Below are 56599 nucleotides of genomic sequence, written 5' to 3'. Positions count from 1 at the left end.
GCGGCCAGATCGCGCGCCTGCACCGCGCGCTCGCGCAGTTCATGATCGACACGCACACGCTCCACCACGGCTACACGGAAACGTACACGCCCTACATCGTCAACCCGGAAATCCTGTACGGCACGGGCCAACTGCCCAAGTTCGCCGATGACATGTTCCGCGTGGAGAAGGGCGGCGGCGAGAACACGGTCACGCAGTACCTCATTTCGACCTCGGAAATCTCGCTCACGAACACGGTGCGCGAGAGCATCGTGGAAGGCAGCGCGCTGCCGATCAAGCTCACGGCGCACTCGCCGTGCTTCCGCTCGGAAGCCGGTTCGTACGGCCGCGACACGCGCGGCATGATCCGTCAGCACCAGTTCGACAAGGTCGAAATGGTGCAGATCGTTGCGCCCGAAACGTCGTACGACGCGCTCGAGCAGATGGTCGTCCACGCGGAAACCATCCTGCAGAAGCTCGGCCTGCCGTATCGCGTTATCACGCTGTGCACGGGCGACATGGGCTTCTCGGCCACCAAGACCTATGACCTCGAAGTGTGGCTGCCCGCGCAGAACACGTATCGCGAGATTTCGAGCTGCTCGAATACGGAAGCGTTCCAGGCGCGCCGCATGCAGGCGCGCTACCGCAACGCGCAGGGCAAGCCGGAACTCGTGCACACACTCAATGGCTCGGGCCTCGCCGTGGGCCGCACGCTGGTTGCCGTGCTGGAGAACTATCAGGAAGCCGACGGCTCGGTCAAGGTGCCGGAAGTGCTGCGGCCGTATATGGGCGGCGTGGCGCGTCTCGAAGCAGGCGGCTGAGGCACTGCCTCGCGTGCAGGACGTGTGAATTCCTTGCCCTCGAAACTTTTTCCAATGAGGGCTTGCAAAATTCAAAACATGTTCTATAATCTCCGCTTCTCCGGTTGCCGACCAATGCCGGGGAAGCAGTAAAAAAGCAGTACCCCGGAGAGGTGGCAGAGTGGTCGAATGTACCTGACTCGAAATCAGGCGTACGGTTTCCCCGTACCGTGGGTTCGAATCCCACCCTCTCCGCCAGATTCATGGCAAAAGCCCCGTCTAGTCAATGACTTACGGGGCTTTTGTTTTTTCGACCCACAAAATAACCCACGTAGCGGTCGCCGACTCGCGACGGCGCATGTGGCAATGGCTGTCTCCACACCGATACATGGTGTGTCAAACCGTTGACCTTGCGTAAGGTCCGAAGACCACCCGTCGCGAATCGGTGTGGTGGCACATGCTGGCTACTGGGCCATCACAAGGCGGTTAATTTAAGAATCGGATGCTATTGAGCAATCGGATGATTTGAGGCAATACGGTTTCATTGGGATGGGCTAGGTACATAACTGTATCGTCCAATCCGCATAGAGCCTTAGTACCGTGAACTAGGCAAAACGTAAACCCACGAGTGCGTCTATCCTCGTCCCCAAATGTTTGATCCTGGGTAATTCCAGCCCCATCCCATCCTTTCCCTTGCAGTAAATATAATTCTGTATTAACGGCTCCCGCATCTCCGTCAGCATCAATCATCCATTTTCCATTTTTTTTGGATGCGCCGGACAAATCAGAGAGATTGCTTGCATCAACATCGGGATGGCAGTCGAATTTAATTTTTGTGTCAAATGGATGCCTGGAGTCTTGAGAAATTGTTGATGTGTAAATAGCGGAATGTGGCGTGCTTTCATTATCAATGGAAATTTTTCCATTATAGGGATCGCTCAGATTGAAATTACATTGATCTAAAGTTACCTGAAGTTCAACGGCGGACTTGCTGTATGCATAGTTGGTGAATAAGCAGGCTGCAAGCATCAAAAAACAATATTTCATCACATATTTCTCCGCTCATAACCTGAGGGGTTATCCCAGCCTTGGCCTTCAGAACGAGGAAAGAGTGTCCCGTCCGCAAGGACTATCAATGCAGATGTATAGGCTTGATATCTTGCCAATATTCCATTGACGCGAGCAATTTTTGCGGTGTCCTTCGGTGCGCTACCAAAATTAACCGTGGCAGCTACATGCCCATAGCTTTGACAACTGTAATAAATTACAGGCTGGAAACCAGGTTTGGTGATATTTTGAATTTGAAGAGCCAATATTGGGAATTTGTCAGCATACACCGCCGCCTTCGTCCATGCCCAATACGCGCCCGCGCTTTCAGTGGCTGAAATTGCTTTGTCGCCCGCATCTTCACGCCATTGAAGAATTTGTGCTGTTAGCGTGGGGTGCTTGCCGTCTTGCAGGGGGCATTAGTTCGATCCTTGTCAGCCATTTTCGCCGATTCGCTTAACTCTTTCTTCAAAGCATCAGGGATTTTTCGGCCAATAAATTCCCAATATTTTACGTAGTTATCTGGCCAGGTGAGTTGAAGAAAGCCACGACCGTCCCACGGCCAGTATTTAGCTAAACTATTGTTTTCGTGCAATTTACTAAACCATTGGGTTTCCTCCATTGCGTTCGCAAGAAAAGCAGCCATGCGCCACGGGCGAGGTGAAATACCGAATTTCTGCATCGCCCCGTTGAGGGAGGCTAAATTTTGACCAACAAGGCGCTTTGTTACTTCCATGACTTTTATTTGTTCGGAAGTCCAATATCCCGGGACATGTGGTGGTTTGGCGTAGCGCAGTGCCGACATTGGCAGCATACTGAGCAATTCGCTTTCACTGAGCCAGCCGCACTTTCTGAAATGCCGGATGAACGCGAGTGGATGAAAGAACCAGAGATTTCCCCCGGCGGTCAAACCGGTCACGTCCCAGAACTGAACCTCCTTGAGGTACTTGAGGAACTTGTTGTAGCCGTCGTCGTTGCCGTGATAGAAGCCGCCTTCATCGCGCAACTTTGCGTAGCGCGTCTCGTTGTTGGTGCTGTCCCATTCGCTGGGCGCGTAGCAGATAAAACCACGTAGCGCCTGCCGTACCGTGTTTTCGAGTATGAGGTAGGTTGACAGCGGCTGCATCTTCCCGGCCTCCGTCACATCCTCTATCACCGGAGGCTCGTTGCCCGGCCCAGCATCCTTGACGAGTTTCTTCAGCACGTCGATATCACACATGCCGTTGCTGTCGAAGGGCGTGTTGCCATCGGTAACCTTTTGCCAGCCCATAAACTCCGGGAAATCCGCGTCGGACAGTTTCTTGATTGCCGCGTTGCTGATATCGATGTAGCCCTGCTTCCCGCTTGCATAAGTCACGTACGCCCATGTCAACGGCGTCGCGGCTGAGGACCGGACACGCCCGAAGCGCAGCATCTCGTACCCGTCACTCGGGCATGCGTAAAGGGCCGTCGCACGCGTGTAAAGATCGTATTCGTAACCTGCTTCGGGCACCGGCTCCGGCGTCAGCAGCGTGCGGACACCGTTCGCCGCGATGCTCCAGACGTTGGTGTATTTCGTCCCGTTGCAGAAATATGACTCGACCGCCAGCGGCAGATCGTTCCTGCCCTCCTGGCCCGACTTGAACTCGATCCCCTGCAGCTTGCTGTCCGCCCCGGTGTAGGGCGGTTGCGCATGGAATGACTGGCCGCCAGGGATCGTGTAATAGGCATGTCCCCAGCAGTCCGTGCCTTTTAGCGTATCCGGCGCGGGATGGCCAAGCTGCGTGTGATCGAAGTAGGCAGTGAAATCATCCGGCACCATGAAAATTTCAAAGTGCAGATGGGTTCGCCCCTCATACTGTCCCAGGTAACCCAGAATGTCCTTGCGACGCACCCTTTTGCCGTCGCCCTTTGCCGCTTGTGTGGCCTTCCCCTTCCGGGTGTCGCCGGTCGACATGTGCAGAAAATTGGCCAGCCCCTTCGCGTCGTATCCGAACGTGTGGTACTCGGCCAGTGGCAGCAGATGCATGTAGAGCGAATAGAACGTCAGCTTGCGACCGTCACCCGTTTCGGCCATGTGCCGGAGCAGCACAAACCCCACATGGCTGTTGTCAGGGTCAATCGCATGCTGGCAGACCCGGTAGGCCACCACCTCGCCGTCGGCGATGGCATAAACCGCGCTGTGCATGTCGGGTGAGAGATGCACGCCGCAGTGTCGGCGGCGGTCAAAGGCGATCGGATAGATGCCGTGAAAGAGTTCAAATTCGTCCACGGCGTCCATCATCGGGTCAGGTTTGCTGGGATCGAGCTTCGATGGGTCCAGTTGTGGCAGAAAAGGCGGGCTGATAATCATGGCAGATTCGCGTTCCTGTTAAGTGGGTGCGGATTACCCCAACGAACACTAGCCCGAACAGGAAAGCGGAGACAACAGGGCGGGACTGATTTTTGTCAACAATTGTCAGCAATAGCTTACATAGCGTTAGTAAATAAGATTGGTGCGGTATACGGCGACACGGCGATTTGATGGAAGGCCTGCCAGCATTGGGGTCTGCGGATTGCGGCGGATTCTCGCGGCACGACTCCCGGCGGACACCCTCTCCGCCAGATTCAGAAAACCCCTGCACGCTTGACCGCTGCAGGGGTTTTTGCTTTTCTGCTCTTGTTCCGGCGTGCATACCGGAGCGCATTTTCACTTGCGCATGTGGCCGCGCATCTCCGGCGCATGCAGGTAGGTGCCCGAGATCGACGATGCGCCGTGATGCACGATCTTCTCGTCGATGAGCGCCCACACCGACTTGCCCGCGGCGCGCACGCGCCGGCAAAACGATAAATCTTCCGAGAGGTACACGCCTTTCTCGCTAACGGTGTCGAAGAACGCATGGAACTTGCCGTCCGGCAGGTAGCCCGCGTACTGCGCGGGGGGCCGGTAAAGCGCCGTATGTGCGGCGATCGCCTCCAGCGCGTCGCGCCGCACGAGGAAGATGCCCGTGCCGACATGACTTACTTCGGCCCAGCCGTCGGATACGACGCTGCTGCCCGCTTGATCCGCGAGGACCGCCGTGTTGTAGTCCACGGTCTCTTCCTGCCATTCGCGCAGCGTGAGCCCGACGTCGGCGCTCGTGATCCGCTGTTCCCGGTCGAAAAAGCGGTACGGGCGGGCAATGCCGGCCACGGGCTTGTCGCCGGCGAGCAGGCGCAGAACCGCTTCGCGCGAGAAGTCCATGTCCGTGTCGAGAAAGAGCAGATTGCTGAACTCGCGATGGCTCAAAAAATAGCGTTCGGCGTGGAGGGGACGGAGGCGGGATTGCTTGAGGTCGTGATCGAACTGCCTGCTCGCGATGTAAGATATTTCTCATTCTTGACGGCGGCTTGTGATCGAACAATCGGAGATATCTGAAAATTCCGCGTTCGGCGTCATCGGGATGACATGGATTGCTGCGGGTTACTGCGCTGGCGACGCCGCAGCGCCGGTACAATCGCTCCTTTGAATTTGCGGCCCCAGGGTTCTCTGCCACCGCCGCGCCACTTCGGTCCATCGATGCCTATCACCTACAAGTCTGCCGACGATCTCGCCCGCCTGCGCGTTTCGGGCCGGCTCGCCGCCGACGTGCTCGCGATGATCGGCGAGCACGTGAAGCCGGGCGTCTCCACCGACGACCTCGACGCGATCTGCAACGACTACATCGTCAACACGCTCAAGGCCGTGCCGGCCAATGTCGGCTACCTCGGCTTTCCGAAGACGATCTGCACGTCCGTCAATTCCGTGGTCTGCCACGGCATTCCGAGTCGCGGCGAGGTGCTCAAGGACGGCGACATCATCAACATCGACGTGGCCGTGATCAAGGACGGCTATTTCGGGGACACTAGCCGCATGTACTGCGTCGGCACGCCGAGCACGGTGGGCCGCCAGCTGATCGACACGACCTACGAGGCGATGCTCGCAGGCATCCACCAGGTGAAGCCGGGGGCGACGCTCGGCGACGTCGGCAACGCCATCCAGAAGCGCGCCCAGGCGGACGGCTTCTCAATCGTGCGCGAGTATTGCGGCCACGGCATCGGCAAGGTCTACCACGAGGAGCCGCAGGTGCTGCACTACGGCCAGCCGGGGCAGGGCGTGCACCTGAAACCGGGCATGGTCTTCACGATCGAGCCGATGGTCAACGCGGGCCGCGCCGGCACGTCGGTGCAGCGCGACGGCTGGACGGTCGTCACGAAGGACCGCTCGCTCTCGGCGCAGTGGGAACACATGGTCGCGGTTACCGACGACGGCTACGAACTCCTCACGCCCTGGCCGGATGGCACAGGCGCCTACGCGGCACCGTGAGCGAGCCTGTGCGGCCTCTGGGGCCGTCTGTCAAGGCTCGCGCGCACGGCGTCGCGTGCCGGCGATTGTCAAATAAGGATTTGACTCTCAAGCCAGTTCGGTTAAAGCTACGCGTTAGCGCTTTATTGGGGTTTACGACTGCATGAGTCCGTCACTGACCGTTCGCCGTATCGCCGCCGATCAGGGTGCCGTGCTCCGCGAGCTTCGAACCGCTTCGCTGCGCGACGCGCCTTATGCATTCGGCGACACGCTCGAAGACGCGCTATCCGCCGATGCCGCCGTTTTCGACGCCGCGGCGGCCCGGCATGCGGTTTCGCACACGGGCACGTCGTTCATTCTCTATACCGAGGGCCATCCGGCCGGTCTGATCGGCGCGAGCTTCGAAAGCGCGCCGGCGCGCCGCGCGTTCGTCTCGGCGCTGTGGGTCGCGCCTGCGGTGCGTCATCTGAGCGGCGGCGAACTGCTGCTGAACAGCGCCATCGACTGGCTCGTGAGCGAAGGCGCCACGCAGGTCTACGCGTGGATCACCGACACGAACACCACGGCCATGCGCTTCTACGAGCGCCTCGGCTTCGTCGCCACCGGCGACCACGCGCGCAGCCAGCAGCAGCCCGAGCAGTGGGAAACGCTGCTCATGCGCACGCTCGGCGAGCACACGAAGTCCGCTTCGTCGCCGTAATGCCGGCGTTCGCGCCGCTGCGCCTGGCGGCGCCCGCGTTTCTCTTCACTGCGCACGACACGCCGAACGAGCAACGTTTGTGCACGTGTGGCGTGCTCGCGCTTCGCGCGCTTATTTTGCGCCATTTTTGTTAGTGCGTATCTGGCAGCGAATTTGGCCGAATACACCATTAAAAATAATGGCCGTGTGCGTCCGCGCCTGTAAAATACGCAAAATTTTTAGCCGAACGCCATGTCGCCCAAGAAATCGCCATATTTTGAACTGAAGAGCGGTTCAGTCGATACGCTTCTGTTCGTGGTCAAGACGACCGAGCTCGATGCCATGCGCGCCGAACTCACGCGGCGCTTCGAGGCGACGCCCGAATTCTTCGCCAACGACACCGTCGCGATCGACGTGCGGCGTCTCGCCGACGGCGAGCGGGTCGCGCTCGGCGACATTGTGCGTCTGCTCGAAAGCGTGCGCATGCGCCCGGTGGGCGTGGTTGCGCAACCTGAACAGCACGGCTGGGCCGCGGCGGCAGGCCTGCCGTTCCTCGAGGCTCGCGACCGCCGCGGCGCGGGCGGGAAGCCGGCCGCCGAAGAAGGCGCAAGCGACGGCGAGGCAGCGAATGCTTCGGCCACCGCATCTGCCAGCGCTTCGGCCACGCCGCAAGCCACCGCTGCGCAGCCCGAACTCTTTACCACCGACACGGACCCGGCCGCCGCCGAGGCGAGCGCAGCGGCAACGGTGAACGCAGCGGCGACGTTCGACGCCGGCGCATCCGGCGCGCGTGCGGAACCCACGCTCGTGATCGACCGGCCGTTGCGCTCGGGCCAGCGCATCTACGCGAAGGGCGACGTGGTCGTGCTCGGCCTCGTGTCCAACGGAGCGGAAGTGATCGCCGAGGGCAACATCCACATTTACGCGCCGTTGCGCGGCCGCGCGCTCGCGGGCGTGCACGGCAACCATGACGCACGCATTTTCTGCACGAGCCTGGAGGCGGAACTGATTTCGATTGCGGGCATCTACCGTACCACTGAAGTTCCACTCGCCGATGACGTGCGGGGCAAGCCGGCTCAAATCCGGCTCGAGGAAGAAAAGCTGTTGATCGAACCGTTGAGGCTCACCTGAGTCGCAGCTCGAGCGTCGTGCGCAGGCGAGCAGGAGCATGAGCGGCACGCGATGAGACCAAACTGAGAAACTGACGAACGCAAGGTAAGGGAATGGCAAAAATCATTGTGGTGACTTCGGGCAAAGGTGGTGTCGGTAAAACGACCACGAGCGCGAGTTTCGCATCGGGCCTCGCGTTGCGCGGCCACAAGACCGCGGTCATCGACTTCGACGTGGGCCTGCGCAATCTCGACCTCATCATGGGTTGCGAGCGCCGCGTCGTGTACGACCTGATCAACGTGATCCAGGGCGAGGCGAACCTCAATCAGGCGCTCATCAAGGACAAGAAGTGCGAAAACCTCTTCATCCTGCCGGCCTCGCAAACGCGCGATAAAGACGCGCTCACGAAAGAGGGCGTGGAGAAGGTGATCGAGGACCTGCGCAAGATGGACTTCGAGTACATCGTGTGCGATTCGCCCGCGGGCATCGAGTCGGGCGCACTGCTCGCGATGCACTTCGCCGACGAAGCGCTCATCGTGACGAACCCGGAAGTCTCTTCCGTGCGCGACTCGGACCGTATCCTCGGCATGCTGTCGTCGAAGACGAAGCGCGCGATCGAAGGCAAGGACCCGATCAAGGAGCACCTGCTCATCACCCGCTACAACCCGAAGCGCGTGAGCGAGGGCGAGATGCTCTCGCTGAACGACATACAGGAGATCCTGCGCATTGAACTGATCGGCGTGGTTCCCGAATCGGAAGCGGTGCTGCACGCGTCGAACCAGGGTCTGCCGGCAGTGCATCTGGACGGCACCGACGTCGCCGAGTCGTACAAGGACGTCGTGTCGCGCTTTCTCGGCGAGGACAAGTCGCTTCGCTTCACCGATTACCAGAAGCCAGGCCTCTTGCAGCGCCTCTTCGGTAGCAAGTAAGGGAGGCGAACGTCATGTCGTTTCTTTCGTTTTTTCTCGGCGAGAAGAAGAAGTCCGCCTCGGTAGCGAAGGAACGCCTGCAGCTCATCATTGCTCACGAGCGCGCAGGCGGCCATCCGCCCGCCGACTATCTGCCGGCCCTGCAACGCGAACTGGTCGCGGTGATCTCGAAGTACGTGAAGATCTCCGATGAAGACATTCGCGTGAGTCTCGAGCGTCAGGACGATCTCGAAGTGCTCGAGGTCAAGATCGAGATTCCGCAGGCTTGAGTTTCAACGCGCGCAGCCGCTGCGCTGCGCGCGTCGTTCGTCGTATCGCCGCGCTTTTCCCTCCGCGCCTTTCTTCTCGCGCTGCGCTTTGGCGCGGCCGCCCGCCTTCCCGAAATATTCCGTTTCACTTCACCCTGCGCCGTTACACCGCCGCTGTCAGCGCAACGCCGTGCTCGCGCATTGATCGGGTAACGCCAATCAAGGCGTCAAACAATCAAGGGTGGTCAACATGAACAACTCCATTCGCGTTTTCATCGCCAAGGCCGCGATCGTCGCCGCTGGCACCTGCGCTGTCGCGGCTCCCGCATTTGCCGAAATCGTCGTGGTCGAGCCGGCCGCACCGCCGCCTGCCGAACGGGTGGAAGTCGTGCCGGCGCCGCGCGTGGGCTACGTATGGGACAAGGGCCACTGGCGCTGGGACCACGGCCAGTACGTGTGGGTGAGGGGCCACTGGCAGGCTGAGCGCGTGGGCTATCACTGGGTGCCGGGACACTGGATCGCGCATGGGCCGAACTGGCGCTGGGTCGAAGGCCATTGGGCCGCCTGATCTTTCAAGCCCGAGGGGAGCCCTCTCATGAGTAAAAAACTGCTCGCGGCGGCCGTGCTCGCGATTACGCTGGCGGGCTGCATCGTCGTGCCGGCGCGGCCCATGTACGTGAGACCCGCACCGGTCGTCGTCTACTAGCCGTTGACCGTTTATTTCGATCCCTCGACGGATCGTCCATTCCGGGCCTGGCGCGCATTCGCGTGTCGGGCCCGGCGCGTTTTACAGCGTCCATTGTCGATGCCACACGAGGGATCCAATGAGAAAGGGACAGATTTCGCTCCTATTCGATCGCCTGTTCGCAGGTTGCGGCAAGCTTCGTCCGTTAAAATCTCCGGAAATCCCTTGAAGACTGGAATATCGGGCCCTGCGGTCCGCAGCACAATGAAACGAGTTTTGATTGTCAAAGTGACTTCGCTCGGCGACATCGTCGAGGCGCTTCCGGTCGTGGCCGACGTGCAGCGCGCCTTCCCCGGCGTTAAGGTCGATTGGGCCGCGGACGAGGCCTTTGCCGATATCGTGCGCTGGAACGCGGGCGTCGACCGCGTGCTCTGCGCGCCGCTGCGCCGCTTCAAGAAGGCACGCCGCTGGAGCGACTTCAAGGCGATCTGGGCGTCGATTTCGGAATTGCGCGCCTACCGCTATGACGCCATCGTCGACATTCACGGCGTGTACAAGAGCGCGATCATCGCGTTTCTCGCGCGCGGGCGGCGCCGCTTCGGCTATCTCTCGCAGGACCTCGGCGAGCGCGGCGCGGCCTTCGCGTACAACGGCCGCTTCGGGCCGCGTCCGAAGTGCGATGCGTGGCACGGCATGCGCATCAGCGCGGGAGAGGCGCTCGGCTACACGGTCGATACGCCGCCCGAATTCCAGATGCGCGTTCCGCGCGACGGCACCGCGCTGCCCGCGCCTGACGCGCCCACGGCGCTGCTCTTTCACGCGACTTCGAAAGACGAGAAGAAGTGGCCGGTCGCGCATTGGGGGGAGCTTGGCAATGCGTTGATCGCGCGTGGCCTGCGCATCGAACTGCCGTGGGGTTCCGATAGCGAGCACGCCGCGGCGCGCGAGATCGCGGCGCTGATCCCGGGCGCGACGGTGCTGCCGCGCCTCACGGTTTCCCAGGTCGCACAGCGCATCGAGGATTGCGCGCTCGTGGTCGGCACCGACACGGGCTTCGTGCATCTCTCGCACGCGCTCATCAAGCCGACCGTGATGGTCTTCGTTTCGACCGACGCCGAGCACAGCGGCGTGCGTGCGCCCAATCGCTCGATCTCGATCGGCGACGGCCGTCACGTGCCGCCCGTGCAGGTGGCGATCGATGCTGTCGACCGCATCTACCCGGCGCGCGACGGCGGCGCGTCTATGCCGTCATCGCGCGTTCACGCCGCTTGAGTTTTCGCGGGTCGGCACGCGCGTTGCAGCGTGCCGACCCGCCGTTTCCCATTACGAGCTTGTTAAAAGTGTCGCGCTTGTATTGCAGGGGCGCGCCTGACAGCGCATGCAAAAGGCTTTGGGCGCCCATGCTGTTACACGGGCTACACCGCTGCTTACAAATTGCAACGCCTCACGCCTTCGCCGTCGTGTTCAATCGTAACCGTCCAGCCCGACATCGCATGGCCGGACACAGACACTGACTTGATGGGAGAACACTGTGAAACGATTGACGCTTACCCTCATCGCCGGCGTCTTGCTCGCGGCTTCGCTGGGCGGCTGCGTCGTGGTGCCGGCCGGCGGCTACTACGGCGGCGGCTACCATCACGGCTATTACTATCGCTGATCGCTGCCGAACGGTGCCGCCCAGGCGGTACCCGCGGCACGGCGGCCTTCAGGCAAGCAGCATTTCAATCGCGACGACCGCGGCAATTGCCGCGGCGTTCGCCGCCAGCGCTTCGAGCAGGACCGCACGCCAGCTCGCGGTGCGCAGGCGAAACGCCAGCAGGAGCGAGATGCCCAGGGCGAGGGCGATGATCAGAACAATGTCGGCGTTGCTCAGATGCAGGTTCATCGTCGGCTCCCCCGGGAGATCGCTCCCCGCTTGTTGATTCGAGTATAGACACGCATCGTGCGTACCCAAAGCGATTAAAAAGGCATAAAAAAAGCGGAGACCGCCTGGCGGCCTCCGCTTTTTATTGATGCGGCGATGCGTTACGAGAGCGACGTATGGCGCGTCTCGCGCATGCACAGGACACCGAACAGGCTCACGCAGGCGGCGATCGACACATACGCGCCGACCCACGAGAGACCGCCGCGGGCGGCCAGCACCTGCGCGATATACGGTGCAACCGATGCGCCAAGAATGCCGCCCAGGTTGTAAGCGACGCCCGCGCCCGTGTAGCGCACGCTGGTCGGGAACAGCTCGGGCAACAGCGCGCCCATCGGCGCGAACGTGGCGCCCATCAGGAACAGCTGGATCACGAGGAAGAGCAGCACGAGCGGCGTCGCACCGCTACCGAGCAGCGGCTCCATCGTGAAGCCCGAGAGAATCGCCAGAGTGCAGCCGACGATCAGCACGGGCTTGCGGCCGAAGCGGTCGGACAGCCAGGCCGAGATCGGCGTGGCGATGCCCATGAACACCACCGCGATGCACAGCATGCCGAGGAAGGCCGGGCGCGGAATGTGCAGCGCCGTCACGCCGTGCGAGAGCGAGAACACCGTGGCGTTATAGAAGAGCGTGTAGCACACGACCATGGCGAGCGCACCGAGCAGCGTCGGCCACCAGTACTGGGAGAGCAGCGTCGCGACCGGCACCTTGACGCGCTCCTCGCGCTCGATGGCGGCCTTGAAGGCGGGCGTTTCGGCGATCTTCATGCGCACGTACAGACCGAGCGCGACGAGCACCGCCGAGACGATGAACGGCACGCGCCAGCCCCAGTCGCGGAACTGCTGGTCGGAGAGCGTCGAGGCGAGGCCGAAGAAGAGGCCATTCGAGGCGAGGAAGCCCACCGACGGCCCGAGCTGCGGGAACATGCCGAACCAGCCGCGCTTGCCTTGCGGCGCGTATTCCGTCGCGAGGAGCGCGGCGCCGCCCCATTCGCCGCCCAGACCGATGCCCTGGCCGAAGCGCAGGATGCACAGCAGGATCGGCGCGAGGCTGCCAATCGCGTCATAGCCGGGCAGGAAGCCGATCAGCGTGGTGGAGAGGCCCATGACGAGCAGCGACGCCACCAGCGTCGATTTACGGCCGATGCGGTCACCGAAGTGGCCGAAGATGAACGAGCCGATCGGCCGCGCGACGAACGCGATGCCGAAGGTGACGAACGCCGAGAGCGCCTGCGCCGTGGCCGAACCGTGCGGGAAGAACACGGGGCCAATCACGAGCGCGGCGGCCGTTGCGTACACATAGAAGTCGTAGAACTCGATTGCGGTACCGATAAAGCTCGCAAAGATGACGCGCGCGGTGCTTTGCTGCTTCGCTGCGTTTGCCTGATCGGCGCGCGCGGGCGAAATGGGTGAGGTGGACATCCAGGGTCTCCAGTCGTTGTGACGCGCTCGCGCCTGAGTCTTGCGAGGCTTGCGCGGGCGTCTTTGTTCAGGCTCGAAGCGTGGCGGGGCGCGTGGTCGGCGCGCGACGCTCCGGCAGCGTCAGGCGGCGACGCTTCGCCAGTATGCATCGCACGGCGCGAGCCGTGCGCGTTGATTCCTGACCGGCCATAGCACGCGCCGATAGGCACGAAGGAGCGGGAGCGCGGTCGAAGCCTCGCGCGGCCGCGCGGATGGCGCGTGGCAAGAGGCATGGCCGGCGGGCGCCGGCTGGGGATAGCGAAAAATTATAACGACCGTGCGCGCCGCGCAGCAAGGCGGGCGTAAGCAGGCCCGCGCGAGTCAGGCCTCGGCGCGAAGCGCGTTGGTCACTGGTAGTTCTGCGCCTGCGGCGACGCGAGCGTGCGCAGCTGGAACTTGCCGTTGTCGTTGAAGAGCCAGTCCTCGAACATGTCGAGCTGGCCAGCGGAATTGAGCAGGCCGCCGGGCGGCGGCGGCAGCGGCGCGGCGCGGCGCAATGTTGCGAGGGCGGTGGCTTCGGCTTCGTCGTCGCCGTTGGTCCGGTAAACCGATGATTTCACGATCTGGCCATTGCGATTGACCGTGAACGACACGACCACGAGCGAGCGCAGCATGGCCTGTGGCGCGCCGTGGAGAACGTAGGACGGGTTGTGCTCGACGATGTGTTTCGCGACCGTGGTGCGGTAGTCGTCGAGGGTGGCGCTGTTGATCGCCGCGGGGGGAATGACGAGGAGCGGCCTGGGCGGCGGCGTGATCGTGCAGGCGCCGAGGCAGCCGAGCATCGCGAGCAGCAAAACCAGGCCGAGGCGCCGTGCGAGGGAGGCGCGAGGTGCGGATGAACCGCAAGACAACTGGACGCGGATGAGCATGTCGAACAAGCTCGGAAGCGGAACCTGAATCGAGCTTAGACGATACGCAGCGGGAAGCAATCAGAACTGTCCCGCGTAGTTCACGGGACGTGCGAAACGGCGAGGGTGCTCGAGGCTGCTTATTCGACTGGGAACTGCGCGCAGGGATCGGCAGCGGTCGTCGCGCAGGCGTACGAATACTCGCCGCTCTTCAGGAACAGCTCCTTGCCGACCTGGAAGTTGTCACGCAGATTGGGCGAGCTTTCCCACGCGATGTAGCTGGAGCACATCACGGCGAACAGGACGACAAGCGAAAACGCGAATTTTTCGAGCAGTTGGTATTGGTGCGGCATGGCGATCTTTCCCATCAATGGGTACGATTTTACCTCGTGATTAGGGTTTTCACCTAGTGAATTGAGCGGGATTTGCTGAAGTGATTTTTGGGTTTGACCCTTTAAATGCGATCGGCGTGTCGCAGCGCGCTGCGCGAGCGTGATCTGCCAGCGCAAAATAACTCGCAGTCCTGATTATTTGTGGCGCGATATTGACCACACATTCTCGCGTGGCACAGGGACGGTGTCTCGTAGATCAGCGGCGTTTCGGCCTGACGGCCGGCACTTTGACGACACGCTGGCGCTGGGACGCGCCAGGTTTCACGAATTGGCGGAGGCGGTGAGATTCGAACTCACGGAAGGGTTACCCCTTCGCCGGTTTTCAAGACCGGTGCATTCAACCACTCTGCCACACCTCCGGAGCCGCGCATTGTAACCCGAAACGCACACGCGACGGCAGTCGCCCAGTCGATCCAGGTCGACCTCAGTGCGGGTCCTTGAGGAACAGCGCCTGCAAATCGTTCAGGAACCGCTGCCCCAATTCGGTCGGCGCGATCTTTTCATAGTCGCGCGTGATGAGCCCGCGCCGCTCGGCTTCCTGCAGCGCCGGTTCGATCGTCGTGATCGGCAGTCCCGTGCGTTCGATGAAGCGATGCACCGGAAATCCTTCCACGAGCCGCAGCGCATTGAGCATGAACTCGAACGGCAAGTCGCGTGCGCCCACTTCGTGCTCTTCCTGGACCGGCGTGCCCACCCGCGCCTGCTCGATAAAGGTCGCCGGATGCTTGTAGCGCGCCTGGCGCACGATGCGGTTCGGAAACGAGAGCTTCGTATGCGCGCCGGCGCCGATCCCGAGATAGTCGCCGAAGCGCCAGTAGTTGAGGTTGTGCCGGCATTGGCGATCCGGCTGTGCGTAAGCCGAAACCTCGTAGCGCGCGTATCCCGCGCCCGACGTGCGCTCGTGAATCCAGTCCTGCATGTCGGCGGACTGGTCGTCGTCGGGCAGAGCAGGCGGAAACTTGGCGAACAGCGTGTTCGGTTCGAGCGTCAGATGATACAGCGACAGATGCGGCGGCTTGAACGAGAGCGCCGTCTCGATGTCGGCCTCGCATTCGGCGAGCGTCTGCTGCGGCAGCGCAAACATCAGGTCGAGGTTGAAGTTGTCGAAAGTCTTCGCCGCGACTTCGACCGCATGGCGTGCCTGCGCCGCGTCGTGAATGCGTCCGAGCGCTTTCAGATGCGCTTCGTTGAAGCTCTGGATGCCCACCGAAAGCCGGTTCACGCCGCTCGCGCGAAACTGCGCGAACTTCGCGGCTTCGAAGGTGCCTGGATTCGCTTCGAGCGTGATCTCGGCGTCGGCGTCGAGCGGCAGCAGGGCGCGCACGTCCGAAAGCAGTCGATCGAGACCCGCCGCGGAAAGGAGGCTAGGCGTGCCCCCGCCGATGAACACCGTATGCACCTGGCGACCCCAGACGAGCGGCAGCGCCTGCTCGAGATCGGCGCGCAGGGCGTCGAGGTAATCGTCTTCGGGGAAGCGCTCGCCCTTCCATTCATGCGAGTTGAAATCGCAATACGGGCACTTGCGCACGCACCACGGAAAATGCACGTAGAGCGCGAGCGGTGGCAGCGAAGTGAGGCGAATGCTGCCAGGCATCGTGAACGACTGGACCACCTCGATGCCAATTCGATGCTGCTGGCTCACGCTTCCTCCTGGAGTCGCGCGAGCAGTTGGCGCAGGGCAATTGCGCGATGGCTCGACGCGTTCTTGAGCGCCGGATCGAGCTCGGCGGCCGTGGCTTCGAGCTCGGGAACGTAGAAGTAAGGGTCGTAGCCGAAGCCGTTGTCGCCGCGCGGCGCGTCAAGCACCACGCCGTGCCAGCGGCCTTCGGCGATGAGCGGCTCGGGGTCGTCGGCATGGCGCACGAGCGCGAGCACGCAGTAGTAGTAGCCGCGGCGATCCGCGTGATCTTTCAGGTTCGCGACGAGCAGCGCGTTGTTCGCCGCGTCGCTCTTCTCGCCGCCCGCGAGCTGCGCGTAACGCGCCGAATACACGCCCGGCGCGCCGCGCAGCGCGCGCACGCACAGGCCCGAGTCGTCGGCGAGCGCGGGCAGGCCCGTGAGCTTCGCCGCATGGCGTGCCTTGGCGAGCGCGTTCTCCACGAAGGTGGGATGCGGCTCCTCGGCCTCCGGCACGTTGAGCGCGCCTTGCGGCACGAGCTCGATGCCGGCCGCGCCGAGCAGCGCCGCGAACTCGCGCAGCTTGCCCGCGTTGTTCGAGGCGAGCACGACGCGCGAGAGCGCGCGAGCCGCGGTTTTAGCCGTCGAATCCGGCTGCAGATCAGCCATGCGAGATCTCCAGCGCCGCCTTCTGCTTCTCGATCAGCGAGCGGATGCCGCTTTGCGCCAGATCGAGCAGCGCATTCAGTTCTTCACGCGAGAACGGCGCGCCTTCTGCCGTGCCCTGGACTTCGACCATGCCGCCCGAGCCCGTCATGACGACATTCATGTCGGTGTCGCACTGCGAGTCTTCGTCGTAGTCGAGGTCGAGTACCGGCACGCCTTCGTACACGCCAACCGAAATCGCCGCCACGTAGTCGGTGATCGGCGAGCGTTCGATGCGGCCCGTGGCCAGCAGCTTCGAGACGGCGTCGTGAGCCGCCACGAACGCGCCCGTGATGCTCGCCGTGCGCGTGCCGCCATCGGCTTGCAGCACGTCGCAATCGAGGTTGATGGTGCGCGCACCGAGCGCCTCGAGGTCGAACACGGCGCGCATCGCGCGGCCGATCAGGCGCTGGATTTCCTGCGTGCGGCCCGTTTGCTTGCCGCGCGCGGCTTCGCGGTCGCTGCGCTTGTGCGTGGCGCGCGGCAGCATGCCGTATTCGGCGGTGAGCCAGCCCTGGCCCTTGTCGCGCAGGAACGGCGGCACGCTTTCGGACACGCTCGCGGTGCACAGCACCTTGGTGTCGCCGAACTCGACGAGGACCGATCCTTCGGCGTACTTCGTGTAGTTGCGGGTGATGCGGACTTCGCGAAGCTGGTCGGCGGCGCGGCCGGAGGGGCGCTGGATGGATTGGGTCATCGTGAAGGGGCGCGAGGGCGCGAGAGGGAAGGGGAAACCGTGATTTTACCGCCTCCGCGCGCCTCGCGACGGGCGCGGCCGGAAGGCGGCGGGACGGCGACGGGAGGGTGGAAAGCGGGCCGCCCCGTCCGGAAGCGGCATGCAGCCCGCGCTTGCGAAGGCGCGCCCTCAAAAATGGGATAATGCGGTTTCTCCGCCCCGCGCTTTTCGTCCATTCGCGACAACACGCCGGGCGCCTCGATTTCCTCGCCGTGACCCGCGCGCGCAGCGCACGACGCCACGGCTTTCTTCGCGAGACGAACCATGATTTACAGCATGACCGGCTATGCCAGCGCCACGCGCGAGCTTGCTGCGGCTTCGGGCACGGGCGGCGCGAGTATCTCCGTCGAATTGCGCACGGTGAATTCGCGCTTTCTCGACCTGAACTTCCGCATGCCCGAAGACGTGCGCGTGTGCGAGCCCACGCTGCGCGAAATGCTGATGACGAAGCTCTCGCGCGGCAAGGTCGACATCCGCATCAACATCCAGAAGAGCGAGCAGGGCGCCAGCGCGGGCGCGCTCAACCGCGACGCGCTCGATCAGCTCGCCGGGCTCGAGCGCGCCGTGCTCGAAGCGTTTCCCGAGTCGGGCCGTCTGCGCACGGGCGAGATCCTGCGCTGGCCCGGCGTGCTGGCGGAAAGCGGCGTGGCGGCCGAGGTGCTGCGCGACGCCGTGCTCGGCTGCGGCAAGCAGGCCATCGCCGATCTGATCGAAGTGCGCGCTCGCGAAGGCGCGCAGCTCGCCAACATGCTGCTTGCGAACGTGACCGAAATGGAGGCGATCGTCGCGCGCATCACGCCGCTCGTGCCGGAGCTGATCGCGAAGCACCAGCAGAAGATCGTCGAGCGTCTGCAGGAAGCGCTCGGTATCGCCGCGCCGGACAGCAATGGCAACGGCGGCAGCATCGGCAACATCTCGCGCGAAGAAATCGCCGAGCGCATCCGCCAGGAAGTGACGATGTATGGCATTCGCATCGACATCGCCGAAGAGCTCTCGCGTCTCACGGCGCACCTGAACGAAACGCGTCACGTGATCGAGAAGGGCGGCCGCGTCGGCAAGCGTCTCGACTTCATGATGCAGGAGCTCAACCGCGAAGCGAACACGCTCGGCTCGAAGGCGGCGGCGAAGGAACTCGCGGACGCCTCGATGACGCTCAAGCTGCTCATCGAGCAGATGCGCGAGCAGGTCCAGAATCTCGAATGAAGGAAACAACGAACATGACCGACCAAAGCAGCGCCCCCAAAGCGGACGCGAAGCAGGACAAGAAGCGCAATCCGTACGCGGGCATGTACCCCGGCAACCTCTTCATGGTGGTGGCGCCGTCGGGGGCGGGCAAGTCGACGCTCGTGAACGCGCTGCTCGCCGAAGACAGCGCGATCCGCCTGTCGGTTTCGTACACGACGCGCGTGCCGCGTTCGAAGGAGCGCGACGGCGAGCACTATCACTTCACGACCGTCGACGACTTCCTCACGCGCCACGCCGCGGGCGAGTTTCTCGAGAGCGCGGAAGTGCATGGCAACTACTACGCCACGTCGCGCGTGTGGATCGAAGACCAGATGAAAATCGGCCATGACGTCCTGCTCGAAATCGACTGGCAAGGCGCGCAGCAAGTGAAGAAGCAGTTCCGCAATTCGGTGGAAATCTTCATCCTGCCGCCGTCGCTCGAGGCGCTCGCCGACCGCCTGAAAAAGCGCGGCGAAGACGAGCCGAACGTCATCACGCGACGCCTGCTTGCAGCGGGCAGCGAGATCGCGCATGCGAGCGAATCGGAGTATGTCGTGATCAACGAGAACTTCGATCGCGCGTTGCAGGAGCTGCGCAACATCGTGAGCGCCACGCGCCTGCGCTTCGCTTCGCAATACGCGCGGCATACCGAGCTCTTCGTGCAGCTCGGTATCCACCACCCGCAGCCCGGCGCGTCGGGCACATAAGGTAGAATAAGAACCTGCTGAGAATGAGAAGGAACCCGACATGGCCCGCATCACCGTCGAAGATTGTCTGAAACAGATTCCGAACCGCTTCGAACTGGCGCTCGCCGCGACGTATCGCGCCCGCCAGCTCGCACAAGGTCACACGCCCAAGATCGAAAGCCGCGACAAGCCAACCGTTGTCGCGCTGCGCGAGATCGCGGCTGGCCAGGTCGGCCTCGAAATGCTGAAGAAGGTGCCCGTCTAAGGGCGCGTTCCGAGGCATTGTCGATCGCCATGTAGTTTTGTACCGCCGCAGCCGCTTTAACCGTCAACGCCAAACCTGATACGGAGGGGAACATGAGCATCACGCCCTCGCCGGCCACCGACGTGGACCAGGAAGCCGAGACTGCGAGCCCTGCGCGCAATTACATCGACGCGGTCCTCGAACAGTCGTTTCGCCATCTGTTCGGTCCGACCGCGACGCCGGAGCAGCCCCGCAAGCACGGGGTCGTCTCTATCGCCAATCTGACCGCCGCGCTCTCCGGTTACCTCACTCCCGAGGAAATCAAGGAGGTCAAGGCGGCGTTCCACTTCAGCGATGAAGCCCACCTCGGGCAATATCGCCAGAGCGGCGAACCCTATATCACCCATCCCGTCGCCGTCGCGGAAATCTGCGCTGGCTGGAAGCTCGACGCGCAGTCCATCATGGCTGCGCTCCTGCACGACGTGATGGAAGACCAGGGTGTGACCAAGGCGGAACTCGCCGAGCGCTTCGGCGCGAAGGTCGCGGAACTGGTCGATGGCCTGTCGAAACTCGACAAGATGGAGTTTCGCAACCGCGAGGAAGCGCAGGCGGAGAACTTCCGCAAGATGCTCCTCGCGATGGCGCGCGACGTGCGCGTGATTCTGGTGAAGCTCGCCGACCGGCTGCACAACATGCGCACGCTCGGTGCGGTGCCGCCCGAAAAGCGCCGCCGCGTGGCGCGCGAGACCATCGACATCTACGCGCCCATCGCGCACCGTCTTGGCCTGAACAACACCTATCGCGAGCTGCAGGACCTGAGCTTCGCGAACTTCAATCCGAATCGCTACGCCACCCTCGAAAAGGCGGTGAAGGCCGCCCGCGGCAATCGCCGCGAAGTGGTGAGCAAGATTCTGGAAGCGGTGCAGCGCGGCATTGCCGACGCGAAGCTCGACGCCGAAGTCACCGGCCGCGAGAAAACCATCTTCAGCATTTACAAGAAGATGCGCGACAAGCAGTTGTCGTTCTCCCAGGTGCTCGACGTGTACGGTTTTCGCGTCGTGGTCGAGTCGGCGCTCGAGTGCTACACCTGCATCGGCGCGCTCCATGCGCTCTACAAGCCGGTTCCGGGCAAGTTCAAGGACTACATCGCCATTCCCAAGGTGAACGGCTATCAGTCCCTGCACACCACGCTCGTGGGCCCGTTCGGCGCGCCGATCGAATTCCAGGTGCGCACGCGCAAGATGCACGAGATCGCCGAAGCCGGCGTGGCGGCGCACTGGCTCTACAAGAACGGCGGCGCGGATCTCAACGACGTGCAAAAGCGCGCGCACCAGTGGCTCAAGTCGCTGCTCGATATTCAGAGCGAAGTCGGCGACTCGAGCGAATTCCTTGAACACGTCAAGATCGACCTGTTCCCGGACGCCGTCTACGTCTTCACGCCGAAGTCGAAGATCATGGCGCTGCCGCGCAGCGCCACGGCGCTCGATTTTGCCTATTCGATCCACAGCGACCTCGGCAACCAGTGCGTGGCCGTGAAGATCAACAACGAGCTGCTGCCGCTGCGTACGGAATTGAAGAGCGGCGATATCGTCGAGGTGATCACCGCGCCGTACTCCAAGCCGAATCCGGCGTGGCTCGGTTTCGTGCGTACCGGCAAGGCGCGCTCGGCGATCCGGCACTATCTGAAGACGATGCGTCTCACGGAGTCGGTGCAACTGGGCGAGCGGCTCGTCGATCAGGCGCTCAAGGGCTACGGCTACCAGCTTTCGGAAGTCACGCCGGAAGTGTGGGAGAAGCTGGTCCTGTGGACCGGCAACAAGAACCGCCAGGAAATTTTCGCCGACATTGGTCTTGGCCGGCGCGTGGCGGCGGTCATGGCCAAACGCATCGAAGTGCTGATGAGCGGCCAGGACGCCGACGACGCCGAGCATCACCATCCGCCGCGCGACCCGAATGCGCCGCCGGCGCCGCCTGTCGTCATCACGGGCACCGAGGGCATGTCGGTGCAGCTTTCGGCTTGCTGCCGCCCGATTCCCGGCGACAGCATCATGGGCTATATCGGCATCGGCCTTGGCATGGCGATCCATACGACCGACTGCCGCGTGGCGCAGCGCATCCACCGGCGCGACCCTGGCCGCTGGATCGACGTGGCGTGGGCACCGCAGCCGGGGCGTCTGTTCGACGTCGCCGTCAAGGTGCTGGTGAAGAACACCAAGGGCGTGTTCGCGCGCGTGGCGGCCGACATCACGTCGGCGGACGCCAACATCGTCCACATCGCGATGGACGACGATCTGGCACAGGAATCGAACATGTTGCGCTTCGTGATCCAGGTGAGCGATCGCGTGCACCTCGCGAACGTCATGCGCCGCGTGCGCACGAATCCGGACGTGATGCGCATTGCGCGCGAGCGTTCGAGCGACGACGGGCACCATCGCCACGACGGCGGCATGCGCATCGAGCGCGAGCGCGCGGATTATTGATCGGGGCGACCGGTTCGTGCCACGGACCGCTCCCACAGCGCGTCTCGCGCGGTAATCTATCGTTATCTCATCGGCCGCGCCTTCGCGGCAGCCTGACCGCGCTTGCCGGTCATGTACCCATCTTCCTTCGAACCGAAACGAGGGACTCGCAATGAACGTAGCTGAACTGACCGGACTCGCACTCGACTACTGGGTGGCGCGCAGCCTGCCGGACTTCGTGCGTGAAATCTATTTCACCGACAGTGGCGAGACGGTTGCCGTGCGCGGCAACGATCGCGGGCGTCCGTGGGATGGCCGCTTCATGCCCACCGATTCGTGGGAGGCGGCCGGCGTGGTGCTCGACCGCGCGAGGCGCGTCGAGCTGCGCGGAGGCGAGCCGGCTTCCTGTGTGGCCGAGTTCGAGGGGGAGTCGGGGGCAGTCCTGGAGGCCTATGGAGAAACTACGCGTGAGGCGCTGCTGCGGGCGTTCGTCGCGAGCCGCTTCGGTAAGACGGTAGGGCAGATGCTGAGGCAGCCGCAGGCGTTGCTGGGCATGGGCATGGAGCCTGTGGGGGAGCCCAGCGCGATTGGCGACGTGGAGGACCTGCCGCGTCCCGACGCCCAGATCGGCGACATCGGCACGCCGCCGCGCTAGGGTTTCGCTTCTCGCGATACGCCAGGCACACCCAATTCTGCAGCTGAAAAGACAAAGGGCCTTTCCGTACGGAAAGGCCCTTTATTTGGTGGCGCGGCTGGCAGGATTCGAACCCACGACCCCTTGGTTCGTAGCCAAGTACTCTATCCAACTGAGCTACAGCCGCACGCTAAGACGATACTAGTTACACACTATACTGCTTGAAACCCTTCCCGGATCAAACTGACGGGAAGCGCTTCGAATAAATGGTGCGGCTGGCAGGATTCGAACCCACGACCCCTTGGTTCGTAGCCAAGTACTCTATCCAACTGAGCTACAGCCGCACGCAGAAAAGAGATTATAGCAGGGCTTCGAAAAAAGGGAAGGCCCTTATCGTGATTTGTCTTGGGGCGAGGTTCGTGTACGCTGGCAGTAGTGAGTGCATCAGTACACATAACGCAGTGATCCCATCATGAACAAGGCCTTTGTCAAAGAATCGACCGACGACGACGACGATCTCGAAGCCGGTCTTCCGGAGATTCCCGCCGGCACGAAGAACTACATCACGCCCGCCGGCTATGAGCGCATGCGCAGCGAGTTGCTGCACCTGATAGACGAAGCGCGGCCCGAAGTGGTCAAGCTCGTCTCGTGGGCCGCCTCGAACGGCGACCGTTCCGAAAACGGCGACTACATCTACGGCAAGCGCAGGCTGCGCGAAATCGACCGCCGTATCCGCTTCCTCACGAAGCGGCTGGATCTGGCCGAGGTCGTGGACAGCAGCCGGCAGGAGAGCGTGGACCAGGTATTCTTCGGTGCGACCGTCGAGTACGGCACCGAAGACGGCGAGGCGCATACGATCACGATCGTCGGCATCGACGAGGTCGATCTCGACCGCGGCCGCGTGAGCTGGGTTTCACCCGTCGCGCGGGCGCTCCTGAAGGCGAAGATCGGCGATCAGGTCACGCTGCACACGCCGGCAGGGCCGGAGCCGATCGACGTGCTGGACGTGCGCTATCCGCCGCCGCACGCCTGAATGGATCCCTCGTCGCAGAAATAGAGAAAGGCACCCGAGGGTGCCTTTTTCAGCTGCAGTGCTGGCCGAGGCGGCCAGCAGCGTGCTGCTTAGAAGCGGTGACGCATACCAACCGTCACAGCAACCTGGTCTTGACGGGTCGATGCCGAACCCAGACCGTTCAGGTACGCGCCGATACCTTCCTGGTTCGACGACACGTGCTGCCAGTCGCCTTGCAGGTAGACGTCGGTGCGCTTCGACAGTGCGTAGTCCGACTGCAGTGCGACCGTGTTGTAGTTCGGGTTCACGCCGCCGCCGAAGTTCGCACGGGTGTACGTGTACGCGCCAGCCAGGCTCAGAGCCGGGGTCAGAGCGTAACGGATGTTGCCTTCGAAGTTCTGGAAGCGTGCGCTGTTCCCACCGAGCGAGATGCCATTCTTCGTACCCGACTGCGTGGGCGAGATGTTAACCGCGTTGCCCAGTTGGGTCTGCGTGTAGACGAAGCCAGCCGTTGCCGGGCCGAACGTGTAGTTCACGCCGCCGCCGAACGTGCTTTGGCGGCCTGCGCCGAACGTGTAGTCGCCTGCTTGTGCGCCCGAGAACGAAGACGAGTTGAACTGCTGGTTGTTGATGTCGTTGTTTGCGTGCAGGTAAGCAGCTGCAACGTTCAGGCCGGCGTAGTTATACGTCGCGCCGAAGCTGTACGCACGGTTATTCGCAAACTGGGTGCTGTTCGAGAACGAGTACGTGCCGCCGAACTTGAAACCAGCGTAGTTGACGCTCGAGTACTTGACCGTGTTGTTGAAACGGACCGAGTTGTTCAGATTGTCGTTGTCATACGGGTGGGCTGCGATCGTGCCGCCGTATTGCGTGCCGGTGTTCGACAGCGGTGCGAGGTAGTCGACCACGGAGTCGTACTGGCGACCGAGGGTGACCGCGCCGTACTGGTCGCTTGCCAGACCGACGAACGCTTGACGGCCGAACATGCGGCTCGACTGGCCAAGCGTACCGTTCTGGATGTTGAAGCCGTTTTCCAACGTGAAGATGGCCTTCAGACCGCCACCGAGGTCTTCAGCGCCGCGCAGGCCCCAACGGCTGCCGTTGACCGTGCCGCTCGATGCCTTCCAGAGGCTGTGGCCGCCGGAGTTGTTTGCGTAGGTGATGCCTGCGTCGATCAGGCCGTACAGCGTAACGCTGCTTTGCGCGTGTGCAGCCGTTGCAAAAACGCCCGTCAGGGCGGCGACCATGAGAGTCTTTTTCATCTTTGTAAACTCCGAGAACAGAGGTGGGTTTCGTTGAACCCCGTTTGGGAAACCGTCCATGCGAAGCGCAGCGAGAGGCAAGTTCGCGTGGTACGAATTAATCCGTGCGAGACAATCCGTCCGAGACAATTCGTCCGTGTCGGTTTCCAGACAGGCAGAGTGTAGAGAGGGTGCTCGAAGAGGGGGTATTCCGAATTCCGCAATAAAGTATTGCGATATCAGAAATGATTATTTCGCTCGTCTTAAGCCCTGCTGGTAAAGGCTTTGAGCGGATTTCTGAGGAAGGGGGTGAAACTGTCAACCGATCGAGCGTTGTGCGATCGCTACAACGCTCGATTGCGAAAAACGGCTTAAAACGGTCTCAACTGATTATTGCGCCCGGCGTAACAGATGATTGTGCGCAGTCTACTTAATCGTCAGACCCGGGTCCGGCTATACTTCAATCGCTGCTTTCCGAAGCAGACTTTTTCGTTGACGAAAAAGATCTCCAAACCTTTGTCGGCGCGGCCTTTTCAGCCGCGCTTTTTTTTGCCCGTCTTCAGGCCACGCGCGCTACGCGTACCCTATTGGGTGCCCGCTTGCGGCGGCTCAGGCTGCAGGCTCCAGTCTTCCATTACGTAGTGCCTTGCGTCCATAGGGGAACACAGCAGGTTGTGCCAGTGGTCCCCGTGCCATGCGCCATAGGTTTCGGCTTCTTCAGCCGTTGGCGCAATGCCGTCTGTTTGTACGAGCCAATGAATCCATCGCCGCAGAGCTGTCAGCATGATGACCTCCGATGCCGCTAACAATATCGATGATGAATTGAATGTATTACTCGAACAACCGGGAGAAACACTTACGTTTGACACGAATTGTTACATTTCGGGAAAACTTCCCGGTAGAAATGACGTGAGCGAGATAATCGGGTAAAAATGACGTAGCAGTATATATCGATTCGGCTCGCATACGATTTCTTGCCGCTTTTTGATGCGTACCGCTTTTATCGTTGAATCGGGAAAGCTGTTATAAAAAATTCGCTTGACTGGCGATTGACGTTCCCCGTATAACGGCAAAGCTAATTTTTCGTTCTGCTGCAATTTCAAAACGTGGAATTCACTGAAGCGGGACGGCGGGAATTGGCTGGATACGGCGTGAGGGTTATTACCCGCGTCATTAAAATCTCGAGGGAAACTGAAACATGGAAACCGGTATCGTCAAATGGTTCAATGATGCGAAGGGCTTTGGCTTCATCACGTCTGACTCCGGCGGCGACGATCTGTTCGCGCACTTCTCGGAAATCCGCGCCGACGGCTTCAAGTCGTTGAAGGAGAACCAGCGTGTGTCGTTCGACGTCAAGGTCGGTCCGAAGGGCAAGCAGGCCGCGAACATCCAGCCGCTGTAAGTACAGCGTGCGGGCGCTCGCTGCGCGAGCGCTCATGCGACACCAGGCCCCGGGTGAACCCGGGGCTTTTTTATTTTTGACATATTGATTTTTAGTCAATATTAATACCCACGGTTTTACCTCACGGATTTAATCGGGGAAACCCTGGGAATCTGCGACTTTCCCGATTCGGGTTTTCACTAAAATCCAAAGGTCACACTTAACAGCCGGAACCGTCGGCGCGTGGCGTCCAAACAGTGCATACTGGGGCCGTTTTCCATTTCCCCCATCGTTTCACCATGTTTGAATCCTCCTTGAGCGCCGCCCAGCCTGCCGGCGACCTTCCCATCGTTTTCGTGGACCTCGAGACGACCGGCGGTTCGGTAGGCGAGCACCGCATTACCGAAGTTGGCGTTGTGGAGGTGGCGCAAGGGCAGGCGACACGATGGAGCACCCTCGTCGATCCCGGCCAACCTATCCCGCCCTTTATCCAGCAGCTCACTGGTATTACGGACCAGATGGTACGCGGCGCGCCGCGCTTCGCCGAGATTGCCGCGGAACTCCATGGGCGACTCGCCGGAAAGCTCTTCGTCGCGCACAACGCGGCTTTCGACCGTGGCTTTCTGCGAGCGGAGTTCGAGCGAGCCGGTTATTCCTTCAATCCTGACGTCCTGTGCACCGTGCGCCTGTCACGGGCGCTTTTTCCGGGTGAGAAGCGCCACGGGCTCGACGCGCTGGTCGAGCGCCATGCGCTCGTACCGTCGGATCGCCATCGCGCGCTCGCCGACGCCGATCTCCTCTGGCAATTTTGGCAGCGCCTGCCGGCGCTGGTGCCCGGGGAAGCGCTGGCGTCGCAGATCGATCGTACGACGCGCCGTCACGTACTGGCCGGTGACATTACCGACGAACTCATCGACACGGCGCCGGCAGGCCACGGCGTTTATGCCTTCTATGGCGAGAACGACGTGCCGCTCTATGTGGGGCGCAGCGTGCGGGTGCGCCAGCGCGTGCGCGCGCATCTTTCGGGTGAGCGGCGCTCTTCACGCGAACACCGGATGGCGCAGCAGGTCCGCCGCGTGGAGTGGCGTGCGACAGGCGGCGAGCTTGGCGCGCTCCTCGTCGAGGCGCAGTGGATCGCCACGCTCAAGCCCTCGTTCAACCGCGTGCCGCGTGTGTCGAAGCGCGACCCCGCCGACCTTGGAGCGGCGCCCTGGCCGTTCGGCGGCGCAGTGGTCGTGCTCGAGCAGGACTCGACGAATGGCGCCGAGGTTTATCACCTGATCGATCGCTGGTGCTATATGGGCGCCTTTCCCACCACGGCCGAGGCCGTGGTGCTGGTGGACAGCAGCGCCGAGCGGGTGTTCGAACTCTCGACCTGGCGCATTCTGCAGACACACTTCGAGCGCGGCCTGCGCGTGCAGGTGCTGCAGCCTTCCGAGGCCGACGGCCTTACGAGCGCGGCATAACAACCGCGCTTAGGCGACCCCGCCGACGCCGCCCGATTCGCACACGTGCTCCAGTGCCTGATTCATCGCACTCGTGCGCGCGGAGTCATAGCGCGTGAGTTCCTTCCAGTTCGCAACCGTTCTTGCGACGCGCGCCGGGCAATCCGGTGCGCCGCGCAGCGGTTGCACGCGTGCGAGCGCGCCGATCAGTTGTCCGGTGAGTCTGTCGAGTTGGGGCCGCGTCGCCGTGGCGAGATCCGGTGCGGGGTCGCTGGGCGCCTGGGAGGCGCGCCACGTGGCGAATAGCGACTTCTGCATTTGCGTGCTGGCATCGATCTGATCGCGGAAGAACGCACGCGCAAACGCGGGATCGACGCCAGCTGCCGTGGCGCGCTTCTGCACGTCGGCGAGCAGGGCGTCTTCACGGGGCGTGTCGGTGATCGGCTTGTGATGCTGCCATTTCCAGTGCGCGACTGGTTCGGCGAGCGCCAGCCGCTGCGAAACGAGCGCGACGAGGTTGGTCAGGGCAGTGTCGTCACCGTCGGCGTGGACGGATGCGATCGGCAGGGCGAAGAGCAGCGCAGCAGCGCAACGCGCGCTCGCGCGGGTCAGCAATGTCATCGAGTGGAAGAAAGACGCCGGCAATAAAAGCCGAAGCATAGCCGGTAATGGGGCGTTTGCGTCTAATGGCGCTGAGGTCGAACCGACATGGCCGCAGCAACGCACGCCCGCGATCGAGCGCTAACCGCTACGGCGCAAGTTGCGCGCAGCATGATACGCGCGTCCCCGAACTCCGCGTGTCGATATGCACACGAACGTCTGCAGCGCGCGTGACCCCGCGAACGCGTACGTGCGCTTCCCCGTCACTTCTGTTCGTGTGCCTTGCGTTGCTCGTCAAGAAATGCCCGCACGTGAGCAGGCAATTCGTCGCCGAGAAACTCAACGGCCACCGGTTCCGGATCCGGGCTGAAGACTTGGTCCGGGGTCGGAATCCTTGGCGGTTTGGCGTCCATGATGTTTCTCCTATGTAAGCCGATTATCCGGCTCGGCACTTCTATTGCGCTAGTCCCGCTTACGGTAACAATGCTTTTCTCGCATGCATGTTGCTTTCTTCGCACAGCGATACAAATGATTAACGGCGCGGGAATATAATTGTTGAGATGTCCTTCGCACTGTCGCATGCTGCTTGAATCGCGCACGTTCCACGTGTGTCCCACATCTCCCGCGCAGTGGCTGCTGCAGTCGCACAACGCCTCAATCGGTCTTCCCCCGGCTCTGAGCACCGCGTTCGCCTGGGCGTCGTGCCGCGTTCGTGTTGTGCGACGCCGCAACCGTGGGCCGTTCCCTCCGGCTCAGCGTGCAGCCACCATTCAACTACAACGGTCGATTATGCTTAGCCGTTGACGTCGAAACGTTAATAAGAATTAAAACTATGTAAGCGGCCGTTTCTATCCGATTTGGGCGATTAATACTTTGTTGCGCGTCATTTCGCCTCGATTTAATGACCGAACGTGCGTAAATAGCCGCGCATTCGGGCGCGGCGTATTGATGCACTCCGATAATTCGTTACGTTTGGGCCTCCGGCGGTGCCGGCACGCGCTGCACCTGAGCGTGGTTCGCGGGCGTCGCGCGCACGTCCACCTGGCCGTGAATGCGTGACTGGTGGCCGTCCGCGAACATGTAGTAGGGAAACGGGTGGGCGGGCTCGGAGGCCGCGTCGAGACGCGCGACCAGTTCGGGGTCGAGCGTGAAGTCGAGCGCGCCAAGCGACTCTTCGAGTTGCGCGGCCTTGGTCGCGCCCACGATGATGCTTGCCACGCCGCGCTTCTGATACAGCCAGTTCAACGCTACCTGGGCCATGGGCCGGTTGGCCTCGTGCGCGACCCGCTCGAGCTCGGCGACGATCGCGAAATTGTGCGCCGAGAGCTTGTCGAAGCCGGGCGGCGGCTTTGCGCCCACCGTCTGCAAGCGGCCCGCACCGCTCACGCCTTCGCTTGCCTGCGACGGCCGATATTTCCCTGACAGCACGCCCATGCCGAGCGGACTCCACGGCACGAGCCCCATGCCGAGTTGCGTCGCGAGATCGGCGAATTCGTGTTCCGCGTTGCGTTCGATCAGGGAGTATTCGAGCTGCATGGCCGCTACCGGTTCGAAGCCGCGCCAGTCGGCCAGCGTCTGCGCGCGGCCCGCGTACCAGGCGGGCACGTCGGAGAGGCCCACGTAGCGGATCTTGCCCGCACGCACCGCGTCGTCCATGGCGCGCATCACCTCCTCGACGGGCGTCATGCGGTCCCACGTGTGCAGGTAATAGAGATCGATGTAGTCGGTCCCGAGGCGCTTGAGCGAGCCGTCGAGCGCACGCAGCAGATTCTTGCGATGGTTGCCGCCGGCGTTCGGATTGCCCGCTTGCGCGTTGTAGGAATACTTGGTGGCGATGACGAGCCGCTCGCGCAGACCGCGCGCGGCCGCGAAGCGCCCCACCCAGGTTTCGCTCGTGCCTTCTGTATAGAGATCTGCGGTGTCGATGAAATTGCCGCCTGCGTCGACATAGAGGTCGAAGAGTCGCTGGGCAGCGGCTTCGTCGGCGCCCCAGCCCCATTCAGTGCCGAACGTCATGGTGCCGAGGGCGATGGGGCTGACGCGCAGGCCCGAGCGGCCGAGCAGGGTATAGGTATCGAGTTTCATGGCGGTTTCCTCCAAGAGTGAGTGGCGAACGCGAGCTCATCTTGCGCTTTTCCTTTTTGTGGAAAAATCGGGTTCACCTGAAAGCACTGTGAAGCGAGGCTTCACAATGGAGGCAACATGGGCCCGGTTTCCACTCAGGCGTTCGCGCCGCCCGCCACCTCGGGTCTGGCAGGGCGCCTGCCCGCACTGCTTGCGGTGGCGGCTGTCGCCCGCCATGGCAGCTTCACGCGTGCGGCGTCCGCCGCGGGCTTCTCGACTTCGGCGCTATCGCAAACCGTACGTGCGCTCGAAGCGCAACTCGGCGTGAGGCTTTTCAATCGCACGACGCGTCGGGTCGCGCTGACCGAGGCGGGTGCGCAGTTTCTCGCGCGCGTCCAGCCCGCGCTCTCACAGATCGAGGCGGCGTTCGATGCGCTCGACGCCTCGCGCGACGCCCCGGCCGGCACGCTACGCATCAACCTGCCGCGCGTGGCGAGCGAGTTGCTCGTCATGCCGCACCTTGCGGAATTCATGTCGCGCTATCCGCAGATCAAGCTCGAACTCGCGCTTGACGACGGTTTCGCCGATCTGGTTGGTGACGGCTTCGATGCCGGCATCCGCCTGGGCGAATCGGTTGCGCCTGGCATGGTGGCGGTGCCGATCGGCGGGCCGATTCGTATCGTCGTGGTGGGCTCGCCGGAATACTTCGAGCGCCGCGCGCGGCCTGTCACCCCCGATGACCTGGCTGCGCATGATTGCCTGCACTATCGCTTCGCGACGGGCGGCGTCTACCGCTGGGAGTTCGCGCAGCCGGAGGATGCTGGGCGCGTGTTCGATGTGGTCACCGAGGGCCGCTTCGTGACGAACGATCTGCGCACGATGGTGCGCGCCGCGGAGCAGGGCGTGGGTCTGCTGCACGTCATCGAAGATTACGTGCGGGCCCCCCTGGACGAAGGCCGGCTCGTGCCGGTGCTCGAGCCGTGGGGTGCATCGTTTCCGGGTTTCTATTTGTACACGGCCGGGCGCGCGCAGTTGCCGCCAAAGCTGCGTGTATTCATCGACTTTCTGCGCGAGAAGCGTGAGGGTGCCTAAGCTCGCATGGCACGAGCTGGGGCGATGGGATGAGGTGAGCGCAGAGGTGTGCCGCAGCGCACGGAGTGCCGTGCGCCGACGCCACAAAGCAAAAAGCCCAGTCCGAAGACTGGGCTTTTTGCTTGAATCCTGGTGCCGGAAAGAGGAATCGAACCCCCGACCTTCGCATTACGAATGCGCAAAAGACTGCATTTACGGGGATGGACTGAAGTTGATCAAATTCGTTAACTGGCTGACTTATAAGAAGTTATTGGAAAATAACAACGTGCATGCGTTGATCGGGATTGACCATTTGCCATAGAATCTGCCTACACAGCGCCTACACGGCGGCAGATGCGAAGGTGAGCGGACATGGCGAAGGGCAGCAAAAAGGCAAACTTCACGGCGCAGCGGGTGGCCGCGTTCCCGTGCGAACCCGGCAGGCAGCAGTCGATCTACTGGGACGCGGAGACGCCCGGTTTGGGCGTGCGCGTGACGGTCGGATCGCGGACGTACATCTACGAAAGCCGCCTGCATGGGCGCACGCTACGTATCTCGATCGGCGCCGCTCATGCCTGGCCGCTGAAGAAGGCGCGCACCGAGGCCGCCCGCCTGCGCGTGCTGGTGGACGCGGGCACCGACCCGCGCGAGCAGGAAGCCGAGCACCGCGCTGCCGCGGAGGCCAAGCGCCAGGCGGCCCGGCGCGACGAGGTGACGGTGCGCGAAGCGTGGGCCGTCTATCTGGAACATCTGCGCACGGCAATTTCCCCGAAGACCAAGAAACCGCGCAGCGCGCGCTATCTGGCCGACCATGAGGCGCTGGCAGCGCCGGGCGGCCAGCCGCGCAAGCGCGGCAGGCAGGACGCGAAAACGGTCGCCGGCCCGCTCGCGTCACTACTGGATCTACGGCTGGCGGATCTGACTGCGCCGCGCGTGGCGGCCTGGCTCGAAGTGGAAACGGCGCAGCGGCCGACGAACGCGGCGCACGCGTACCGGCTGCTGAAAGCGTTCATTCGCTGGACCGCCGATCATGACGATTACGCAGGCATCGTGGGCGCGGACGCCTGGCAGTCGCACAAGGTCACGGGCCTGGTGCCGCAGAGCAAGGCGAAGGCGGGCGGGTCGCTGCAACGCGAGCAGCTGCGAGCATGGTTCAAGGCCGTCAAGGCGCTGGACAACCCCGTGGCAAGTGCCTATCTCCAGGCGACGCTGATCTGCGGCGCCCGCCGCGAGGAAATGGCCGCACTTCGCTGGGACGATGTGGATTTTCGCTGGGGCGGCCTGCATTTGCGCGACAAGGTGGAGACCCTGACCGGGCGTGATGTTCCGTTGCCGCCGTATCTCGCCAGCGTGCTGGCTGCACTGCCGCGTCGCAACGAATGGGTGTTCTCGTCGCCAACGGCGGAGGACGGGAAGATTGCCGAGCCGCGCTTTTCGCATAACCGCGCGCTGGCGGCGGCAGGCCTGCCGCATCTGACTATCCACGATCTGCGCCGGAGCTTCGGCACGTTGAGCGAGTGGGTGGAATGCCCCGTTGGAATCGTTGCGCAGATCCAGGGGCACGCGGCATCGGCGCTGGCCGAAAAACACTACCGCCGCCGCCCGCTGGACCTGCTGCGCGTCTGGCACACGAAGATTGAAGCGTGGATGCTGGAACAGGCCGGGATCGACTTCAAGCCGGAGGATGCGAAACAGGGCCTGCGCGCCCTGAAATAATGGGCAGCGACGCGTCCAGTTTGCGCTAGGCGCGCCGCTTGACCACCTAACCCGTCTTGCGGGAGACGAGTCTCATGGCTGCAGCCGATGATACCGCGCCGCCGTCGCGCGAAGAGATCGAGCGTTTCGAGCGGACGCGCCCGGCGCAATGGGATCGCTACTCGTGCGATCGGCCCGAACCTCTGTGGCTGCTGCTGGCGCTATCCCTCGATTGCGATCCGCACTGGTTGCAGGACGTCGAGCGCAATCCGCGCTGGCGTAACCATTACTGGGACCTGCTGGAGGCAAAGGAGCGGCGCCGACAGGTCCTCACGGAATTTGCGATTCTGCGCAATCCGGAGTTCAGGGCGCTGGAGCGGCGTCGCGTGTTGTACCAATCGGACGATCACTCACCATATATCCGCGAACTCGACAGGCGCTTTCCGGTTCCGAAGCGGATGACGGACGCGGCGGCACGCGCCGTACTGGTCCGCGCCGACGTGAAGCCGGAAACGCTGCACGTATCTGTTCCGCCTAACCACGACGCGCCTGTGCGGCCGGACCACGGCACGCCTGTGCCGCTGAAAGAGAAGCGAACATCTTGGCTTGATGTGGAGATTGAGGAAGCGCGGAAGCGCGCCGCTGTCCCCGACGACCCCCACAGCGTGTATGCCGAGTTGATGAAGCTGGCCGAAGAGGGCTACCGCACGCTGATTGGCGTCTCGGACGACGGAGACGGCATCAAGTACCAAACGCAAACTGCTGTTCGGTTTTTCACGCTCAAGAATCTGGCCGACCGGATGCGGCGCGCGAGAGCGCGCGAACGCTCGTGAGTGCGCGCGAACGCTCGTGAGTGCGCGCGAACGCTCGCGAGGCCGAGCGCATCTGGAAACCGTATCCCAACCGGTCTACCGTGGTTGTCAACCTGAATCGACAAAAAGGGGTTGCCGCCATGGTGAGTTTGAGTTTTCACGAGGCACGTGCTGCCATCGCTGCCGACTTGGCCGCCCGTGGCATCGAGCGGGGCCTGACGACTAGCGAGGCCGCGGTTGCACTTGGCCTGCAGCCGCAGACGCTTCGCAAATGGGCGTCGCAAGAAAGTGGCCCCATCCGCCCCGTTCGGGTGGGCAGGCGCCTTGCGTGGAGCGCGGCGGACGTGCGCGCGTTGCTGGCGGGAGGCACGAAATGAACGGCGACGTTCTCGTCCCTTCGCGCGCGATGCACAAGGGCGCGAGGAGGGCACCGTGAGCGGTCGGCTGATGAAATGGGCTATGGCCCTGCATCGGGACGAATTGCCCGTCCCCACAGCCCGCGCAGTCCTGATCGCTCTCGCGTGGAAGTGCGAGGGGGCACCAATCTTTGCGAGCGTCACGTATCTCGTCGACCATACGTCGCTTGATGCTCGCACTGTGCGCTCTGCACTTGCATGGCTGGAAACGCGCAAGTTCATTCGCGCGACCGGAACGCTGCATCGCAATATGAGGTATTTCGAAGTTGGACCTCTGACAGATTCGTCGGGGGTTTGTGATTCAGGATCACTAACAGAAATGCCAGAGGTCAGGCGTGTGCAATCCCTAGCAGAAGCGTCAGGGGTTGATAAGGCCAATCACTCACCGTCTTGCACGCAACCCCTGACATCCTTGCGAGCAACCCCCGACATTAACGTTCCCCGAAAAACATTGAGAAAGATTGAAAAAGGGGACGCGCCGGTGGTCATTCAGGACGAGAGCGAGCATGCCGTACCACGGGGGCGACCAAAGGAGCATGGCAGTGCCGCGTCGCGCGCGGCGGTTGCACAGTCACTGAAAATATTGCGTAGCCGCAAGGTGATCCGTTGAATGCGGCGCTCGATTCGCTGCGCTGCGCAGCCCACGACTGCCCAGGGTTCGCGAGCGTCAAGGCTGGCGGCGTGTGGATTTGCCCGCAACACGCTGCCGCGAGCGCCCATCAGTGGGCGGCAGTATCGCGGTGGTGTCGCGAGCATGTGTGGTGGCTCCGCCTCGTTCAAAGAGTGCAGGCAATGCCGCCGCACGAGTGGACGGTGGAAAGCGGGCGCTGGCAGTCCGTCGCTGCATACTGCGAGCGCCACGGCAGGTCCGATCTTGCGCCTGCGTTGCAGACGGGCGAAGCACTGCCACATCCACTTGACGAACGCGATAGCGTGCCGGTGTGGGTGAACCGCGCGCTGCGGCTGTTTTTCGAGGACTGCATGAGCTTCGCGAAAGCGTCAGACGGTACCGTGGCATCCAATAACTCGACGGCGGTCAGCTCCGCCAGCGAAGCGGTTGCGGAGGGTATGCGGGAAAGCTGAGTGGGACATAGGATCGTGGCAGCGAGTGCAAAATCGTGGAGTTGGACCGACATGACTGACTGGTGCCACACGGTGCTGCACAGCGTCGCTGCAGGTGGTGAAGCGGTATTCCAGTGCAGCGGTGTTGTTTGACGGGGCTTGACCAGAGGTGTTCATGGTGAAACTGGACGAACAGGCTAAACGGTACCTCGTGCGCTGTGCGGCCCAGTTTATGTCCCCGAGCGAAGCGGTACAGGCCGTCAAGGAAGAATTGGGAATCGAAATCTCGCGGCAACTTGCCGAGGCGTATAACCCCGGTCGGCGCATGGGCGTCAATCTTTCGGCACAACTGCGCGAACTGTTCGAGACGGCACGTCGCGAATATCTGGACGACGTTGAAAGTATCCCGATCGCCAATGAATCATGGCGGCTCCGTGAATTGCAGCGACTGTTCGATGCGGCTGTAAAACGCGAAGACGTCCAGGTGGCGCTTAGTATTTTGAAGTGTGCGTCGCTGGAGGCTGCAGACGCACGTCAGGCGAAGGAGGCACGGAAGTGGGAAAGAATGTTCGGGTGAAGCGAGCAGCGTTTGCACCGACCGATGAGCAGCGGAACAAAGTGAGATGGCTCGTGATCTGCGGCACGTTACCCGAGCAGTGTCGCCAATTCGTGACCGATCCACGCACTGGTCGCGCGATTTCGCTGACGGTGTTTCGACGCGTGTTTGCGCACGAACTGGCCACTGCGCTTCGCGACGCCAACGCGGCGGTTGCGGCAAATCTCGTACGTGTGTCGCATATGCGCGCATTGATGCGTCGGACAGCGAAGGGGGCGCGATGATGCCCACACCATGCACTAGTACTAATGTGCCTCGCACGAGCGGGGATAGGACCTTCTGGCTTCTGCCAGGAATCGCCTCCCGCACTCTGTCGGCGAACGTCCGTTGATGATCGTCGAGCCACCACTGGCTTCCTGTTTTTGATCACCGTGGCATTCCTCTTACTAAAATAACTGCCGAGGCCTCTACTTTGCAGTACATTGGCAGTACACCGCCTTGGGAGCTGCCGCGTGACACGCCTGAAGAATGAAACACTGTCGATCCGTACTTCTTGTGAAATCAAGGACTTGTTGCGGAAGGCGGCTGAACGGGAGCGGCGTTCGGTCGCGTCGATGATCGAGACCTTGATACTGGAATACGCGCAAGCCCACGGGATCAAGCAGGCCACACCGTCCTCTGCGGGCAAAGCGGGGAAGGCGTGAACAAGAAGACGCTATCCGAACGGGACATTTGCACCAAATTCATTACCCCGGCATTGGAAAATGCCGGCTGGGACATCGCCACCCAGGTGCGCGAGGAGTTTGCTCTGACCAAGGGGCGGATCATCGTGCGGGGAAAATTGCACACCCGTGGCCAGAACAAGCGCGCCGACTACGTGCTGTTCCACAAGCCCAATCTGCCCATCGCAGTGATTGAGGCCAAAGACAACAACCACAGCGTTGGTGCGGGCATGCAGCAGGCTTTGGGCTATGCTGATCTGTTGCAGGTGCCGTTCGTGTTCAGCAGCAACGGCGATGGCTTTCTGTTCCACAACCGCATCGCCAATGACGGGGTGCTCGAACGAGAAGTCTCCCTTGATGAGTTCCCCAGTTCCGAGACCTTGTGGCAGTGGTGGTCTGAACACCAGGGCCTGAGCGCTGGGCAGAGTGAAATCGTCAGCCAGGACTATTTCAGCGACGGCAGCAACAAGACGCCGCGCTATTACCAGTTGCTGGCGATCAACAAGACCATCGAGGCCATCGCCAAGGGGCAGGATCGCATCCTGCTGGTGATGGCCACCGGTACTGGCAAGACCTACACCGCTTTCCAGATCATCTGGCGGTTGTGGAAGTCGCGGGCTAAGAAACGCATCCTGTTCCTGGCCGACCGCAACATCCTGGTCGATCAGACCATGACCAACGATTTCAAGCCGTTCGGCTCGGCGATGACCAAGATTGCCAAGCGCCAAGCCAACAAGTCCTACGAGATTTATCTCTCGCTGTACCAGGCCGTGTCCGGCAACGAGGAAGAGAAGAACATCTATAAGCAGTTCAGCCCGGACTTCTTCGACCTGATCGTGATCGACGAATGCCATCGCGGCAGCGCGTCGGAAGATTCCGCCTGGCGCGACATCCTCGAATACTTCTCCAGCGCCACGCAGATTGGCATGACTGCCACGCCGAAGGAAACCAAGGACGTTTCCAACATCGACTACTTCGGCCTGCCGATTTACACCTATTCGTTGCGCGAAGGCATTGACGATGGCTTCCTCGCGCCCTACAAGGTGGTGCGCGTCGACATCGACAAGGACCTGGAGGGTTGGCGTCCACCCAAGGGTATGCTGGACAAATACGGCTACGAGATTGAAGACCGAATCTACAACCAGCGCGACTTCGACCGCAACCTGATTCTCGAACAACGCACCAAGTTGGTGGCGAAGAAGGTCAGCGATTACCTGAAAGCCAGCAACCGTTTCGACAAGACGATTGTCTTCTGCGAGAACATCGACCACGCCGAGCGCATGCGTCAGGCGTTGGTCAACGAGAACGCCGATCTGGTGGCCGAGAATGACAAATACATCGTTCGCATCACAGGCGACAGTGACGAAGGCAAGGCCGAGCTGGACAATTTCATCTTCCCGGAAAGCCGCTATCCGGTCATCGCCACCACTTCTAAGCTGATGACCACCGGGGTAGATGCGCAGACCTGCAAGCTGATCGTGCTCGACCAGCGCATCCGGTCGATGACCGAGTTCAAGCAGATCATCGGCCGAGGCACCCGCATCAACGAGGACTACGACAAGTATTGGTTCACCATCCTCGACTTCAAGCGTGCCACCGAGTTGTTCGCCGATCCGGCATTTGATGGCGACCCGGTGCAGATCTACCAGCCCGGTGGCGATGATCCCATTGTGCCGCCGGACGTCGATCCGGGCGTGCTGGCGCCAACCACGACAGCCGACGGTGGCATGGACGCGCCGTATCCGACCGATACGCAATGGCCCCATTTCGGTACACACGACCTGCCGGACGAGGACAAGTACACGGGTACGCGCCGTTACGTGGTCGCCAATGTCGAAGTGAAAGTCAGTGCCGAGCGAGTGCAGTATTTTGATCCCGACGGCAAGCTCATCACCGAATCGCTGAAGGACTACACGCGCAAGGCACTGGCGAAAGATTACAATTCGCTCGGCGACTTTCTCAAGCGCTGGAACGGCGCGAAGAAGAAGCAGGCGGTAATCGACGAACTAGCCGCGCAAGGCGTGTTCTTCGAGGCGCTAGCCGAGGAGGTCAGCCAGCAATCCGGCAAGAGTTTTGATCCCTTCGACCTGCTCTGCCATGTGGCTTGGGGGCAGCCGCCGCTGACCCGGCGCGAACGGGCCGAGCAGGTGAAAAAACGCAGCTACTTCAGCAAGTACGGTGAGCAAGCGCAGCGCGTGCTCGCCGCGCTGCTCGACAAATACGCCGACGAAGGCGTCGGTCCCATTGAGGAAACCCGCATCCTCACCATCGCGCCCTTCGACAAGATGGGTACGCCGGTGGAGCTGGTGCGCGCCTTCGGCGGCAAGCAGGCCTTCGAGCAGGCCGTCGAAGAACTCGAACAGGCGCTTTACAGCGCGTAATCGCAACAATCGGAATTCATTGAATGTCGCTTTCCTCTCTCATCAAATCCATCCAGGACATCATGCGCAAGGATGTCGGCGTGGATGGTGATGCCCAGCGTATCAGCCAGATGTGCTGGCTGCTTTTCCTGAAAATCTTGGACGACCGCGAACAGGAATGGGAACTCACTCTGCCCAATTACAAGTCGCCGCTGCAAAGCCGCTTCCGCTGGAGCAAGTGGGCGAAAGACCCGGAAGGCATTACCGGCGAAGAACTGATTGATTTTGTCAACAACGAGTTGTTCCCGGCACTCAAGGCGCTGGCCACTCGTGCTGGTGTGTCCGCACACGGGCGCGTGGTGGGTTCGGTGTTCGAGGATGCCTACAACTATATGAAGTCAGGCACGTTGCTGCGTCAGGTCATCAACACGATCGAAGAGGACGTGGATTTCAACGCCTCCGGCGACCGCCACCTGTTCAACGACATCTACGAGAAAATCCTCGCAGACCTGCAATCGGCGGGCAATGCCGGCGAGTATTACACGCCGCGTGCCGTAACCCAATTCATGGTGGATATCCTCGATCCGCAGCTCGGCGAATCCATTCTTGACCCGGCCTGTGGAACCGGTGGCTTCCTTACCTGCACCATCGAGCGTTTGCAGCAACAGGTGAAAACTCCTGCCGACAAGCAAACCTTGCAGGACAGCATCCACGGCGTGGAAAAAAAGCCGTTGCCCCACATGCTGGCAATGACCAACATGATGTTGCACGGCATCGACGTGCCCAGCAACATCCGTCACGACAATACCTTGGCGCGCCCGTTCAAAGACTACACGCCGAAGGAGCGAGTGGACGTCATCATCACCAATCCGCCGTTTGGTGGTGTGGAAGAAGATGGCATCGAGAAGAACTTCCTTGCGAAGCACCAGACCCGTGAAACCGCAGATTTGTTCATGGCACTGATCAAGCACTTGCTGAAGCACACTGGGCGCGCGGCGGTGGTGCTACCCGATGGGTTCCTGTTCGGCGAAGGCGTAAAAACAACGCTCAAGCGTGAGCTTCTGGAAGATTTCGACCTGCACACCATCGTACGCCTGCCCAAGGGCGTGTTCGCGCCGTACACCAGCATTGCCACCAATATCCTGTTCTTCGACAAGGGCGGCCCGACCAAGGACGTGTGGTTCTTCGAGCACCCGTACCCGCCGGGCTACAAGAGCTATTCGCGCAGCAAGCCGCTGACCATTGGCGAATTCGATCTGGAAAAGCGGTGGTGGGGTGACAAGGAGCGCAAGGGCCGCAAGCAGACCGAGCACGCGTGGAAGGTGAGCGCGAAAGATATCGCCGCGCGCAACTACAACCTCGACTGCAAGAACCCGCATCAAGTGGCGGTGGAACATGGCGACCCAGACGAGCTGCTCGCCGAGTACCAGTCGCTTACCAAACAGTTGCAGCTGGCGCAGGCCACGCTGAAAGCCGAATTGCTTGCCGCGCTTGCGTATGGAGAAAGCGCATGAGCGACGAGAGACAGCCGATGGGGATCGCGATGAGTGAGCTGTCGGCGTTGAACCTGGAAGCGCATTTTGACGCGGCCTTTTCCGCCCCCAGCGGCACGGCGCGCCTGCGCGAGATGATTTTGACGCTGGCGATGCAGGGCAAGCTGGTTGCGCAGGATGCCTCTGATGAACCGGCGTCTGTGCTGCTGGAGAAGATCACCGCAGAGAAGACGGCGCTGGTGAAGGCGGGGAAGATTCGCGCGCCCAAGCCGTTGCCGCCGATTGCGGATTCGGAGAAGCCTCACGCGCTGCCGAGTGGGTGGGAGTGGGCGCGGTTGGCGGACTTCGCAGATTACAACGGCAGGGACAACATTGAGCCGAGCAAGATCGCAAAGAGCACGTGGCTGCTTGATCTCGAAGATATTGAGAAAGGTACTTCTCGTATTTTGTACCGGGCCAAATACGCAGAGCGCGAGTCGAAATCCACGAAATCCATGTTCAAGGCGGGTGACGTACTGTACGGAAAGTTGCGTCCGTACTTGGACAAGGTTGTCGTAGCAGACGGGGACGGCGTTTGCACAACCGAGATCGTGCCGGTTGTTCCGAGCAAGGCTATTGCGCCTGAATATCTACGTTGGCTGCTGAAGCGTCCGGGTTTTCTGGCGCATGTGAACAGCTTGATGTATGGCGTGAAAATGCCCCGCCTGGGAACAGATGATGCAATCAACAGCGTGCATCCGTTGCCGCCGCTGGCCGAGCAGAAGCGCATTGTCGCCAAACTCGATCAGATGATGGCGCAGTGCGATGAACTGGAAAAAATCCGCGCTCGGCAGCAAGAAAAGCGCTGCGCCACCCAGGCTGCCGCCCTGCGCCAGTGGCTATCCGCCGATGACGCGCAGGTGCGAGCCCGCGCCCAGCGCTTCATTGCCGGGCATTTCGAGGAACTGCACGTTAGCCGCGAATCGGTTGCCGAACTGCGCAAGGCCATCCTGCAACTGGCGGTGATGGGGCGTTTGGTTGCGCAGAATGCTTCTGATGAACCGGCGTCAGTATTGCTGGGGATGATTGCCGCAGAGAAGGCGGCGCTGGTGAAGGCGGGGAAGATTCGCGCGCCCAAGCCGTTGCCGCCGATAGCAGAGTCCGAAAAGCCGTATGCGCTACCGAGCGGGTGGGAGTGGGTGCGGCTGCAGGATCTGCTCGCAATAGTTACCGACGGCGACCATCAGCCGCCGCCCAAAGCGATCAAAGGCATTCCGTTTCTCGTGATTGGGAACTTGAATACCGGCGCGGTGGTTTTGGATGGGTGCAGATTCGTCCCAGACAGTTACTACGAGGCATTGGATTGGGCGCGCAAGCCAACGAGCGGCGATGTGCTTTACACCGTGACAGGTTCCTTCGGAATTACGATTCCAATTGTCACCAGCGAAAAGTTCTGTGTTCAGCGCCATGTGGCGATTTTCAAAACCACATCAAGCACGCCAACTTCGTATCTAATACATTTCCTGCGCTCGGCAGAAGCACTGACGTATGCCGAGGAAATCGCAACCGGCATAGCGCAAAAAACCGTTCCACTGACCGGTTTGAGAGACATGCCAATTGCGCTGCCGCCGTTGGCCGAGCAAACGCGCATCGTCGCGAAGCTCAAGGATCTGATGGCGCTGTGTGACGCGCTGGAAAGCCGAATTGATGCAGCCGAGAGAAAGCAGAGCCAGCTGCTAGAAGCGGTGGCAGCGGCGGCGTGACGGTGGCATAGATCCGTCGCAGAAAAATGCACGGATGGTTTTGCGTACGCTGTCGTGGTGGAGGGTTATGAGCGCTGGGCAGGTTCGTCAGGGCTTGCCGCCACAGCAGTTCTCGGTCCCGCAGGCCAACAGGCCGTTCAACGTTGTGGCGTTCGCGCAGTAGACGACAAAACGCCCTTCTTGGTGACGCGGGGCGCGTGCGCCAGTACCGTCAGATGGAAGGAAAGCGACGCCGGCGCGACGCCTCACAGCGAGGCGATTTGGCCTGCAGCCGTAGTTCAATCGACTGCTACGCCAAGGGTCCACCTTGAATTCTCGACGGCGCACGCCGGTTTGCTGGGCGAACGTGATCGGAGGTCTTGTGTGCTCATCCGGCTATTTAGGGTTGGGAAGTGTCCGGGGCGCCCAGGAATCTGCGAAGAAGCGAAAAAACTCCGTGCACGTTTTCGGGCATGCGGGGCCGATCGCCGACTGTCAGTCGGCGCGGCACGCCGCGTATTGATGCGAAATGCCTACATGGTGCCTACACGAACCCAGAAAGCAAAAAGCCCGGTCGGTTAGGACTGGGCTAAGTGCTTGAATCTTTTGGTGCCGGAAAGAGGAATCGAACCCCCGACCTTCGCATTACGAATGCGCTGCTCTACCGTCTGAGCTATTCCGGCGTGCATCAGAGAAGAAAGATTATAGGAAGTTGCCGCAAACTATGCAAGCTTTTCCTCCATCTTTTTTCATTTTTTCGCGTCGAGGTGGTAGCGCGTGACGCGCTCGACCTCGTTCTTCGAGCCGAGGAAAACGGCGACGCGCTCGTGCAGGCTCTTCGGCTGGATGTCGAGAATGCGCTCTTCGCCGTTGGTCGCCATGCCGCCCGCCTGTTCGACGATGAACGACATCGGGTTCGCTTCGTACATCAGGCGCAGCTTGCCCGGCTTCGACGGGTCGCGCTTGTCGGCCGGGTACATGAAGATGCCGCCGCGGTTCAGAATGCGGTGCACGTCCGCGACCATCGAGGCGATCCAGCGCATGTTGAAGTTCTCGCCACGCGCGCCGTCCTTGCCGGCGTTCAGCTCGCCGATGTACTGCTGCACCGGCTCATACCAGTGGCGTGCGTTCGACGCATTGATCGCGTATTCGCGCGTGTCTTCCGGAATGCGCATGTTGCTTTGCGTGAGCACCCACGAGCCCAGTTCGCGATCGAGCGTGAAGCAGTTCACGCCGTGGCCGGTCGTGAGCACGAGCACCGTTTGCGGGCCGTACACGGCGTAGCCTGCCGCGACCTGCTTCGTGCCGGGCTGCAGGAACGATTCCTCGGTTGCCTGCTGGCCGTCCGGGCAGCGCAGCACCGAGAAGATCGTGCCGATCGACACGTTCACGTCGATGTTCGAAGAGCCGTCGAGCGGATCGAACACGAGCAGGTATTCGCCCTTCGGATAGTTGGCCGGGATCGGGAAGAACGTTTCCATTTCCTCCGAGGCCATCGCGGCGAGGTTGCCGCCCCACTCGTTGGCGTCGAGCAGGATTTCGTTCGAGAGGATGTCGAGGTTCTTCTGCACTTCGCCCTGGACGTTCTCGCTGCCGGCCGTGCCGAGCGCGTCACCGAGCGCGCCCTTGCTGACGTTGAAGCTGATCGCCTTGCACGCGCGCGCGACGACTTCAATCAGAAGACGCAGGTCGGCAGGCAGGTTGCGGTGCTGGCGCTGCTGCTCGATCAGGTACTTGGTGAGGGTGGTGCGACGTTGCAAAGCCATTGCAGTACTCCGGATACGCTTGGGAATAGCGCAATTCTACCCGCTCGACTGTGACCGCCCGCCGCACAGCCGCGCAAAATAAAGCGCCGGGGCGCGGCCGGGCTTGCTGGAGCGGCTTTTCACGCGGTGATGGGTCGCTTCGCGCCGCCAAAAATAATCGTGAAAAAAATGCGCAAAAAAACCGGCGCGAAGGCCGGTTCGTGGATCGCCGCGCGGCGCTGCTCAGGCGCCGCGCGCTGTGCGCCGATTCGTGCCGTTTCGTCTGATCAAGCCAGCGCTTTTTCGACGATCTCGCGTACGTCGCGCGATTTGGCTTCAGCCGCGACGCGCTCCAGCGCCGTGCGCATCGCGTCACGCAGCGCGGGCGTGAAGCGGCGCCACAGTTCGAGATTGCGGGCGAGGCGCGCCGCGACCTGCGGATTGAGGGCATCGAGCGCGATCACCTGGTCGGCCCAGAATGCGTAACCCGATCCATCGGCGGCGTGGAACTGCGCGGGGTTCGCGGCGCAGAAGCTGAAGATCAGCGAGCGTGCGCGGTTCGGGTTCTTGATGTTGAACGCCGGGTGGGCCATGAGCGCGCGCACCGTCTCGATGGTCGGGTGTTGTGCCGTGCCCCGCTGCGTGGCTTGCAGCGCGAACCACTTGTCGATCACGAGCGGCTCCTTCTCGAAGCGCACGTAGAAGTCTTCGAGCGCGCGGCGCGCGACGTCGCCTCCCGTGGCCGCCTGCGCGTTCAGCAGCGCGGACAGCGCCGCAGAACGGTCGGTCATGTTGTTCGCCGCGTCGTATTGCACCGTGGCGAGTCGCACCGCCTGTGCGGAGGCGTCGAGTTCCGAGAGATACGAGAGCGCGAGGTTCTTCAACCCGCGGTGTCCAGCGGCCTCGGGCGTCGGCTCGTACGCGCCCGGCGTGACATTGCGCTCATAGGCCGCGAGCCATTCGCCTTGCAGCGCCGTTGCCAGTTGCTTGCGCACGAACTGGCGCGCGGCATGCACGGCGGCCGGATCGGATTCGGCCATCTGCTCGGCGAGATACGTTTCCGAAGGCAGCATGAGCGCGAGCTCGCGGAACGACGGCGAGAGCGATTCGTCGGTCAGCACGCGGCGGAATGCATCGACGAGCGCGTCGTTGATTTCGAGCGGGTGGCCCACGGCGGCGCGCCCGGCAAGCGCAAGCAGTTCGCGCGTGGCGAGGCGTTGGCCCGCTTCCCAGCGGTTGAACGCATCGCTGTCGTGCGCGAGCAGGAACGCGAGTTCGTCGTTGCCGTAGTCGTAGTCGACGATGACAGGTGCCGAGAAGTTGCGCAGCAGCGAGGGCAGGGGCTTGGCCATCACATCGGCGAACGTGAAGGTCTGCTGCGTGTCGGTCAGCTCCAGCACGCGCGTCGTGCCGTGCGCGGCGGCTTCGCCTTCGAGGCGCAGCGGCAGGTCCGCGCCGTCCGGGCCGATCAGGCCGATCGCAAACGGAATGTGCAGCGGACCCTTTTGCGTTTCGCGCGCGGCGGGCGAGCCGTTGGCGTAGCCCTGGGTGAGCGTCACGCTGTAGCAGCGCGTGCCTTCGTCATAGCTCGTGCTCACGCTCACGCGCGGCGTGCCCGCCTGGCAGTACCAGCGTTCGAACTGCGCGAGGTCGCGGCCATTCGCGTCGGCCATGGCGTGGCGGAAGTCGTCGCAGGTCACGGCCTGGCCGTCGTGGCGCTGGAAGTACAGGTCCATGCCTTTACGGAAGCCGTCGCGTCCGAGCAGCGTTTGATACATCCGCACGACTTCCGCGCCTTTTTCGTAGACGGTCATCGTGTAGAAGTTGTTGATCTCGACGTAGCTCTCGGGGCGCACCGGATGCGCCATCGGGCCTGCGTCTTCGGCGAACTGCATCTGGCGCAGCACGCGCACGTCTTCGATGCGTTTGGTCGCGCGCGCCGCTTCGTTCTCGTCGCCGCCCGACATCGCCGCCGAGAACTCCTGGTCGCGGAACACCGTGAGGCCTTCCTTCAGGCTCAGCTGGAACCAGTCGCGGCAGGTCACGCGGTTGCCGGTCCAGTTGTGGAAGTACTCGTGACCGACCACGGCCTCGATGTTGGCGAAGTCGACATCGGTGGCCGTTTCCGGATTCGCGAGCACGTACTTCGTATTGAAGATGTTGAGCCCCTTATTCTCCATCGCGCCCATGTTGAAGTCGCTCACGGCGACGATCATGAAGCGGTCCAGATCGAGTTCGAGGCCAAAGCGCTGCTCGTCCCAGTGGATCGAGTGGATGAGCGAGGCCATGGCGTGGCGCGTCTTGTCGAGATCGTGCGGCTCGACCCAGACCTGCAGCAGCTTTTCCTTGCCCGAACCGCTCTGGATGCGCTCCTCCAGCGCCACGAGCTTGCCCGCGACGAGCGCGAACAGGTAGCTCGGCTTGCGGAACGGGTCTTCCCATTTCGCATAGTGACGGCCATCGGCCAACTCGCCTTCGGCGATCAGATTGCCGTTCGAGAGCAGCACCGGGTAGGCGATCTTGTCTGCGCGCAGCGTGACCGTGAAGGTCGCCATCACGTCGGGTCGGTCGAGGAACCAGGTGATGCGGCGGAAACCTTCGGCCTCGCACTGCGTGAAGAAGTTGCCGCTCGACACGTACAGGCCCGAGAGCGTGGTGTTGGCGGCGGGCGCGCACGCGCCGGTGAGCGTGAGCTCGAAGGCCTCTGGCACGTTCTCGATCGTGAGCCCGTGTTCGTGCGCGCGCACATACGCGTAAGGCTTGCCGTCGATCGCCGCGCCGATGAATTCGAGCTGCTCGCCCATGAGTTCGAGATGCGCGCTGGGTTGCGCGTCGGGATTGCGACGCACGCGCAAGGTGCTTCTGACGATCGTGCGCTCGGGCACGAGGTCGAATTCGAGGTCGACGGTATCGATCAGAAACGCGGGCGGCGCGTAGTCTTCGCGGCGGATCACGGTGGGCGTGGCGGTATCGGACATGGTCTGGATGGGGGCGTGTCGGATCGGTGTGGATCGCTCGGTGTGGATCGAATGGGCCGGCCGCGGCGGCGGGTGCGCCCGACGGGCGCTGCCTGCCGTCGCGGGAGCGCGGCGGATCGCCCCATTGTACAAAGGCTCGGGCCGCTTTGTCCGTCGGGGCCCGGCCTCCGAACTTTCGCGCTGCGCCACGAGTGAGTATGATCAGGCCCTGCCGCGCGGCTGGCTGAGCGCAAAACAAGACACGACCGGCGTGGAATCCACACGTAACGGACACGGAATAAGCGCGGCGCAAAGATCGTATCGGAGAGAGCGGCCCCCACGACTGCACTTTTCCAACTGAAGCAACACTGCTACGAGAAGACCATGATGCACGACAGATGGACCCGCCGCGCCCTCCTGATGCTGGCGGCGCTCGCCCTCACGCTCTCCGGCTGCACGACTTACGTGACGAGCCAGGTGACCGCCTTCTCCGCATGGGACGGCGGCAGCGACGCCACGCGCACCTTTGCGTTCAAACGCAGCCCCGAGCAAAGCCAGAGCATCGAGCAGAGCACCTACGAGCAGTTCGTGGCCAACGGGCTCGCCATGCATGCGTTCCGCCTCGTGGCCGAGCCGCAGGCGCGCTATCTGGTGGGTCTCGCCTACGGCAGCCGCACCGACACGGTGACGGTCGCGCAGCCCGTGTTCTACAACCCCTGGCCGGGCCCGTACTGGGGACCGTGGAACCCGTGGGGCGCGTGGGGACCGTATCAGCCCGCCTACGTGAACCAGAGCTATCCGGTGTATTCGCATGCGCTCGGCATCCGCATCACGGAAAAGGCGAGCGGCAAGGAGGTCTATAACGTGCAGGCGCGCACCTCGGGCGACGATCCCTCGCTCGTGCGCGTGATGCCCTTTCTCGTGCAGAGCGCGCTGGGGAATTTCCCGCTGGCCAACGGCACGGTCACGGAAGTCAAGATCCCGGTCGGCAAGAACGGCGGCGCGCCGAATGAAGCACCTGCGGCCCCGGCGGGCGCGGGGCAGGGCGGTGCGGCCGCGACGGGCAGCGCGCCGGCGGAATAGGCAAGCATCGTCGTGCCCGCCCACCTGGCGACGCGCCGGCCTTGTGTCCGGCGCGTTTTTTTACGCCATTTGCCGCAGCACGTCAGAACCCCACGCCCAGAATCGCGAGCACGCCGAGTACGACGAACAGCACCGCCGCAACGGCATGCACGAGTTTCGTCGGCAACTTGTGGGCGAAACGGTCGCCGAGCAGGATCGCGGGCACGTTGGCGATCATCATGCCGAGCGTCGTGCCAGCCACGACGCCGAAGAAGTCGTGAAAGCGCGCGGCAAGCGCCACGGTCGCGATTTGCGTTTTGTCGCCCATTTCCGCGAGAAAGAAGGTCACCACCGTGGCGCCGAACACGCCGAGCTGCGAGCGATTCACATTCGCCTCGCCTTCTTCGAGCTTGTCCGGTACGAGGATCCAGAGCCCCATGGCGACGAACGAGGCGGCGAGCGCCCAGCGCATGACGCCCGGCGTGACGAGCGCGCCGAGCCACGTGCCGAGCGCGCCCGCGCCCGAGTGATTGACGAGCGTGGCGACGAGCACGCCGAAGATGATCGGCAGCGGTCTGCGGTAGCGCGCCGCGAGCACGAGCGAGAGCAACTGCGTCTTGTCGCCGATTTCGGCGAGCGCGACCGCGCCGGTCGAGACCAGAAAGGCTTGGTTCACGTTGCGATGAGGCGGTACGACTCCCCACGGAGGCGCATAGTATGGCGCTTTTTCCCGCAACCCGCGCGGGGCGGGGCTTTCAGCGGCGCGCGCCGTCGCGGCTGTGCACGCGTTTGCCTGCCGCGTAGGTCTCGAACACAGCACGGTCGTCGCCGAGCAGGGCGAGCGCGAACAGCAATTCCTCCAGCGATTCGGCGCGCGCCGTGCGCCGCGCGAGCAGCGGCGTGGCCTGCGCATCGAACACGACGAAGTCGGCTTCGCTGCCGGGCGCGAGCGTACCGATCTTGTCGGCGAGATCGAGCGCCTGCGCCGCGCCCGCTGTGGCGAGCCAGAACATGCGCGTCGCCGTGAGGTGGTGGCCGCCCATGCGCGCGACCTTGTGCGCCTCGTTCATGGTTTGCAGCATGGAGAACGAGGTGCCCCCGCCCACGTCGGTGGCGAGCGTCACGGGCATCGACGATTCGCCCGCCTTGTCGAAGTCGAACAAGCCACTGCCGAGGAACAGGTTCGAGGTCGGGCAGTGTGCGGCGACGGCGCCCGTATGCGCCATGCGGCGGCGGTCTTCGTCGTCGAGCCAGATGCAGTGGCCGTACACCGCCCGCTTGCGCAGGAGTCCGTAGTGATCGTACACGTCGAGGTAACTGCGATGGCCAGGGAACAGTTCCTTGACCCACTTCACCTCGTCCAGGTTCTCGGCCACGTGGCTCTGGATGAAGATGTCGCCATGCGCCTTCGCGAGCGCGCCGCACGCTTCGAGCTGCGCCTCGGTCGAAGTGGGCGCGAAGCGCGGTGTGAGCGCGTACATCTGGCGCCCGCGGTTGTGCCAGCGCCCGATCAGCTCGGCGCTGTCGTCGTAGCCCGTTTGCGGCGTGTCGCGCAGAAACTCGGGGCAGTGGCGGTCCATCAGCACCTTGCCCGCGACCATGCGCAGGTTCTTCCCTTCGCTCGCGGTAAAGAGCGCGTCGGCGGACTGTTTGTGCACGGTGCAGTACACGAGCGCCGTGGTCGTGCCGCAGGCGAGCAGCTCGTCGACGAAAAAGCGCGCCGTGTCCTGAGCCACCGCCTCGTTTTCGAAGCCGCGCTCGGTCGGGAAGGTGTACGTGTTCAGCCACGGCAGCAGACCCGGCGCGGGCGAGGCGATCATGTCCGTCTGCGGATAGTGGATGTGCGTGTCGATGAAGCCTGGCACGATCAGCTTGTCGCGCAGATTGTGGACCGTCGCGCTTTCATTGACGCGCGACTTGAGCGCGGACCACGCGCCCGAGGCGACCACGTGGCCGTCTTCGACGATCACGACGCCGTCTTCGTCAAAGACAGCGGCGGCGGACGATTGCGCAGGGTCGCCGGTGAACGTCAACAGTTTTGCGCGGTAAGCCGATTGAGTCATGGGAACTTCGTCTCCGATAAATTCAGGTATTCGTCCAATGCATGCCCCGCATGACGCATGCCGCTCCCGAAAACGCAGCATGTGTCGACCAGAGTTGGCGCTTCAGCGCTTACTCTGGTCCCATGCCCGACGGGCAAACAGGGCCCACGGTCCGGCGCTCGCGCGCTGGACCGGATTCGTGTGACAGCCCGGGCGGGGCTTGCCGTGCGGACGAGTCCGCGTTTTAGTTTGCGCCTGAGTCCACGCTTTAAGCCGTGGCGCGACTCCAGTTCGCGTCGAGCTTCGCGATCAGCGCGGCACGCTCTTCGGGCGTCACGAACGAAGCCTCAAAGCCGTTGCGCAGGATCGTGTACACCTCGTCGTCGTCGAGCTTGAGCGCTTCGATGATGGCGCGGTAGTTCTCGTTGACGTAGCCGCCGAAGTAGGCGGGATCGTCGGAATTGACGGTTACGGCGACGCCCTTGTCGAGCAGGGCCTTGAGCGTGTGCTGCGTCATGTCGTCGAACACGCACAGCTTGGTGTTCGAGAGCGGGCACACCGTGAGCGCCACGCGCGTGTCGGCCAGACGCGTCACGAGCGCCGCGTCTTCGATGCTGCGCACGCCGTGATCGACGCGGTCGACCTTGAGCAGGTCGAGCGCTTCGTAGACGTAGGAGGGCGGGCCTTCCTCGCCCGCGTGCGCGACGAGCTTCAGCCCCATCGCCCGCGCTTGCTCGAACACGCGCTCGAATTTCGATGGCGGATGGCCGCGCTCGGACGAGTCGAGGCCCACGCCGATCAGGCGTGCATAGCGCTCGAACAGCGGGCGCGCGGCTTCAAAGGTGGCGAGCGCATCGGCTTCGCTCAGGTGGCGCAGGAAGCACAGGATCAGCTTGCTCGTGAGGCCCCGTTTTTCGGCGTCGGCGAGCGCACGGTCGATGCCCGCGACCACCGTTTCGATCGGCACGCCGCGTTCGGTGTGCGTTTGCGGATCGAAGAAAATTTCGGTGTGCACGACGTTGTCGGCGAGCGCGCGCTCGCAGTACGCCATCGTCATGTCGTAGAAGTCCTGCTCCGAGAGCAGCACGCTCGCGCCCGCGTAATAGATGTCGAGGAACGACTGCAGGTCGGTGAACGCGTAGGCGGCGCGCAGCGCGTCGATCGAGTCGTAGGCGAGCTTCACGTTGTTGCGCTGCGCGAGCGCGAAGATCAGCTCGGGTTCGAGCGAGCCTTCGATATGGATGTGCAGCTCGGCCTTCGGCGCATTGGCGGCCTTGTCGACGAGCGCCTTTGCGTTGGCGGCGGTGTTGGCGGTGGTCGTGATCGTCATGTTCGGTTCGATTCGCTTATGGGTTCTTCAGTGTTTGACATCACGCGGAATGGGGGGCATGCGCCGCGCTCGCCAGCTTCGCCGCTTCGATCGCCTGCAGCAGTTGCGCGGCGGCCGAGACGGCGATGACTTCGGGCGACTTGTCGACGATACCGTCCACGCCGAGCGGGCAGTTCATGCGCGCGATTTGCAGGGGATCGATGCCGCGCGCGGCGAGCCGGTGCTCGAACTGCTTGCGCTTCGTGTGCGAGCCGATCATGCCGAAGAACACGAAGTCGCCGCGGCGCAGGATGCGCTCGGCGAGATCGAGGTCGCGCGAATGATCGTGCGTCATCACGATGAAGCTCGTGCCGGGCGGGGCCGTGTCGACGGCCTCGTCGGGCGCGTCGTTGGCGTCGATCGCGACGTTGGGCGCGTTCAGCAGTGCGAACGCCTCGGGCGTCGGAAACGCCGCGTCGCGCTCGTCGACCCACAGCACGCGGCAGGGCAGCGTGCCGAGCACGCGCACGAGCGCCGCGCCCACGTGGCCCGCGCCGAACAGCACGACGGGAAAATCGTTCGGCGCGATGGTTTCGGTGAGAAGCAGCGCGCCGCCCGTTTCCCAAAGCAGGCAGTCGGGCGCTTCCACGCCCGGTTCCGGCTCGGAAAGCATGGCCGGATCGGCTACGGTGCCTTCGCCCTCGGGGCTCCCGTTCCGCGAGGAGCGAAATGATACGCTACGCACGGTCGACGCGCCTGCCGCGAGGCGGCGCGCGAGCGTGGCGAGCCAGCCGAGGTCGGCCACGTCGAGGCGCTCGAACGCGAGCACCACGGCGCCGCCGCAGCACTGGCCGAGGCTCGGCCCGAGCGCGAGGCGCTCGAGGCGCCGCGCGTGCGGCGTGCGCATGCCGTCGCGCAGCACCTGGCGCGCGATTTCGATGGCCTTCCATTCGAGGTGGCCGCCGCCGATGGTGTGGCGGGCCGCTTCGCGCGTGACGATCATCTTCGTGCCGGCCTCGCGCGGCGCCGATCCCTCGACGCGCGCAACGGTGACCAGCACGGCGGCGTCGCCGTGCGCGAGCAGGTGCTGCAGATCGGAAAGCCAGGCTTGCATCTGGCGCTTCTCCCTACGGGGCGGCACGGTGTTGCCTGTGCCGCCGGTTAATCTTCGTGGCCTCGCGCGGGCTGCGCTTCGCGGTTGGAGTGTGCGAGGCGCTGGCCGGTTCGCGCGGTCAGTTCATTTTGCGGCTGTTTGCCTGCAGCGCGTCCAGCGCATCGAGAATCGCTTCAGGCGTCGCGGGCGCGCGCAGCGGCGCGGCCTCGCGCGCCTCGGGCACCGCCGCGCCCACGGCGTCGCGAATCGCGAGAAATACCGAGAACGGCAACAGCAGGGGCGGTTCGCCCACGGCCTTCGAGCGGAACACGGTCGCCTCGACGTTGTCGTTGCCGCCGCTGCGATAGAGCTTCACGTTGAATGCCTCTGGCGTGTCGCTCACCGCCGGAATCTTGTAGGTGGACGGCGCATGCGTCATGAGCCGCCCGTCACGGTTCCACCAAAGCTCCTCGGTGGTGAGCCAGCCCATGCCCTGGATGAAGCCGCCTTCCACCTGGCCCAGATCGATGGCCGGATTGATCGACTGGCCCGCGTCGTGCAGCACGTCGGCGCGCACGAGTTTCCATTCGCCCGTGAGCGTGTCGACGACCACTTCGGACACCGCCGCGCCATAGGCGAAGTAGTAGAACGGATGGCCGGTGAGCGTGCGCGCGTCCCAATGCACTTTGGGCGTGGCGTAGAAGCCATCGGACCACAGTTGCACACGCTTCATGTACGCGAGTTCGACGAATTCGCCAAAGGCAATCGCCTTGCCGTTCGCTCGCACCAGGCTATCGTCGAACGCAACGTCTTCGGCCGCGCCGCCGTATTGTGCAGCCGCGAACGCCGCGAGGCGCGCGCGGATCGTGAGCGCTGCATCCTCGGCGGCCTTGCCGTTGAGGTCGCTGCCCGTGGAGGCCGCCGTGGCCGAAGTATTGGCGACCTTCGAGGTATCGGCAGCGCTCACGCGCACACGTGCAAGCGGCAATCCGAGCGTGCCCGCCACGACCTGCGCAACCTTGGTGTTGAGCCCCTGGCCCATTTCGGTGCCGCCGTGGTTCACGAGCACCGAGCCATCGCGGTACACATGCACGAGCGCTCCCGCCTGGTTCAGATGCGGCACGTTGAACGAGATGCCGAACTTGACCGGCGTGAGCGCCAGGCCGCGCTTGAGCACGGGGCTCGTGCGGTTGTACGCGGCGATGGCCGCGCGACGCTCGTGATAGCGGCTCGACGCGAGCAGTTCGTCGGTGAGCGGCGCGAGCACGTTGTCCTCCACGCGCTGGCCGTACGGCGTGATGTCACGCTCGCCCACGCCGTAATAGTTCGCGCGCCGCACATCGAGCGGATCGCGGCCCAGCGCCCTGGCGATTTCATCGAGCATCACCTCCATCACGAGCGCGCCTTGTGGGCCGCCGAAGCCGCGAAACGCGGTGTTCGACTGCGTGTTCGTCTTGCAGCAGAGCGCCACGATTTCGACATCCGAAAGAAAGTAGGCGTTGTCGAAGTGACATACCGCGCGCGTGGCGACCGCGCCCGAAAGATCGGCGGAATAGCCCGCGCGCAGCGCGATCTCCACGCGCGCGCCGAGAAGCCGTCCTTCGTCGTCGTAGCCCGCTTCGTAGGTGTAGAGCGCATCGTGGCGCTTGCCGGTGATCATGAAGTCGTCGTCGCGATCCGCACGCAGTTTCACGGGCCGCTGCAGCTTGTGCGCCGCGAGCGCGGCGACGCACGCGAACAGCGCCGACTGCGATTCCTTGCCGCCAAAGCCGCCACCCATGCGCCGGCATTCGCAGGCGACGCGATGTGCGGGCCAGCCGAGCAGATGCGCGACGACCTGCTGCATTTCGCTCGGGTGCTGCGTCGAGCTGTAGACGAGCATGCCGGTCTGCTCTTGCGGGAGCGCGTAGGCCACCTGGCCTTCGAGATAGAACTGTTCCTGGCCGCCCACGGCAAACGTGCCTGCGAGGCGATGCGGCGCAGCGGCGAGCGCAGCATCCGGCGCGCCGCGCACGAGACGCAGCGGCGGCAGTACGTAGTGCTGGCGCGTGCGCGCCTCTTCGATGCTGAGAACGGGCTCGAGCGGCTCATAGCGAACGACGTCGTCGCTCGCGGCGAGCGCCGCGGCGCGGCGTGCGAGTTCGTAGCTCGTGGCGATCACCGCGAACACGGGCTGTCCGAGATATTGCACGACGTCGCTCGCGAGCACCGGATCGTCGTGCACGACCGGGCCGCAGTCGTTCTCGCCGGGGATATCGGCGGCGGTCAACACCGCAAGCACGCCCGGCGACGAGCGCACGCGTTCGAGATCCAGCGCGACGATGCGCGCGTGCGCATGGCGCGCCAGGCCGAGCGCCGCGTGCACGGTGCCGTGCAGTTCGGGGATATCGTCGGTGTAGCGCGCCTCGCCGCTCACGTGCGCATCGGCGGATTCGTGCGGCAGCGGCGCGCCGAGCGCGCGCTCGTGGGCGTGCTCATCGCCTGGCTGTGGGCGCATGACGAGCGCTTCGGCTTGATCGTTCATGACGTGACTCCGGCGGCTGCATTGTCCCGGCCATCGTCGTCGCCTTCGGCGAAAGCGAACGCGTTGACGTCGCACGGCGCGAGCGGGGCGTCGTCGCGCGTTTCGAGCCAGCAGCGCCACAGCAGATTGCGCGCGACCTTCAGGCGATAGGCGCCGCTCGCGCGCATGTCCGTGAGCGGCTGATAGTCGGTGGCGAGCGCATCCATCGCGCGCTGCGCGCTGGCTTCGTCCCAGCGTGCACCGGTGAGCGCGGCTTCGGCAAGCGCGGCGCGCTGCGGGATCGCGGCCATGCCGCCGTAGGCGATACGCGCGTTCGCGAGGGTGCCGTCCTCACGAACGTCGAGCGCAAACGCAGCGCACACCGCCGAGATATCCTGGTCGTAGCGCTTGGAGACCTTGTAGGTGCGAAAGCGCAATGTCGGCGCGGGGCGGGGCACGCGGACCGCTTCGACGAATTCGCCCGCTTCGAGCGCGTTCTTCTGGTAGCCCGTGTAGAAGGCTGCAAGCGGCAGCGTGCGCACGCGCGCCGCACGACGCAGCACGAGCGTGGCGTCGAGCGCGAGCAGCGCGGGCATCGAGTCGCCGATGGGCGAGCCGTTCGCGACGTTGCCGCCAAGCGTTCCTGCATTGCGAATAGGGAGCGAGGCGAAGCGCGCCCACAGTTCCGCGAGTTCGGGGTAATCGATGGCGAGCGCGGCGTAGGCATCTTCGAGCGGGACGGCCGCGCCGATCGTGAGCGTCTGGGCGTCGCGCGCAACGCTCGCCAGTTCCGCGACGTTGCCGGTGTAGATGAGGTCGCCAAGATCGCGGAACTGTTTCGTGACCCACAGGCCGATATCGGTGCTGCCCGCGAGCACGCGCGCGTCAGGATGCGCGGCACGCAGCGCCGCGAAGGCGGCGAGCGTGCGCGGCGCGTAGAACGTGCTTTCGCCGTGCGCGGCGCCTCGCACATCGGGGCCGCGATATTCGAAGGTGCCGGTGCGCTGCAGCGCGCGCAGTTGCGCCTCGACGCGAGCGCGATCGAGCGCCACGCGCGCATGGCAGGTCTCGTCGAACATGCGCAGCGACGCTTCGATGATGGGCCGGTAGCCGGTGCAGCGGCACAGGTTGCCCGAGAGCGCCTCGTTGATTTCCTCGCGGCTCGGCAGACCCGCACCGGCAGGCTGGTTCTCGTAAAGCGCCCACAAGGACATGACGAAGCCCGGCGTGCAGAAGCCGCATTGCGAGCCATGGCAATCGACCATCGCCTGCTGGACCGGGTGCAGTGCGCTATCCGGCTGGCGCAGGTCTTCGACGGTGTAGAGCGCCCGGCCGTCGAGGGTCGGCAGGAACTGGATGCAGGCGTTGACAGCCTTGAGCGCGAGATGGCCTTCGCTGTCGAGTTCGCCCACGACGACCGTGCACGCGCCGCAGTCGCCCTCCGCGCAGCCTTCCTTGGTGCCGCAGGCGTGCAGATCCTCGCGCAGGTGCTGGAGCACCGTGCGTGTGGGAGGCAGGTCGCGCACTTCGTGCACGGCGCCTCGGTGGAGGA

53 protein-coding genes, 5 tRNA genes and 1 pseudogene (2 of these 59 only partly in view) are annotated in these 56599 nt (G+C 63.1%); 30 read left to right on the top strand and 29 right to left on the bottom strand.

Annotated elements, in window-relative coordinates:
• Together serS and M3I56_RS00550 are read left to right on the top strand one after the other, a co-directional pair.
• On the top strand, nt 1–800 hold the 3' portion of the coding sequence (serS, locus tag M3I56_RS00555) for a serine--tRNA ligase (RefSeq protein WP_254352027.1). It extends 493 nt beyond the left edge of the window; 800 of the gene's 1293 nt are visible here — the last part of the coding sequence; its start codon lies beyond the left edge, outside the window; its stop codon occupies nt 798–800.
• 146 nt (nt 801–946) lie between these two features.
• A tRNA-Ser gene (locus M3I56_RS00550) sits at nt 947–1037 on the top strand.
• 228 nt (nt 1038–1265) lie between these two features.
• Here M3I56_RS00550 and M3I56_RS00545 read toward each other — a convergent pair.
• From M3I56_RS00545 to M3I56_RS00530, 4 genes are all read right to left on the bottom strand, one after another.
• Nucleotides 1266–1829, bottom strand: a complete 564-nt coding sequence (locus tag M3I56_RS00545; RefSeq protein WP_254352026.1) for a hypothetical protein — start codon at nt 1827–1829, stop codon at nt 1266–1268.
• The gene (locus tag M3I56_RS00540) at nt 1826–2116 is read right to left on the bottom strand and encodes a hypothetical protein (protein ID WP_254352025.1); all 291 of its coding nucleotides are present in this window, start codon (nt 2114–2116) and stop codon (nt 1826–1828) included. Before M3I56_RS00540 ends, M3I56_RS00545 begins: the two co-directional genes overlap by 4 nt.
• A gap of 95 nt (nt 2117–2211) precedes the next feature.
• A complete protein-coding gene (locus tag M3I56_RS00535) occupies nt 2212–4158 on the bottom strand; it encodes a M23 family metallopeptidase (protein WP_254352024.1) in 1947 nt (648 codons plus the stop codon).
• 336 nt (nt 4159–4494) lie between these two features.
• Complete coding sequence (locus tag M3I56_RS00530) at nt 4495–5073, bottom strand: glycosyltransferase family 2 protein (RefSeq protein WP_254352023.1); 579 nt, start codon at nt 5071–5073, stop codon at nt 4495–4497.
• Between the two features lie 270 nt (nt 5074–5343).
• On the opposite strand from M3I56_RS00530, the gene map reads away from it, so the two are divergent.
• The 8 genes from map (at nt 5344) to M3I56_RS40970 (ending at nt 11416) form a co-directional block, all read left to right on the top strand.
• A complete protein-coding gene (map, locus tag M3I56_RS00525; RefSeq protein ID WP_254352022.1) occupies nt 5344–6129 on the top strand; it encodes a type I methionyl aminopeptidase in 786 nt (261 codons plus the stop codon).
• A 142-nt stretch (nt 6130–6271) separates the two neighbouring features.
• A complete protein-coding gene (locus M3I56_RS00520; protein WP_133185841.1) occupies nt 6272–6808 on the top strand; it encodes a GNAT family N-acetyltransferase in 537 nt (178 codons plus the stop codon).
• A gap of 231 nt (nt 6809–7039) precedes the next feature.
• Nucleotides 7040–7918, top strand: coding sequence for a septum site-determining protein MinC (gene minC, locus M3I56_RS00515; protein WP_254352021.1), 879 nt, complete (start codon nt 7040–7042; stop codon nt 7916–7918).
• A 92-nt stretch (nt 7919–8010) separates the two neighbouring features.
• Nucleotides 8011–8826 carry a septum site-determining protein MinD gene (minD, locus tag M3I56_RS00510; RefSeq protein ID WP_201695484.1) on the top strand — a complete coding sequence of 272 codons (816 nt, stop codon included), beginning with the start codon at nt 8011–8013 and terminating at the stop codon, nt 8824–8826.
• A 14-nt stretch (nt 8827–8840) separates the two neighbouring features.
• Entirely contained in the window at nt 8841–9095 is a 255-nt protein-coding gene (gene minE, locus M3I56_RS00505) for a cell division topological specificity factor MinE (RefSeq protein ID WP_027795398.1), read from the top strand.
• A gap of 229 nt (nt 9096–9324) precedes the next feature.
• Nucleotides 9325–9642, top strand: coding sequence for a YXWGXW repeat-containing protein (locus tag M3I56_RS00500; protein WP_254352020.1), 318 nt, complete (start codon nt 9325–9327; stop codon nt 9640–9642).
• A 381-nt stretch (nt 9643–10023) separates the two neighbouring features.
• Nucleotides 10024–11031: a lipopolysaccharide heptosyltransferase I gene (gene waaC / locus M3I56_RS00495; protein WP_254352019.1), complete on the top strand. Its 1008-nt coding sequence runs from the start codon at nt 10024–10026 to the stop codon at nt 11029–11031.
• Nucleotides 11032–11290: 259 nt separating this feature from the next.
• Nucleotides 11291–11416: a hypothetical protein gene (locus tag M3I56_RS40970; protein ID WP_281247804.1), complete on the top strand. Its 126-nt coding sequence runs from the start codon at nt 11291–11293 to the stop codon at nt 11414–11416.
• 48 nt (nt 11417–11464) lie between these two features.
• Here M3I56_RS40970 and M3I56_RS00490 read toward each other — a convergent pair whose 3' ends face one another.
• The 8 genes from M3I56_RS00490 to rph all read right to left on the bottom strand — a co-directional run bounded on the left by M3I56_RS00490 (nt 11465) and on the right by rph (nt 17399).
• On the bottom strand, nt 11465–11644 hold the full coding sequence (locus tag M3I56_RS00490) for a hypothetical protein (RefSeq protein WP_133185845.1): 180 nt from the start codon (nt 11642–11644) through the stop codon (nt 11465–11467).
• A gap of 140 nt (nt 11645–11784) precedes the next feature.
• Nucleotides 11785–13101, bottom strand: a complete 1317-nt coding sequence (locus tag M3I56_RS00485) for an MFS transporter (RefSeq protein ID WP_254352018.1) — start codon at nt 13099–13101, stop codon at nt 11785–11787.
• A 386-nt stretch (nt 13102–13487) separates the two neighbouring features.
• The gene (locus M3I56_RS00480; RefSeq protein WP_245623706.1) at nt 13488–13922 is read right to left on the bottom strand and encodes a TonB family protein; all 435 of its coding nucleotides are present in this window, start codon (nt 13920–13922) and stop codon (nt 13488–13490) included.
• Between the two features lie 206 nt (nt 13923–14128).
• Nucleotides 14129–14341 (bottom strand): hypothetical protein, encoded by a 213-nt coding sequence (locus M3I56_RS00475; protein WP_028205175.1) that lies wholly within the window; start codon nt 14339–14341, stop codon nt 14129–14131.
• Between the two features lie 308 nt (nt 14342–14649).
• Nucleotides 14650–14739: transfer RNA gene (locus tag M3I56_RS00470), tRNA-Ser, on the bottom strand.
• A gap of 65 nt (nt 14740–14804) precedes the next feature.
• Nucleotides 14805–15974, bottom strand: a complete 1170-nt coding sequence (gene hemW, locus M3I56_RS00465) for a radical SAM family heme chaperone HemW (protein WP_254352334.1) — start codon at nt 15972–15974, stop codon at nt 14805–14807.
• 44 nt (nt 15975–16018) lie between these two features.
• Nucleotides 16019–16666, bottom strand: coding sequence for an RdgB/HAM1 family non-canonical purine NTP pyrophosphatase (gene rdgB, locus M3I56_RS00460; protein WP_254352017.1), 648 nt, complete (start codon nt 16664–16666; stop codon nt 16019–16021).
• Nucleotides 16659–17399, bottom strand: a complete 741-nt coding sequence (gene rph / locus M3I56_RS00455) for a ribonuclease PH (RefSeq protein ID WP_254352016.1) — start codon at nt 17397–17399, stop codon at nt 16659–16661. The genes rdgB and rph overlap by 8 nt, the downstream gene beginning before the upstream one ends.
• A gap of 303 nt (nt 17400–17702) precedes the next feature.
• Between rph and M3I56_RS00450 the strand changes: the two genes are divergently transcribed.
• The 5 genes from M3I56_RS00450 to M3I56_RS00430 all read left to right on the top strand — a co-directional run bounded on the left by M3I56_RS00450 (nt 17703) and on the right by M3I56_RS00430 (nt 22706).
• Nucleotides 17703–18641, top strand: coding sequence for a YicC family protein (locus M3I56_RS00450; protein ID WP_254352015.1), 939 nt, complete (start codon nt 17703–17705; stop codon nt 18639–18641).
• A gap of 14 nt (nt 18642–18655) precedes the next feature.
• Nucleotides 18656–19369, top strand: coding sequence for a guanylate kinase (gene gmk / locus M3I56_RS00445; RefSeq protein ID WP_028205170.1), 714 nt, complete (start codon nt 18656–18658; stop codon nt 19367–19369).
• A gap of 40 nt (nt 19370–19409) precedes the next feature.
• A complete protein-coding gene (gene rpoZ, locus M3I56_RS00440) occupies nt 19410–19613 on the top strand; it encodes a DNA-directed RNA polymerase subunit omega (RefSeq protein ID WP_006400783.1) in 204 nt (67 codons plus the stop codon).
• A gap of 92 nt (nt 19614–19705) precedes the next feature.
• Nucleotides 19706–22072, top strand: a complete 2367-nt coding sequence (locus tag M3I56_RS00435) for a bifunctional (p)ppGpp synthetase/guanosine-3',5'-bis(diphosphate) 3'-pyrophosphohydrolase (RefSeq protein WP_028205169.1) — start codon at nt 19706–19708, stop codon at nt 22070–22072.
• 151 nt (nt 22073–22223) lie between these two features.
• The gene (locus tag M3I56_RS00430) at nt 22224–22706 is read left to right on the top strand and encodes a phage protein NinX family protein (protein ID WP_254352014.1); all 483 of its coding nucleotides are present in this window, start codon (nt 22224–22226) and stop codon (nt 22704–22706) included.
• Nucleotides 22707–22795: 89 nt separating this feature from the next.
• Here M3I56_RS00430 and M3I56_RS00425 read toward each other — a convergent pair.
• Nucleotides 22796–22872 (bottom strand) — tRNA-Arg (locus M3I56_RS00425).
• A gap of 80 nt (nt 22873–22952) precedes the next feature.
• A tRNA-Arg gene (locus M3I56_RS00420) sits at nt 22953–23029 on the bottom strand.
• A gap of 128 nt (nt 23030–23157) precedes the next feature.
• Between M3I56_RS00420 and greB the strand changes: the two genes are divergently transcribed.
• A complete protein-coding gene (gene greB / locus M3I56_RS00415; RefSeq protein ID WP_254352013.1) occupies nt 23158–23718 on the top strand; it encodes a transcription elongation factor GreB in 561 nt (186 codons plus the stop codon).
• Nucleotides 23719–23807: 89 nt separating this feature from the next.
• Here greB and M3I56_RS00410 read toward each other — a convergent pair whose 3' ends face one another.
• A complete protein-coding gene (locus M3I56_RS00410; RefSeq protein WP_254352012.1) occupies nt 23808–24959 on the bottom strand; it encodes a porin in 1152 nt (383 codons plus the stop codon).
• A gap of 563 nt (nt 24960–25522) precedes the next feature.
• Nucleotides 25523–25723: a hypothetical protein gene (locus tag M3I56_RS00405; protein ID WP_081771740.1), complete on the bottom strand. Its 201-nt coding sequence runs from the start codon at nt 25721–25723 to the stop codon at nt 25523–25525.
• Between the two features lie 413 nt (nt 25724–26136).
• Between M3I56_RS00405 and M3I56_RS00400 the strand changes: the two genes are divergently transcribed.
• Nucleotides 26137–26340 carry a cold-shock protein gene (locus M3I56_RS00400; RefSeq protein ID WP_254352011.1) on the top strand — a complete coding sequence of 68 codons (204 nt, stop codon included), beginning with the start codon at nt 26137–26139 and terminating at the stop codon, nt 26338–26340.
• Between the two features lie 278 nt (nt 26341–26618).
• Nucleotides 26619–27785, top strand: a complete 1167-nt coding sequence (locus tag M3I56_RS00395) for an exonuclease domain-containing protein (RefSeq protein WP_254352010.1) — start codon at nt 26619–26621, stop codon at nt 27783–27785.
• A 9-nt stretch (nt 27786–27794) separates the two neighbouring features.
• Here M3I56_RS00395 and M3I56_RS00390 read toward each other — a convergent pair whose 3' ends face one another.
• The 3 genes from M3I56_RS00390 to M3I56_RS00380 all read right to left on the bottom strand — a co-directional run bounded on the left by M3I56_RS00390 (nt 27795) and on the right by M3I56_RS00380 (nt 30449).
• Nucleotides 27795–28385 carry a chorismate mutase gene (locus M3I56_RS00390; protein ID WP_254352009.1) on the bottom strand — a complete coding sequence of 197 codons (591 nt, stop codon included), beginning with the start codon at nt 28383–28385 and terminating at the stop codon, nt 27795–27797.
• Nucleotides 28386–28627: 242 nt separating this feature from the next.
• Complete coding sequence (locus M3I56_RS00385; RefSeq protein WP_027795377.1) at nt 28628–28777, bottom strand: hypothetical protein; 150 nt, start codon at nt 28775–28777, stop codon at nt 28628–28630.
• Nucleotides 28778–29330: 553 nt separating this feature from the next.
• Complete coding sequence (locus M3I56_RS00380; RefSeq protein WP_254352008.1) at nt 29331–30449, bottom strand: aldo/keto reductase; 1119 nt, start codon at nt 30447–30449, stop codon at nt 29331–29333.
• 117 nt (nt 30450–30566) lie between these two features.
• Between M3I56_RS00380 and M3I56_RS00375 the strand changes: the two genes are divergently transcribed.
• The 11 genes from M3I56_RS00375 (at nt 30567) to M3I56_RS00325 (ending at nt 42357) form a co-directional block, all read left to right on the top strand.
• Nucleotides 30567–31520, top strand: coding sequence for a LysR family transcriptional regulator (locus M3I56_RS00375; RefSeq protein WP_254352007.1), 954 nt, complete (start codon nt 30567–30569; stop codon nt 31518–31520).
• A 351-nt stretch (nt 31521–31871) separates the two neighbouring features.
• Nucleotides 31872–33215: an integrase family protein gene (locus M3I56_RS00370; RefSeq protein ID WP_254352006.1), complete on the top strand. Its 1344-nt coding sequence runs from the start codon at nt 31872–31874 to the stop codon at nt 33213–33215.
• A gap of 74 nt (nt 33216–33289) precedes the next feature.
• Nucleotides 33290–34027 (top strand): hypothetical protein, encoded by a 738-nt coding sequence (locus tag M3I56_RS00365; protein WP_254352005.1) that lies wholly within the window; start codon nt 33290–33292, stop codon nt 34025–34027.
• Between the two features lie 119 nt (nt 34028–34146).
• A complete protein-coding gene (locus M3I56_RS00360) occupies nt 34147–34383 on the top strand; it encodes a helix-turn-helix domain-containing protein (RefSeq protein ID WP_254352333.1) in 237 nt (78 codons plus the stop codon).
• Nucleotides 34384–34438: 55 nt separating this feature from the next.
• Nucleotides 34439–35032 carry a helix-turn-helix domain-containing protein gene (locus tag M3I56_RS00355; protein ID WP_254352004.1) on the top strand — a complete coding sequence of 198 codons (594 nt, stop codon included), beginning with the start codon at nt 34439–34441 and terminating at the stop codon, nt 35030–35032.
• 182 nt (nt 35033–35214) lie between these two features.
• Entirely contained in the window at nt 35215–35505 is a 291-nt protein-coding gene (locus M3I56_RS00350; protein WP_254352003.1) for a hypothetical protein, read from the top strand.
• A gap of 154 nt (nt 35506–35659) precedes the next feature.
• Entirely contained in the window at nt 35660–36061 is a 402-nt protein-coding gene (locus M3I56_RS00345; protein WP_254352002.1) for a DUF2280 domain-containing protein, read from the top strand.
• A 491-nt stretch (nt 36062–36552) separates the two neighbouring features.
• Entirely contained in the window at nt 36553–36744 is a 192-nt protein-coding gene (locus tag M3I56_RS00340; protein WP_254352001.1) for a hypothetical protein, read from the top strand.
• The gene (gene hsdR, locus M3I56_RS00335) at nt 36741–39143 is read left to right on the top strand and encodes an EcoAI/FtnUII family type I restriction enzme subunit R (RefSeq protein ID WP_254352000.1); all 2403 of its coding nucleotides are present in this window, start codon (nt 36741–36743) and stop codon (nt 39141–39143) included. The genes M3I56_RS00340 and hsdR overlap by 4 nt, the downstream gene beginning before the upstream one ends.
• A gap of 23 nt (nt 39144–39166) precedes the next feature.
• Nucleotides 39167–40636: a class I SAM-dependent DNA methyltransferase gene (locus tag M3I56_RS00330; protein ID WP_254351999.1), complete on the top strand. Its 1470-nt coding sequence runs from the start codon at nt 39167–39169 to the stop codon at nt 40634–40636.
• On the top strand, nt 40633–42357 hold the full coding sequence (locus M3I56_RS00325) for a restriction endonuclease subunit S (RefSeq protein WP_254351998.1): 1725 nt from the start codon (nt 40633–40635) through the stop codon (nt 42355–42357). The genes M3I56_RS00330 and M3I56_RS00325 overlap by 4 nt, the downstream gene beginning before the upstream one ends.
• Before the next feature lie 87 nt (nt 42358–42444).
• Here M3I56_RS00325 and M3I56_RS00320 read toward each other — a convergent pair.
• The 4 genes and pseudogenes from M3I56_RS00320 to pepN form a co-directional block, all read right to left on the bottom strand.
• A pseudogene (locus M3I56_RS00320) lies at nt 42445–42599 on the bottom strand (transcriptional regulator); the annotation flags it as partial.
• Between the two features lie 344 nt (nt 42600–42943).
• Nucleotides 42944–43019, bottom strand: a tRNA-Thr gene (locus tag M3I56_RS00315).
• 66 nt (nt 43020–43085) lie between these two features.
• On the bottom strand, nt 43086–44102 hold the full coding sequence (locus M3I56_RS00310) for a class 1 fructose-bisphosphatase (protein WP_254351997.1): 1017 nt from the start codon (nt 44100–44102) through the stop codon (nt 43086–43088).
• A 266-nt stretch (nt 44103–44368) separates the two neighbouring features.
• Nucleotides 44369–47059, bottom strand: a complete 2691-nt coding sequence (gene pepN / locus M3I56_RS00305) for an aminopeptidase N (RefSeq protein ID WP_254351996.1) — start codon at nt 47057–47059, stop codon at nt 44369–44371.
• Between the two features lie 363 nt (nt 47060–47422).
• On the opposite strand from pepN, the gene M3I56_RS00300 reads away from it, so the two are divergent.
• A complete protein-coding gene (locus M3I56_RS00300; protein ID WP_254351995.1) occupies nt 47423–48121 on the top strand; it encodes a DUF4136 domain-containing protein in 699 nt (232 codons plus the stop codon).
• 82 nt (nt 48122–48203) lie between these two features.
• Here M3I56_RS00300 and M3I56_RS00295 read toward each other — a convergent pair whose 3' ends face one another.
• The 6 genes from M3I56_RS00295 to xdhA form a co-directional block, all read right to left on the bottom strand.
• Complete coding sequence (locus tag M3I56_RS00295) at nt 48204–48776, bottom strand: TMEM165/GDT1 family protein (protein ID WP_254351994.1); 573 nt, start codon at nt 48774–48776, stop codon at nt 48204–48206.
• A 79-nt stretch (nt 48777–48855) separates the two neighbouring features.
• A complete protein-coding gene (gene guaD, locus M3I56_RS00290; RefSeq protein WP_254351993.1) occupies nt 48856–50163 on the bottom strand; it encodes a guanine deaminase in 1308 nt (435 codons plus the stop codon).
• 247 nt (nt 50164–50410) lie between these two features.
• The gene (locus tag M3I56_RS00285) at nt 50411–51472 is read right to left on the bottom strand and encodes an adenosine deaminase (RefSeq protein ID WP_028208207.1); all 1062 of its coding nucleotides are present in this window, start codon (nt 51470–51472) and stop codon (nt 50411–50413) included.
• A 40-nt stretch (nt 51473–51512) separates the two neighbouring features.
• Entirely contained in the window at nt 51513–52565 is a 1053-nt protein-coding gene (gene xdhC, locus M3I56_RS00280) for a xanthine dehydrogenase accessory protein XdhC (protein ID WP_254351992.1), read from the bottom strand.
• A 118-nt stretch (nt 52566–52683) separates the two neighbouring features.
• Nucleotides 52684–55068, bottom strand: coding sequence for a xanthine dehydrogenase molybdopterin binding subunit (xdhB, locus tag M3I56_RS00275; protein WP_254351991.1), 2385 nt, complete (start codon nt 55066–55068; stop codon nt 52684–52686).
• Nucleotides 55065–56599, bottom strand: the 3' portion of a protein-coding gene (gene xdhA, locus M3I56_RS00270) for a xanthine dehydrogenase small subunit (protein WP_254351990.1). It continues 22 nt past the right edge of the window; the window shows 1535 of its 1557 coding nt (coding positions 23–1557); the start codon falls outside the window, past its right edge; the stop codon is at nt 55065–55067. The genes xdhB and xdhA overlap by 4 nt, the downstream gene beginning before the upstream one ends.

Source organism: Paraburkholderia sp. CNPSo 3281 (assembly GCF_024206515.1).
GTDB classification, from domain to species: domain Bacteria; phylum Pseudomonadota; class Gammaproteobacteria; order Burkholderiales; family Burkholderiaceae; genus Paraburkholderia; species Paraburkholderia nodosa.
This window is presented reverse-complemented; position numbering and strand designations above follow the sequence as displayed.

Bases quoted from the DNA above. Each gene is read 5' to 3' on its own strand.
- M3I56_RS00535 (WP_254352024.1), bottom strand. From the start codon at position 4,158: ATGATTATCAGCCCGCCTTTTCTGCCACAACTGGACCCATCGAAGCTC.
- map (WP_254352022.1), top strand. From the start codon at position 5,344: ATGCCTATCACCTACAAGTCTGCCGACGATCTCGCCCGCCTGCGCGTT.
- M3I56_RS00520 (WP_133185841.1), top strand. From the start codon at position 6,272: ATGAGTCCGTCACTGACCGTTCGCCGTATCGCCGCCGATCAGGGTGCC.
- minC (WP_254352021.1), top strand. From the start codon at position 7,040: ATGTCGCCCAAGAAATCGCCATATTTTGAACTGAAGAGCGGTTCAGTC.
- minD (WP_201695484.1), top strand. From the start codon at position 8,011: ATGGCAAAAATCATTGTGGTGACTTCGGGCAAAGGTGGTGTCGGTAAA.
- minE (WP_027795398.1), top strand. From the start codon at position 8,841: ATGTCGTTTCTTTCGTTTTTTCTCGGCGAGAAGAAGAAGTCCGCCTCG.
- M3I56_RS00500 (WP_254352020.1), top strand. From the start codon at position 9,325: ATGAACAACTCCATTCGCGTTTTCATCGCCAAGGCCGCGATCGTCGCC.
- waaC (WP_254352019.1), top strand. From the start codon at position 10,024: ATGAAACGAGTTTTGATTGTCAAAGTGACTTCGCTCGGCGACATCGTC.
- M3I56_RS00490 (WP_133185845.1), bottom strand. From the start codon at position 11,644: ATGAACCTGCATCTGAGCAACGCCGACATTGTTCTGATCATCGCCCTC.
- M3I56_RS00485 (WP_254352018.1), bottom strand. From the start codon at position 13,101: ATGTCCACCTCACCCATTTCGCCCGCGCGCGCCGATCAGGCAAACGCA.
- M3I56_RS00480 (WP_245623706.1), bottom strand. From the start codon at position 13,922: ATGCTCGGCTGCCTCGGCGCCTGCACGATCACGCCGCCGCCCAGGCCG.
- M3I56_RS00475 (WP_028205175.1), bottom strand. From the start codon at position 14,341: ATGCCGCACCAATACCAACTGCTCGAAAAATTCGCGTTTTCGCTTGTC.
- hemW (WP_254352334.1), bottom strand. From the start codon at position 15,974: ATGCCTGGCAGCATTCGCCTCACTTCGCTGCCACCGCTCGCGCTCTAC.
- rdgB (WP_254352017.1), bottom strand. From the start codon at position 16,666: ATGGCTGATCTGCAGCCGGATTCGACGGCTAAAACCGCGGCTCGCGCG.
- rph (WP_254352016.1), bottom strand. From the start codon at position 17,399: ATGACCCAATCCATCCAGCGCCCCTCCGGCCGCGCCGCCGACCAGCTT.
- M3I56_RS00450 (WP_254352015.1), top strand. From the start codon at position 17,703: ATGATTTACAGCATGACCGGCTATGCCAGCGCCACGCGCGAGCTTGCT.
- gmk (WP_028205170.1), top strand. From the start codon at position 18,656: ATGACCGACCAAAGCAGCGCCCCCAAAGCGGACGCGAAGCAGGACAAG.
- rpoZ (WP_006400783.1), top strand. From the start codon at position 19,410: ATGGCCCGCATCACCGTCGAAGATTGTCTGAAACAGATTCCGAACCGC.
- M3I56_RS00435 (WP_028205169.1), top strand. From the start codon at position 19,706: ATGAGCATCACGCCCTCGCCGGCCACCGACGTGGACCAGGAAGCCGAG.
- M3I56_RS00430 (WP_254352014.1), top strand. From the start codon at position 22,224: ATGAACGTAGCTGAACTGACCGGACTCGCACTCGACTACTGGGTGGCG.
- greB (WP_254352013.1), top strand. From the start codon at position 23,158: ATGAACAAGGCCTTTGTCAAAGAATCGACCGACGACGACGACGATCTC.
- M3I56_RS00410 (WP_254352012.1), bottom strand. From the start codon at position 24,959: ATGAAAAAGACTCTCATGGTCGCCGCCCTGACGGGCGTTTTTGCAACG.
- M3I56_RS00405 (WP_081771740.1), bottom strand. From the start codon at position 25,723: ATGCTGACAGCTCTGCGGCGATGGATTCATTGGCTCGTACAAACAGAC.
- M3I56_RS00400 (WP_254352011.1), top strand. From the start codon at position 26,137: ATGGAAACCGGTATCGTCAAATGGTTCAATGATGCGAAGGGCTTTGGC.
- M3I56_RS00395 (WP_254352010.1), top strand. From the start codon at position 26,619: ATGTTTGAATCCTCCTTGAGCGCCGCCCAGCCTGCCGGCGACCTTCCC.
- M3I56_RS00390 (WP_254352009.1), bottom strand. From the start codon at position 28,385: ATGACATTGCTGACCCGCGCGAGCGCGCGTTGCGCTGCTGCGCTGCTC.
- M3I56_RS00385 (WP_027795377.1), bottom strand. From the start codon at position 28,777: ATGGACGCCAAACCGCCAAGGATTCCGACCCCGGACCAAGTCTTCAGC.
- M3I56_RS00380 (WP_254352008.1), bottom strand. From the start codon at position 30,449: ATGAAACTCGATACCTATACCCTGCTCGGCCGCTCGGGCCTGCGCGTC.
- M3I56_RS00375 (WP_254352007.1), top strand. From the start codon at position 30,567: ATGGGCCCGGTTTCCACTCAGGCGTTCGCGCCGCCCGCCACCTCGGGT.
- M3I56_RS00370 (WP_254352006.1), top strand. From the start codon at position 31,872: ATGGCGAAGGGCAGCAAAAAGGCAAACTTCACGGCGCAGCGGGTGGCC.
- M3I56_RS00365 (WP_254352005.1), top strand. From the start codon at position 33,290: ATGGCTGCAGCCGATGATACCGCGCCGCCGTCGCGCGAAGAGATCGAG.
- M3I56_RS00360 (WP_254352333.1), top strand. From the start codon at position 34,147: ATGGTGAGTTTGAGTTTTCACGAGGCACGTGCTGCCATCGCTGCCGAC.
- M3I56_RS00350 (WP_254352003.1), top strand. From the start codon at position 35,215: ATGCCGCCGCACGAGTGGACGGTGGAAAGCGGGCGCTGGCAGTCCGTC.
- M3I56_RS00345 (WP_254352002.1), top strand. From the start codon at position 35,660: ATGGTGAAACTGGACGAACAGGCTAAACGGTACCTCGTGCGCTGTGCG.
- M3I56_RS00330 (WP_254351999.1), top strand. From the start codon at position 39,167: ATGTCGCTTTCCTCTCTCATCAAATCCATCCAGGACATCATGCGCAAG.
- M3I56_RS00325 (WP_254351998.1), top strand. From the start codon at position 40,633: ATGAGCGACGAGAGACAGCCGATGGGGATCGCGATGAGTGAGCTGTCG.
- M3I56_RS00310 (WP_254351997.1), bottom strand. From the start codon at position 44,102: ATGGCTTTGCAACGTCGCACCACCCTCACCAAGTACCTGATCGAGCAG.
- pepN (WP_254351996.1), bottom strand. From the start codon at position 47,059: ATGTCCGATACCGCCACGCCCACCGTGATCCGCCGCGAAGACTACGCG.
- M3I56_RS00300 (WP_254351995.1), top strand. From the start codon at position 47,423: ATGATGCACGACAGATGGACCCGCCGCGCCCTCCTGATGCTGGCGGCG.
- guaD (WP_254351993.1), bottom strand. From the start codon at position 50,163: ATGACTCAATCGGCTTACCGCGCAAAACTGTTGACGTTCACCGGCGAC.
- M3I56_RS00285 (WP_028208207.1), bottom strand. From the start codon at position 51,472: ATGACGATCACGACCACCGCCAACACCGCCGCCAACGCAAAGGCGCTC.
- xdhC (WP_254351992.1), bottom strand. From the start codon at position 52,565: ATGCAAGCCTGGCTTTCCGATCTGCAGCACCTGCTCGCGCACGGCGAC.
- xdhB (WP_254351991.1), bottom strand. From the start codon at position 55,068: ATGAACGATCAAGCCGAAGCGCTCGTCATGCGCCCACAGCCAGGCGAT.